Here is a 54,891-nt window from a genome sequence, read left to right on the forward strand (position 1 = left end):
TGTGAGGCGTTGAGCTAACCAATACTAATTGCCCGTGAGGCTTGACCATATAACACCCAAACAATTTGGTGTTAGACGGTGAAGTCGACGAACCGAAAGTTCGCAAGAACCGCAAATACCTGAATCACATACCCGAATTCGGATGAGCGTTGAAAGACGGGCATCCTAAAGAATTGCTTGACGACCATAGAGCGTTGGAACCACCTGATCCCATCCCGAACTCAGTAGTGAAACGATGCATCGCCGATGGTAGTGTGGGGTTTCCCCATGTGAGAGTAGGTCATCGTCAAGCACCTATCCCAAAACCCCTGGTCAGCAATGACCAGGGGTTTTGCTTTTGCGCGCGGAAAAGTGCCGGTCTCGTGGCGAGCGGTGAAGTTCCTTTCTGCGCAGCATGGCATGGACATTTCGCGAAACAAATTGTCGCTGCCTTGCCTCGCCCCATCTTCCGGGCTTTCATCTGGTTGTCACATTGCTTTCATAGAGTCTTCATGCGCCATTTCGATAGTGGCGTCGATCGAATCTCGTTCTGTTCCAAGGAGCAAGGCATGAAACTCAAGCGTTTGATGGCGGCCCTGACCTTCGCCGCTGCGGGCGTGGGCGCCGCCAGCGCTTTCGCCGCTATCGATCCGGCTCTGCCGGATTACCAGAAAGCCAGCGGCGTCTCGGGCAATCTGTCCAGCGTAGGCTCGGATACCCTGGCCAACGTCATGACCATGTGGGCCGAGGAGTACAAGCGCCAGTATCCGAGTGTGAACGTGCAGATTCAGGCGGCAGGCTCTTCCACTGCACCGCCTGCGCTCACCGAAGGCACCGCGAACCTGGGGCCGATGAGCCGCAAGATGAAAGATGTCGAGCTGCAGGCCTTCGAGCAGAAGTACGGCTACAAACCCACGGCGGTTCCCGTGGCTGTCGATGCCCTTGCGATCTTCGTGCACAAGGACAACCCCATCAAAGGCCTGACCATGCAACAGGTCGATGCCATTTTCTCCTCGACCCGCTTGTGCGGGGCCAAGCAGGAGGTGAAGACCTGGGGGGATCTGGGGCTGACGGGCGACTGGGCGAACAAGCCTGTCCAACTGTTCGGCCGTAACTCGGTCTCGGGCACATACGGTTACTTCAAGGAAGAAGCCCTGTGCAAGGGTGATTACAAACCCAACGTCAACGAGCAGCCAGGTTCCGCTTCGGTCGTGCAGTCGGTCAGTCAGTCGCTGAATGGCGTGGGCTATTCCGGTATCGGCTACAAGACGGCGAGCGTGAAGACCGTGCCGCTGGCGAAGAAGGAAGGTGGTGCCTTCATCGAGGATAATGAGCAGAATGCGCTGAATGGCAGCTACCCGTTGTCGCGCTTCCTTTATGTCTATGTGAACAAGGCGCCGAACAAGCCCCTGGCTCCCCTGGAGGCCCAGTTCCTGAAGATGGTGCTGTCGAAAACCGGCCAGCAGATCGTGGTGAAGGACGGCTACGTGCCGCTGCCGGCCAAGGTGGCTGAAAAAGCGATCAAAGACCTGGGCTTGTAACCGCCCCGTTTGCCGCTTGCCGTCATAGGGGCGAGCGGTAGGCAATCGAGCCCGTTGGCAGGTGACTGCCGACGGGCTTTGTCGCGTCATTTCGATGTCATCTTTCTGTCATAGACTGCCGCTAGGGTGTCTGCCCATGAATGACCTGGTCCCATCTTCGATGAGCAACACTCCTCCCGAGCGGATCGATTTCAACACGCCGGCCCTGCGCCGCAAGCGCCGCCTGCGTGCGCTCAAGGATCGGTTGACCCGCTGGTATGTGCTGATCGGCGGCCTCGCCGTGTTGGTGGCCATCACCCTGATCTTCTTCTACCTCGCCTATGTCGTGTTGCCGCTGTTCCGTGGCGCCGAGCTGGACGCCGGGAAGCCCCTGGCTCCTGCCTGGTTGAAGACGGCCCAGGCACCGCTGCTGCTGAGCATCGAAGAGCAGAACCAGGTGATGATGCGGGTGGGCACCGACGGCCAGATTCTGTTCATCGATCTGAGCACCGGTGACGCGGTCAGCCGCCAGGACCTCAAGCTGCCCGCGGGCACTCATGTGGTATCGATCGCCGAGGATCAGCCAGGCCACCCGCTGGTGGCATTGGGGCTGTCCAACGGCCAGGTGCTGGTGTTCAGGCACAGCTACAAGATCAGCTATCCGGACAACCGGAAAGTCATCACGCCGCAGATTGAATATCCCTACGGGGAAACCCCGGTGACCCTCGACGCGCAGGGGCAGCCGCTCGCGCATGTCGCACTGGCTTCCGGCGATGACAGTCTGCTGCTGGCCGCCTCTGCCGGCAGCGCGATGATGCTGCTCAACCTCAGTAGCCGGGAGAACATGCTGACCGGCGAAACCACGCTGGAACAGGAGCGTGTCGACCTGCCGCAGATCGCCGAGCCGATCAAGGCGATCTACATCGACCCACGCAAGCAATGGCTATACGTGATCAATGGGCGTGCCCAGGCCGACGTCTTCGACCTGCGCACCCACCAACTGAATGGCCGCTACAAGTTGCTCGACCATGCCGATAGCGAGGTCACCGCAAGCAGCCAGTTGCTCGGCGGCATCTCACTGATGATCGGCAGCTCGAAGGGCAGCATCAGCCAGTGGTTCATGGCCCGCGATACCGATGGCGAGCCGCGCTTGTCCCATGTCCGGGATTTCCGTCTGGGTCGCCTGCCGATCACGGCCATCGTGCCTGAGCAGCGGCGCAAGGGTTTCATCGCCCTGGACGACGGCGGCAACCTCGGCGTGTTCCACAGCACCGCGCACCGCACCCTGCTCATGCAGCAGATCGCGCCGGGCGATGGCGCCCTGGCGCTTTCGCCGCGCGCCAACCGGGTGCTGCTGGAGCAGGGCGGCGTACTGCATACTTTCAGCCTGAACAACCCGCATCCGGAAGTGTCCTGGAGCGCGCTGTGGAGCAAGGTCTGGTACGAGAGCTACGACAAACCGCAGTACGTCTGGCAATCGACCGCCGCGACCACCGATTTCGAGCCCAAGCTGAGCCTCGCGCCGCTGACGTTCGGCACCCTCAAGGCGGCGTTCTACGCGATGATCCTCGCCGCGCCCCTGGCGATCGCCGCGGCTGTCTACACCGCCTACTTCATGGCTCCGGGCATGCGCCGCAAGGTCAAGCCGGTGATCGAACTGATGGAGGCGTTGCCGACGGTCATCCTCGGCTTCTTCGCTGGCCTGTTCCTCGCTCCTTACGTCGAAGGTCACCTGCCCGGCATTTTCAGCCTGCTGCTGCTCACGCCGCTGGGCATTCTTCTCGCGGGCCTGCTCTGGAGCCGCCTGCCCGAGCGCATCCGTCTGTCCTTGCCGGATGGCTGGGAGGCCGCGCTGCTGATTCCCGTGGTGCTCGCCGTCGGCGCCTTCGCCCTGTGGCTCAGCCCGCACCTGGAAACGGCTTTCTTCGGCGGCGACATGCGTCTGTGGATAAGTCATGACCTGGGTATCACCTACGATCAGCGCAATGCCCTGATCGTCGGCCTGGCCATGGGCTTCGCGGTGATTCCGAACATTTTCTCGATCGCCGAAGACGCTATTTTCAGCGTGCCCAGGAGCCTGACCTATGGCTCACTGGCGCTCGGTGCGACGCCCTGGCAGACCCTGACCCGGGTGGTCATCCTGACGGCCAGCCCGGGGATCTTCTCGGCGCTGATGATCGGTCTCGGGCGTGCCGTGGGCGAAACCATGATCGTGCTGATGGCGACCGGCAATACACCGGTGATGGATGTGAATATCTTCCAGGGCATGCGTACCCTCGCCGCTAACGTCGCGGTGGAAATGCCCGAGTCGGAAGTCGGCGGGACCCATTACCGCGTGCTGTTCCTCTCGGCGCTGGTGCTGCTGACCTTCACGTTCGTGATGAACACCCTGGCCGAGCTGATCCGTCAGCGGCTGCGGAAGAAATACGCGTCGCTCTGACCGGCGCCTGACGAGGCTCATCTGTGAAACAGAAACAGGATTCCGTGAAAGCCTGGTTCGCCAGCGGTTCTCCCTGGGTGTGGATGAACGCGGGCGCGGTGTCGATCGCGGTGATCATGACCATTGGCCTGCTCGCGCTCATTGCCGTGCGTGGCCTGGGGCACTTCTGGCCGGCGAACGTGCTGGAAGCGACCTACAGCGTTCCCGGTGAAACGCCCAAGACCCTGATCGGCGAAGAGGTGCAGAGCGAAGAGGTGCCGCGTGCGCGCTTGCGCAGCGCCGGCTTGCCGGTGCCGGCCGACGGCCCGGAGTTGATGACCCGCGAGCTGCTCAAACTGGGCAATCGCGATCTCACCGGCAGCGACTTCTCCTGGGTCATCGGCGAATGGCTCAGCGAGCGCCGGCAGCCCGCGGACCTGCTGGTCCTGGAGCGGCGCGAGTGGGGCAATTACTACGGCTATCCGGTCAGCCTCAAGCAGGACGGCAAACAGGTGGCCGACGGCGCCACGCTCATGCCCGAGCTGCAGGCGCGCATGCAGCGCGTCGATGACCTGTATCGCCAGCTCAACGCGCTGGAAAAGAAGGATATCGGTGGCATCAACCACGACCTCGAGCGCCTGCGCCTGAAGGAGCGCCGCCTGCAGCTCGATGGCAGGCTGGATGCCGCCGCACAGGCCGATCTGGCCAGTACCCGCGCCGAATTGCAGGCGCAGTACCAGGGCTACGAGGCGCAGCTCGGCGAATTGCGTCAGGCGTTCAACCGCGACAGCCTGGTGGTGCGTGACGCCAGCGGCCAGCAGACCGAGATCAGCCTCGGCAAGCTGGTCCATGCCTACCAGCCCAACGCCATGGGCTACGCTGCGAAGTTCGCTTTTTACTTCGAGAAACTCTGGGAGTTCCTCAGCGAGGACCCGCGTGAGGCGAATACCGAGGGCGGTATCTTCCCGGCGATTTTCGGCACCGTGATGATGACCCTGGTGATGGCGCTGATCGTCACGCCCTTCGGCGTGATCGCCGCCGTTTATCTGCGCGAATACGCACGCCAGGGGTTGCTGACGCGGGTCATCCGTATCGCGGTGAACAACCTCGCCGGCGTGCCGGCCATCGTCTATGGGGTTTTCGGCCTGGGCTTCTTCGTCTATGTGCTCGGCGGTTCCATCGACCGCTTGTTCTTCCCCGAGGCGCTGCCGGCGCCGACCTTCGGCACGCCTGGCTTGTTCTGGGCCTCGCTGACCCTGGCGATCCTCGCCGTGCCGGTGGTCATCGTCGCTACCGAAGAAGGCCTGGCGCGCATTCCGCGCACGGTGCGCGAAGGCTCGCTGGCCCTGGGCGCGACCAAGGCCGAGACCTTGTGGAAGATCGTCCTGCCGATGGCCAGCCCGGCGATCATGACCGGGCTGATTCTCGCCGTGGCCCGTGCCGCTGGCGAAGTGGCGCCGCTGATGCTGGTCGGTGTGGTCAAGCTGGCGCCGTCGCTGCCGGTGGATGGCAATTACCCGTATGTGCACCTCGACCAGAAGATCATGCACCTGGGCTTCCACATCTACGATGTCGGCTTCCAGAGCCCCAACGTCGAGGCCGCACGGCCGCTGGTGTACGCCACCGCGCTGCTGCTGGTCATAGTGATCGCGCTGCTGAATTTCTCGGCCATCGCCATCCGTAACCGCCTGCGCGAGAAGTACAAGGCGCTGGAAAACTGATCGCGGCCAGCAGCCTCCAACAGGAGACCGAAGATGCAACACGATTCCCCCCGTCACGGCCTTGACCTCGCCGCCCTGGGCCGCACGCAGCGCCAGGGCATGCGCCTGGAGAGCGAGGGCGTGGCGTTGGAGGTGCCTGGCCTGAACCTGTTCTACGGGCAGAAGCAGGCGCTGTTCGACATCACCATGACCATCCCGAAGCGGCGTGTGACGGCCTTCATCGGCCCGTCCGGCTGTGGCAAGTCGACCCTGTTGCGCTGCTTCAACCGCATGAACGATCTGGTCGACGACTGCCGCGTGCAAGGCGAGATCCGCCTCGACGGGCACGATATCTTCGCCAAGGGTGTGGATGTCGCCGAACTGCGCCGCCGCGTGGGCATGGTGTTCCAGAAACCCAACCCGTTCCCCAAGACCATTTACGAGAATGTGGTCTATGGTCTGCGCATCCAGGGTGTGAACAAGAAGCGCGTGCTCGACGAGGCGGTGGAGTGGGCGCTCAAGGGCGCCGCATTGTGGGACGAGGTCAAGGATCGCCTGCACGAATCGGCTCTGGGCCTGTCCGGTGGCCAGCAGCAGCGCCTGGTGATCGCCCGCACCATTGCGGTGGAACCCGAGGTGCTATTGCTCGACGAACCCTGTTCGGCGCTCGATCCGATCTCTACGCTGAAGGTCGAGGAACTGATCTACGAACTGAAGTCCAAGTTCACCATCGTCATCGTCACCCACAACATGCAGCAGGCCGCACGGGTCTCCGACTACACGGCTTTCATGCACATGGGCAAGCTGGTCGAGTACGGCGATACCGATACCCTGTTCACCAATCCGGCGGAGCGACAGACCGAGGACTACATCACCGGGCGCTATGGCTAGGGCCCGATCCGCGCCGCAGGATAGCGGCGGTCGCATCATAAAATTGCAACCTTAGGCTCGTAGCCTGCAGCTTTCGCGGAGCGAAACCTCATGATCAACAAAGAAAGCCTCACCCATCACATTTCCCAGCAATTCAACGCCGAGCTGGAGGATGTGCGCAGCCATCTGCTGGCCATGGGCGGACTGGTCGAGAAGCAGGTCAACGACGCCGTGACGGCCCTGATCGACGCCGATTCCGGCCTCGCCCAGCAAGTGCGCGAGATCGACGACCAGATCAACCAGATGGAGCGCAACATCGACGAGGAGTGCATGCGCATCCTCGCGCGCCGCCAGCCGGCGGCGTCCGACCTGCGCCTGATCATCAGCATCTCCAAGTCGGTGATCGACCTCGAGCGCATCGGCGACGAAGCCTCGAAGATCGCCCGCCGCGCCATCCAGCTCTGCGAGGAAGGCGAGGCCCCGCGTGGCTACGTCGAGGTTCGCCATATCGGCGGCCAGGTGCGCAAGATGGTGCAGGAAGCGCTGGACGCCTTCGCCCGCTTCGACGCCGACCTGGCGCTGTCGGTGGCGCAGTACGACAAGACCGTCGACCGCGAGTACAAGACCGCTCTGCGCGAACTGGTGACCTACATGATGGAAGATCCGCGCGCCATTTCGCGGGTGCTCAACGTCATCTGGGTCCTGCGTTCGCTGGAGCGCATCGGCGATCACGCACGCAACATCGCCGAACTGGTGATCTACCTGGTGCGTGGCACCGACGTTCGTCATCTCGGTCTGACCCGCATGAAGGAAGAAGTGCAGGGCAAGTCGGAATAGCGCTCCATGTGCTAGCGGAGCGTTCCGGGCGATCATTCTGTGTCCGGACGGCTACGTCGGCGTGGCATCCTGCCAGCGGGCAAGGCTATCCTTCGCCTTGACGTTCCATGGAGCCGACGATGAGCAAGGTCAGTGTGCTGGTCGTGGATGACGCCTCGTTCATCCGTGACCTGGTTAAAAAGGGATTGCGCGACCATTTCCCCGGGCTGCGTATCGAGGAAGCGGTGAACGGGCGCAAGGCCCAGCAGTTGCTCGCCCGGCAAGCGGTCGATCTGATTCTCTGTGACTGGGAGATGCCGGAAATGTCCGGTATCGAGCTGCTCGGCTGGTGCCGGGCGCAAGAGCCGTTGAAGGCAGTGCCCTTCATCATGGTGACCAGTCGCGGCGACAAGGAAAACGTGGTCCAGGCCATTCAGGCCGGGGTCTCCGACTACATCGGCAAGCCCTTCTCCAACGACCAGTTGGTCACCAAGGTGCGCAAGGCATTGAGCCGCAGCGGCAAGCTGGAGACGCTCATGGCCTCGACGCCGCAGCGCAGCCTGGCGGGCGGCCCGCCGAACGATTCGCTGAGTGTGCTTACCGGCGGCAAGGCTGAAGTGCTGCGTAGCCCGGCTGCCGCCGTGGCGCGTCCGGCAGCCCCGGCTCCGGCAGCGGCCGCCCCGAGCGCCGCCGCACGGCCAGCCATGCCGTCCAAGGGACAAGGGCAATTGCGCCTGCCCAATGCCAGCCTGCCCTGTGTGATCCGCGGTCTCAGTCTGAAGGACGCGCAACTGGTGGTGAAGCGTGGCGAGCTGCTGCCGCAGGTACTGGAGTCCGCCGTGCTGGACCTTGAAGAGGGCAGCGAAGTGGCCCGTCTGAACGGCTACCTGCACGCCGTCTCTGCCCTGGAGCCGAAGCCGGACAGCGAATGGCTATTGCTGCACTTGCGATTCGTCGACCAGGACCCGCAAAAGCTCGATTACCTATCGCGCCTGATCGCCCGCGGCAGCTCGCAGAAGCACTACGTTCCCGGCGCTTGATCGCGTGGCACCGCGTCCTCGATATCGGACTGCTTCACAGCCTGACCGCCGGCCGCTCGCCGGCGCCTGGCTGCGCTGCTAGTCTTGCCGGTGTCGGATACTTATAACCAGAGTCGACATGCTAGGGCGCGTGATTTTCCTCTGCGGTCTATTGGCCGCGACGGGGCCGGCTGCGGCCGTGACCATCTACAAGTACGTCGACGCCAACGGCGTGGTCACCTACACGGATAAAGCCGTGTCGGGTGCGCAGGTGTTCGTCTTCCGTGATCGCATGGTCGAGCACCTGGAGCAGCAGGTGAAGCTACAGACACTCAAACACGATGGCGGCGACACCCTGCAGGTGCGCAATGACCTGTACGCGCCGGTCGAAGTGGAGCTCAGCGTCAGCGGCGAGCAGAACGTGACGGGCGCGCCCGAGCGGCCGATCCGTTGGGTGCTGGCGCCACGCAGCGCGATCCGCCTGGCGACCCTGAGCCCGCGCGAGGCGGGCAAGCCCATGCAGTACAAGCCGACGTTGCGCTATGCCTTGGGTGATCCGCGCCTGCAGCCGGCCCCCTATCGCTACCCGTTGCCCTGGCGCGGCGGGCCGTTCCGCCTGACCCAGGGGGCCAACGGCAAATACAGCCATTTCACGCCGAAAAGCCGCTACGCGCTGGATATCGCCATGCCCGAGGGCACGCCTATCGTCGCTGCCCGTGGCGGCATGGTGGTGAAGGTGGAGAACGCGCAGAGCGGGCGTGGCAACAACCCTTCCGGCAATTTCGTGCGGGTCCTCCACGACGACGGCACCATGGGCGTCTACCTGCATCTGATGCGCGGCTCGGTGCTGGTCAGCGAGGGCCAGCGGATCGGCGTCGGCACGCCGCTGGCGCGTTCGGGCAATACCGGCAACAGCAGCGGGCCGCACCTGCACTTCGTGGTGCAGCGCAACGTCGGTCTGGCGTTGGAGTCGATTCCCTACGACTTCGCCCAGCCGGTGGGAACCCTGCCGAACTTCGCGGTGGTCAAGGAATAGCCCGAGACACCGCCGGAACGCACAAGGCCGCCCATGGGCGGCCTTGTGCATGGGGCGCGCCGGTCAGTCCAGCTTGATCACCTTGGCCAGGACGATCTTCGGTCCTTTCATCTTCTTCACGATGATGCGCAGGCCCTCGGCTTCCAGCACTTCCTCTTCTTCCGGTACCCGCTTGAGGCTGTCGTAGACCAGGCCTGCGAGGGTTTCCGCTTCGACATGGTCGAGGTCGATGCCGAGCAAGCGTTCCACCTTGAACAGCGGGGTGTCGCCGCGCACCAGCAGCTTGCCCGGCTGATAGGCGAGGATGCCGCGCTCGGCCTTGCGGTGCTCGTCCTGGATATCGCCGACCAGCACTTCCAGCACATCCTCCATGGTCAGGTAGCCGATCACCTTGTGGTCGGCCTCCTCCACCAGGGCGAAGTGCGCCCCGCCCTGGCGGAATTGCTCCAGCAGGCGCGACAGCGGCATGTGCTTGGTCACCAGTTCCAGCGGGTGGGCCAGTTCGTCGAGGTCGATGGCTTGCGGCTGGGTTTCCATCGTCGCCAGCTCCAGCAGCAGGTCCTTGATGTGCAGCAGGCCGGTGAATTCGCCTTTCTCGCTGTCGTAGACCGGGTAGCGGCTGTACTTGTGGCGGCGGATGGTCGCCAGCACATCGGCCAGCGGCGCATGGCGCTCCAGGTAGACCAGGTCCTCGCGCGAATTCGCCCAGTCCACCACTTCCAGTTCGCCCAGTTCCACCGCCGAAGCGAGCACCCGCATGCCCTGGTCACTGGGGTCCTGGCCACGGCTGGAGTGCAGGATCAGCTTCAGTTCTTCGCGGCTGTAGTGATGTTCGTGATGCGGCCCCGGCTCGCCCTGGCCGGCGATCTTGAGAATGGTGTTGGCGCTGGCGTTGAGCAGCCAGATGGCGGGGTACATCAGCCAGTAGAACAGGTACAGCGGCACCGCGGTCCACAGCGACAGCAGCTCCGGTTTGCGGATCGCCCAGGACTTGGGCGCCAGCTCGCCGACGACGATGTGCAGGTAGGAAATGATGAAGAAGGCGCTGAAGAAGGACACGCCGCGAATGACTTCTTCCGAATGCACGCCGACCGCGGCCAACAGGGGTTCGAGCAGTTCGGCGAAAGCCGGCTCGCCGACCCAGCCCAGGCCGAGGGACGCCAGGGTGATGCCCAACTGGCAGGCGGAGAGGTAGGCGTCGAGTTGGTTGTGCACCTTGCGCAGGATGCTGCCACGCCAGCCGTATTGCTTGACGATGGTCTCCACGCGGGTGGCGCGCAGCTTGACCATGGCGAACTCGGCGGCGACGAAGAAACCGTTGAGCACGACGAGGAAGAGGGCGAAGAGAACGAGGCCGAAATCGGCGAAATAATTGAGCAAGGGGCTACTAGGGGAAGGGTCCATGGCGGTGTTGGCTAATGAATGAGCGGTTAAGGATGGGGGCTGGGCGGCTTCGTGGCAAGCCGGCAACTGCAAGACGACATTGCTGGCCGCGCGGCCGGCGCCGGGCTCTCTGCCACGGCCATCAGGCCACCTGCTGCGGCGGGAAGTGGCAGACGAAATGGCTGCCCTTGCCCGGTACGCTGCTGATCTCCAGGCTGGCGCGGTGGCGCAGCAGCACATGCTTGACGATGGCCAGCCCGAGGCCGGTGCCGCCGGTGTTGGCATTGCGGCTGGAGTCGACCCGGTAGAAGCGTTCGGTGAGGCGCGGCAGGTGCTTGGCGTCGATGCCGATGCCGCTGTCTTGCACCGCCAGATGCGCGCCCTGCTCGTCGCCCCACCAGCGAATGCGGATCTCGCCGCCGTCCGGGGTGTACTTCACCGCGTTGAACACCAGGTTGGAGAAGGCACTGCGCAGCTCCGCCTCGCTGCCCTTGAGGCGTACCCGTGGGTCGGCCTCCAGGCTGATGCGGTGGTCGCGGGCGCCGGACAACGCCTGGGCGTCGTTGCGGATCGCCAGCAGCATCAGGTCCACCGCCACCGGCTTGTTGTCCGCCGGGTAGTCGGTGGCTTCCAGCTTGGCCAACAGCAGCAGGTCGTTGAGCAGACTCTGCATGCGCGACGCCTGCTGCTGCATTTGTTGCAGGGCGCGAGTCCAGCGCGGATTGACGTCCTCGACGTTGTCCAGCAGCGTCTCCAGGTAACCGGCGATCACCGTCAGCGGTGTGCGCAGTTCGTGGGAGACGTTGGCGACGAAGTCCTTGCGCATCTGTTCCAGCTGCTGCACGCGGGTCACGTCGCGCACCAGCATCAGGTGTTCGCCGTTGCCGTAGAGGGTGATCTGGAATTGCAGCAGCAGGTTGTCCTTGGCCGGCGAGGGCAGGTCGAGGGGCTCCTGGTACTGGCCGCGGGCGAAGTATTCCTTGAAACGCGGGTGGCGAATCAGGTTGGTCACCGACTGGCCGCCATCCTGCGGGCTCTTCAGGCCCAGCAAGCGTTCCGCGGCGAGGTTCCACCACTCCAGGTTGCCGTCGCTGTCGAGCATGACCACGGCATCGCGCAGGGCGGCGGTGGACTCCTGCATGCGATCGATCACCGCCTGCAGGCGGCCGCGCGCGCGCTCGTTGCGGCGTTGCAGGTGGTAGATGCTGTCGAAGACTTCCCCCCACAGGCCGTAGCCATCGGGCGGCGGCTCGTCTTCGCGGTGGTTCTTCAGCCATTTGTGCAGGCGCAGCACCTGCCACAGGGTCCAGCCCAGGTAGATGCCCAGGCAGCCGGCCAGGGCCCAGCCGTATTGCCCACTGACCAGGCCGATCAGCAGGCTCGCGGCGATCAGTAGCAGCAGATGGCGAATGAGGGCGCCACGCCAGTCTTGGTTCACCAGGTCCTTTCCTTAGTGAGTGCCGTTTCGCGATGCGACCGGACAGGCCGTGCGCCGCGGAAACCGTCTGGGGAGTCGCTTGCAGCCAACGCAGCCGTTGGCGCCTCGCGTGCCGGCAGCACCATGATCCGGGCGCTGGCGGCGGACGTGCTCAGCTCTTGGTGGAGAAACGATACCCGGTTCCGCGCACCGTCTGAACCAGATTCTCGTAGACCTCGCCGAGGGCCTTGCGCAGGCGGCGGATATGCACGTCGACCGTGCGCTCCTCGACGTAGACGTTGCCGCCCCAGACCTGGTCGAGCAGTTGCCCGCGGGTGTAGGCGCGCTCCTGGTGGGTCATGAAGAACTGCAGCAGGCGGTATTCGGTAGGACCCATCTCGGCCGGCTTGCCGTCGATGGTCACGCGGTGGCTGATCGGATCGAGCAGCAGGCCGCCGACCTCGATCGGCGACTCGCTGTCGCTGGCGCCGGTGCGGCGCAGCACGGCCTTCAGGCGCGCCACCAGTTCGCGTGGCGAGAAGGGCTTGGTGATGTAGTCGTCGGCGCCGACCTCCAGGCCCTGGATCTTGTTGTCCTCTTCGCCCTTGGCGGTGAGCATGATGATCGGGATGTCCTGGGTCATCTCGTCGCGCTTCAGGCGCCGCGCCAACTCGATGCCGGAAGTGCCTGGCAGCATCCAGTCGAGGAGGATCAGGTCCGGCTTGCGATCGACGATGGCCGCATGTGCCTGCTGCGTGCTTTCCGCTTCCAGGCACTCGTAGCCGGCCATCTCCAGGGCCACGGCGATCATCTCGCGGATCGGCGCTTCGTCGTCAACGATGAGGATTGTCTTGCCAACCATGGTCTCGCCTCGGGAGTTTTGCACTGCGCCGCATTAGATAACGGAATTATTGCAGCTATGTGACATGCCTATGTTAGCCAAAGGGCGGCGCCAGCGTATGCGCGGGCGCTCTACTATGCTGAAAGGACCGCCCCGATCGGGCGGCTCTCTGGAGGCACCGAGGCTGTAGTCACGGCCTGCCCGCTGTCCCGTCCGTCCTTGTGCGCCCCCTTCCCGCGGTAATCCCACCTCATACGAGGAGACCGACGATGAAGCTCAACTACCTGGCGCTGGCCCTGTGCCTGGCCTTGCCGGCCCTGGCGGCGCACGCGGCCGATCCGGCGATGGCCAAGGATGGCATGCTGGTCGATGGCAAGGGCATGACCCTGTACACCTTCGACAAGGACAGTGGCGGCAAATCCATGTGCAATGACCAGTGCGAGAAGTTCTGGCCGCCGCTGAAGGCCGCCGCCGGCGCCATGAACAGCGACGACTGGAGTGTGGTTACCCGTGGCGACGGCAGCAAGCAGTGGGCCTACTACGGCAAGCCGCTGTACAACTTCGCCAATGACCAGAAGCCCGGCGACAAGAACGGCGAAGGCATGATGGGCGGCGCCTGGCACGTCGCCAAGCCGCAATAGCCGCTGCTCCGCGTCCTCCCGTCGCCGGCCCGCGGCTTAGCGCAGCGCGTAGTCGGCGACGGTTCCCAGGAAGATCGCCAGTCCGGCCCAATGGTTGTGCAGGAAGGCCTTGAAGCAGGCCTGCGGGTCACGCTCGCGGGTCGAGTGGTATTCCCAGGCGAAGCACAGCGCCGCCACCACCAGGCCGAGATAGAAGTACAGGCCCAGGCCGAGCTTGCCGGCGGAAAGAATCATCAGCAGCAGCATCAAGCCCTGCAGGGTGAGGTTGATCTGGCGGTCGGCATCGCCGAAGAGAATGGCGGTGGATTTCACCCCGATCTTCAGGTCGTCCTCGCGGTCGGTCATGGCGTAGTAGGTGTCATAGGCCACGGTCCACAGCAGGTTGGCGAAGAACAGCAGCCAGGCCACCGCCGGCAGCTTGCCGCTGGCGGCGGTGAAGGCCATGGGAATGCCCCAGGAAAAGGCCGCGCCGAGCACCACCTGCGGGTAATAGGTGTAGCGCTTCATGAAGGGGTAGAGCGCGGCCACCGCGGCGCCGCCGAAGGACAGCCAGATGGTCTGCGCGTTGGTGCACAGGACCAGGACGAAACTCGCCGCCAGCAGCCCGGCGAAGGTGATCCAGGCCTCGCGCACGCTGATCTTGCCGGTGGCCAGCGGACGCGCCTTGGTGCGCGCCACATGGCCATCGAAGTTACGGTCGGCGAAGTCGTTGATCACGCAGCCGGCGGCGCGCATCAGCACGGTGCCGAGGACGAAGATCGCCAGGTTCTTCAGGCTCGGCACGCCGCCGCTGGCCATCCACAGCGACCACAGGGTCGGCCACAGCAGCAGGTAGATACCGATCGGCTTGTCCATCCGCATCAGCTGGAGGAAATCCCAGGCGCGAGGGTGCAGGCGAGCGAGCTGTTTGATCAGGGCGACGAACATGGCAACCTCCGGTGGCGACCGGCGGATTATACGGCGTCGATCGCGGCCTCGCGCCACAGTGAAGGCAGGAATACCTCGGCGACCAGGACGCCCAGGCCGTCGCGCTGGAAGCACGAGCGGCGCCCCCAGAGCTGGCTCTGGCGGACGGCGGCGGGCAGGAACGCCGCCGGATAGCGAGACACTTCGATGGCGCCGCGGCTGAAGGCGCTGTCGCTGAACAGCAGTTCGCCCAGGGAGCGGCTGCCGAGCAGCGCCAGGTCGAAGCCGGAACCTTCCAGCACGCTGCGCGCGGCGACGCTGCGGGCGAACACCCAGGGGCGTGCATGGCCGTGCAGGTAGACCTCGCGCACCCAGCCCTGGCTGCCGGCGGGCACGCCCAGCGCCTGGCATTCGTCGGCGCGCAGGGTCTGCCAGCCTTCTTGCAGCGGCTCGACGCTGAAGGCGCCGTCGGCCAGGGCGGTCAGGCGACGGGTCAGCGAACCCTGGTCGAACAACCAGTCGTGGACGCTGCGGGGGAAGTCGGCGGGCAACTGGCCGGCTTGCAGCCAGTGCGGCGAAGGCGAGGCGGTGGAGAGGTCGGACACGGGCGTTTCAATGATTGCGTAGGACGCCGCAGGTTAGCACGATCGCCAGCGCTCGGGCTGCGACCGATCGGCAGCGCACCCGCCGTCCTCACTCCCAGCCTTGCAGGCGCATGGTGGCGCGCACCAGGCGTTGCTCCTCCTGCTCGATCTCGCGCAGGTTGTCGCGGATGCTGTGGATATGTTCGCGGGCGGCGCGCTGGGCCTGGTCCGGCAGGCGCTCGACGATGGCGTTGTACAGGCGCGTGTGCTGGCGGTCGATCTGCCGCTTCTGCAGTGGCCGGTGATAGAGGTTGTTCACCGAGGCGAACACGGTGCTGAGCATCAGCTCGCTGAGCGATTGCAGAGTGTGCACCAGCACCGGGTTGTGCGAGGCCTCGCTGATCGCCCGGTGGAAGGCATGGTCGCGCCGCGCGTGCTCGCGCGGGTCGAGCGCTGGCGTTTCGCTTTGCGCCAGGAGCATTTCCTCGTAGCGCCGCTTGAGCAGGATCAGGTCGGCGTCGGTGGCGCGCAGCGCGGCCAGGCGTGCCGATTCGCCTTCGAGCAGGGCGCGCACTTCCAGCAGGTCGTAGAGCGTCCGCGGTTGCGAGGCGAACAGGTGCATCAGTGGCGTGGCATCGCTGGCGCGGCTGAGGTCGGCGACGAAGGAGCCGCGGCCCTGCTCGGTGTCGATGATGCCGCGCCCGCGAAGGATGCGCAGGCCCTCGCGCAGCGCCGAGCGCGAACAGCCGAGCTTTTCCACCAGGCGGCGTTCCGAGGGCAGCGCCTGGCCGACCTTGAGTACGCCATCGACGATCAGCCGCTCGATGCGCTCGGCCACCTGGTCGGCAACCCGCGCCCGGGCTTGCGTGCCGTTCTGCTCCATTTGCCCTCCAACTGGTACGACCAGTTATCCAGAAGTGCCCCACTATAAACCGCGTTTTCTATGCTGATAAGGCGCTGGCTGGAGCTTTTGCGATCAGCGCGCCGTTAAAACTGGTCGGACCAGTTCTGCGACGGCTGGACGCAGGTGCGTGCGCTGGCCCAGTCTGCGTCGACCCGAGAGAGCGCCAGCCGCGCCGCGCCCCTGTCCATGGCGGCGGGTGAGACGCAGAAGAAAACCGACCGTGTGAGCCCGAATGAACATCCTTTACGACGAGCGCCTCGATGGCGCACTGCCAAAGGTGGACAAGGCCGCCCTGCTCGCCGAGCTGCGCGCGGCGCTGCCCGACCTGGACATCCTTCACGAAGCCGAGGACCTGCGCCCCTATGAGTGCGACGGCCTCTCCGCCTACCGCAGCGCACCCATGCTGGTGGTGTTGCCGGAGCGCGTCGAACAGGTGCAGACCCTGCTGCGCCTGTGCCACCGGATGCAGGTCCCGGTGGTCGCGCGGGGCGCCGGCACCGGTCTTTCCGGTGGCGCGCTGCCGCTCGAACAGGGCGTGCTGCTGATCATGGCACGTTTCAAACGCATCCTCGAAATCGATCCGGCCGGCCGCTTCGCCCGCGTCCAGCCCGGCGTGCGCAACCTGGCCATCTCCCTGGCGGCGGCGCCCCACGGCCTGTACTACGCGCCGGACCCGTCGTCGCAGATCGCCTGCTCGATCGGCGGCAACGTCGCCGAGAACGCCGGCGGCGTGCACTGCCTGAAATACGGCCTGACCGTGCACAACCTGCTCAAGGTGGACATCATCACCATCGACGGCGAGTGCCTGACCCTGGGCTCCGATGCCCTCGACAGTCCTGGCTTCGACCTGCTGGCGCTGTTCACCGGCTCCGAGGGCCTGCTCGGCGTGGTGGTCGAGGTGACCGTCAAGCTGTTGCCCAAGCCGCAGGTGGCCAAGGTGCTGATGGCCAGCTTCGACGATGTCGAGAAGGCCGGTCGCGCGGTCGGCGACATCATCGCCGAGGGCATCATCCCCGGCGGCCTGGAGATGATGGACAACCTGTCGATCCGCGCCGCCGAAGACTTCATCCATGCCGGCTACCCGGTGGACGCCGCGGCCATCCTGCTGTGCGAGCTGGACGGCGTGGAGTCCGACGTCCACGAAGACTGCCAACGGGTCGATGGCGTGCTGCGCAAGGCCGGCGCCACCGACGTGCGCCTGGCCCGCGACGAAGACGAGCGCGCCAGGTTCTGGGCCGGGCGCAAGAACGCCTTCCCGGCGGTGGGGCGCATCTCCCCGGACTACTACTGCATGGACGGCACCATCCCGCGCCGCGAGCTGCCGCGCGTGCTCAACGGCATCCGCGAGCTGTCCGACGAGTACGGCCTGCGCGTGGCCAACGTGTTCCACGCCGGCGACGGCAACATGCACCCGCTGATCCTCTTCGATGCCAACCTGCCCGGCGAGCTGGAACGCGCCGAGGCCCTCGGCGGCAAGATTCTCGAACTCTGCGTGGCGGTGGGCGGCAGCATCACCGGCGAGCACGGCGTCGGCCGCGAGAAGATCAATCAGATGTGCGCGCAGTTCAACAGCGACGAGCTGACCCTGTTCCATGCGGTGAAGGCTGCCTTCGATCCGCAGGGCCTGCTCAATCCGGGCAAGAACATCCCGACCCTGCACCGCTGCGCCGAGTTCGGCGCCATGCATATCCACCACGGCCAATTGCCGTTCCCGGACCTGGAGCGCTTCTGATGGCAAACCCGCATTTCGACCCCAGTGCCGGCCACGACCGCAGCGCCGAGCTGCTCGAACAGGTGCGCCAGGCCCTGGCGGAAAAGACCCCGCTGGCGATCCGCGGCGGTTCCAGCAAAGCCTTCCTCGGCCGCTGGGTGGAGGCGCGGCCGCTGGACCTGAGCGGGCACACCGGCATCGTTTCCTACGACCCCACCGAACTGGTGATCACCGCCCGCGCCGGCACGCCATTGCGCGAACTCAATGCCGCGCTGGACAGCGCCGGGCAGATGCTCGCGTGCGAGGCGCCGAGCTTCGGCGACAGCGCCAGCGTCGGCGGCATGCTCGCCGCCGGCCTGTCCGGGCCACGCCGGCCCTGGGCCGGCGCGGTGCGCGATTTCGTGCTCGGTACGCGGCTGATCAGTGGCCTGGGCACCCACCTGCGCTTCGGTGGCGAGGTGATGAAGAACGTCGCCGGCTACGACCTGTCGCGCCTGCTGGCCGGCAGCTTCGGCTGCCTCGGGGTGATCACCGAGGCCTCGTTCAAGGTGCTGCCGAAGCCACGCTGCCGCATCAGCCTGCGCCAGGCCATACCCGTGGAGCGCGCCCTGCTGCGCCTTGGCGAATGGGGCCAGCAACCGCTGCCGTTGAGCGCCGCCGCGCACGACGGCGAGCACCTGTACCTGCGTTTCGAAGGCAACGAAGGTTCGGTGCGCGCCGCCTGCGAGCGTATCGGTGGCGATGCCCTGGACGACGCCTGGTGGGACGACCTGCGTGAACAGCGCCTGGCCTTCTTCGGCACGCCGCAGCCGCTCTGGCGCCTGTCGCTGCCGGCGCTCAGCGCGCCGCTGGCGCTGCCCGGTACGCAACTGCTCGACTGGGGCGGCGCGCAGCGCTGGCTGAAGTCCGACGCGCCCGCTGCGCAGATTCGCCAGGCGGTCAGCGCCCTGGGCGGCCACGCCACCTGCTTCACCCCTGGCCACGTCGACGACCCGCTGCACCCGCTGCCGGCGCCCCTGCTCAAGCTGCACCGCTCGCTGAAGCGCCAGCTCGACCCGCAGGGCATCTTCAACCCCGGGCGCATGTACGCCGACTTCTGACGCGGATAGACCTATGCAGACCAATCTGAGCGACGCAGCCAAACGCCTGCCGCACGCCGAGGAAGCCGAACGCATCCTGCGCAGTTGCGTGCACTGCGGCTTCTGCAACGCCACCTGCCCGACCTACCAGGAGCTGGGCGACGAGCTCGACGGCCCGCGCGGGCGCATCTACCTGATCAAGCAGTTCCTCGAACAGGACCAGGTCAGCGCGAAGACCCAGGAGCACCTGGACCGCTGCCTGACCTGCCGCAACTGCGAAACCACCTGCCCGTCCGGGGTGGAGTACCACAAGCTGCTCGACATCGGCCGCGCCGCCATCGAGGTGCGTGTGCCGCGTCCGCTGGGCGAGCGCATCCTGCGTGGCGCGCTGCGTGCCGTGGTGCCGCGTGCGGCGCTGTTCAAGGCGCTGGTCAACACCGGCGAGACACTGCGGCCGATTCTCCCGGCGGCGCTGCGCAGCCACCTGCCGCGCGCCATCGCCGCGCCCGGCATCCGCCCGGTCGAGCGCCACGCGCGCCGCGTGCTGATGCTTGAAGGCTGCGTGCAGCCGGCGCTGTCGCCGAACACCAACGCCGCCGCCGCGCGCGTGCTCGACCGTCTCGGCATCAGCGTGGTCGCGGCGGCTCAGGCCGGCTGCTGCGGCGCCATGGATTACCACCTGAACGCCCAGGCCGCCGGCCTCGACCGCGCGCGGCGCAACATCGATGCCTGGTGGCCGGCGATCGAGAACGGCGCCGAAGCCATCGTGCAGACCGCCAGCGGCTGCGGCGCCTTCGTCAAGGAGTACGGCTACCTGTTGCGCGACGACCCGCACTATGCGGCCAAGGCCAAGCGCGTCAGCGAACTGGCCAAGGACCTGGTCGAGGTGATCCGCGTCGAGCCGCTGGAAAACCTCGGCCTGCACTGCGCGCAGACCCTGGCCTTCCACTGCCCGTGCACCCTGCAGCACGCGCAGCAGCTCGGCGGCGCCGTCGAGGCGCTGCTCAAGCGCCTGGGATTCCACCTCACCGCGGTGCCCGACAGCCACCTGTGCTGCGGTTCGGCCGGCACCTATTCACTGACCCAGCCGGCGCTCTCTCACACCCTGCGCGACAACAAGCTGGATGCCCTGGAAAGCGGTCGGCCCGACCTGATCGCAACCGCCAACATCGGCTGCCAGACCCACCTCGACGGCGCCGGGCGCACCCCCGTCCGGCACTGGATCGAGTTGGTCGACCAAGCCCTCAACACCGGAGCCTGACGCCATGCACAGCAAATCCGTACTGTCCCAGGGCGATGTCGCCCGCCTGCTCGCCGCCGCCCGCGCCGAGGCCCAGGCCAACCAGTGGGCCGTGGCCATCGTGGTGGTCGATGACGGCGGCCATCCGCTGGCCCTGGAGCGCCTCGACGGCTGCGCGCCGATCGGCGCCTACATCGCCACCGAGAAGGCCCGCAGCGCCGCCCTTGGCCGCCGCGAGACGCGCCTCTACGAAGAAATGATTAACGGCGGACGTACCGCCTTCCTTTCCGCCCCGGTCCTGCAGGGCACCCTGGAAGGCGGCGTGCCGGTGGTTCACGAGGGCCAGGTGATCGGCGCAGTCGGCGTGTCCGGCGTCCAGGCCGCCCAGGATGCCCAGATCGCCAAGGCCGGCGTAGCCGCGCTGTGAACCGTCAGTCGAAGAACAGGAGAACCTTGCGATGACCCAACGAGTGAACCGCCAACGCCTGCAAGTCGCCGAGATCCTGCAGCGCTTCATCGAAGAGGAAGCCCTGCCGGGCACCGCTGTGCCGGTCGAGGACTTCTGGAAGGGCTTCGACGCCCTGGTCCACGAGCTGGCGCCGAAGAACCGCGCGCTGCTCGCCGAGCGCGACCGCCTGCAGAGTGAACTGGACGCCTGGCACCGCGCCCATCCCGGCCCAGTGCGCGACCTGCCCGCCTACCGTGCCTTCCTCGCCGGCATCGGCTACCTGCTGCCGCAGCCGGCGAAGTTCCAGGTCAGCACCGCCAATGTCGATACCGAGATTACCCAGCAGGCCGGCCCGCAACTGGTGGTGCCGGTGACCAACGCGCGCTACGCGCTGAATGCCGCCAACGCCCGCTGGGGCTCGCTGTACGACGCCCTCTATGGCACCGACGCGATCAGCGAGGACGATGGCGCCGAGAAGGGCAAGGGCTACAACCCGCGTCGCGGTGAGAAAGTGATCGCCTTCGCCCGCGCCTTCCTCGACCAGGCCGCGCCGCTGGCCAGCGGCTCCCACGCCGACGCCACGGCCTACCGCATCGATCAGGGGCGACTGCGCGTGACCCTGGAAAACGGCAGCGTCAGCGGCCTGGCCCAGGCGCACAAGTTCGTCGGCTACCAGGGCGATGCCCTGGCGCCCAAGGCGGTGCTGCTGAAGAACAACGGCCTGCACATCGAAATCCAGATCGACCCGCAAAGCCCGATTGGCCAGACCGACGCCGCCGGGATCAAGGACGTGCTGGTCGAGGCGGCGCTGAGTTCGATCCTCGACTGCGAGGACTCGGTGGCCGCGGTCGATGCCGAGGACAAGACCCTGGTCTATCGCAACCTGCTCGGCCTGATGAAGGGCGATCTCTCCGAGGAGGTCAGCAAGGGCGACAAGCGTTTCGTTCGGCGCATGAATCCAGACCGCGAGTACACCGCCGCCGATGGCTCGAAGCTGACCCTGCATGGCCGCTCGCTGCTGTTCATCCGCAACGTCGGCCATCTGATGAGCAGTCCGGCGATCCTCGATGGCGAGGGCCGGGAAATCCCCGAGGGCATCATGGATGCGGTGCTCACCGGACTGGTCGCGATCCACGACCTGCAGCGCAAGGGCAACTCGCGCACCGGCAGCGTCTACATCGTCAAACCGAAGATGCACGGTCCCGCCGAGGTCGCCTTCGCCGATGAACTGTTCGGCGCCGTCGAAGACCTCCTGGGCCTGCCGCGACATACCCTGAAGATGGGCATCATGGACGAGGAGCGGCGCACCACGATCAACCTCAAGGCCTGTATCGCCGCCGCCAGCGCGCGGGTGGTGTTCATCAACACCGGCTTCCTCGACCGCACCGGCGACGAAATGCACAGCGCCATGGAAGCCGGGCCCATGCTGCGCAAGGGCGACATGAAGGGCACCCCGTGGATCGCCGCCTACGAGCGCAACAACGTGCTGGTCGGCCTGGCCTGCGGCCTGCGTGGCCGCGCCCAGATCGGCAAGGGCATGTGGGCCATGCCCGACCTGATGCACGCCATGCTCGAACAGAAGATCGGCCACCCCAAGGCGGGCGCCACCACCGCCTGGGTGCCGTCGCCCACCGCCGCGACCCTGCACGCGCTGCACTATCACCGGGTCGACGTGGCCGCGGTGCAGAGCGAGCTGGAGCAAGTCGATGTCGATGCCGCCCGTGACGGGCTGCTGAACGACCTGCTCAGCGTACCGGTGGTCGAGCGCGCGCCCTGGTCCGCCGACGAACGCCAGGAGGAGCTGGACAACAACTGCCAGGGCATCCTCGGTTACGTGGTGCGCTGGGTCGAGCAGGGCGTCGGTTGTTCCAAGGTGCCGGATATCCACAACGTCGGCCTGATGGAAGACCGCGCGACCCTGCGCATCTCCAGCCAGCACATCGCCAACTGGCTGCGGCATGGCGTGGTCGCTCGTGAGCAGGTGCTGGAAACCCTGCAGCGCATGGCGCGGGTGGTCGACGAGCAGAATGCCGGCGATCCGCTGTACCGCCCGATGGCGGCCGACTACGACGGCTCGGCGGCCTTCCAGGCGGCCTGCGACCTGGTGTTCAAGGGCCGCGAGCAGCCCAGCGGCTACACCGAGCCGCTGCTGCATGCCTGGCGCCTGCGCTACAAGGCGCGCGGCTGAGCCGCTGTCGCGCCCTGCGTGCCTGCAGGGGCGGGACGCCGATCGCGCCCATCTTTGGTTGGCGCGGATCGGCGCCCGAACCGCCCGGTGGCGGCTTGGCGCGGCGCGGGAATTGCGATAGCGTTCGGCCGCTGAACCGTGGTAACCGGCCTGAGGGGTAGGGTAGACAATGAAAAAGTGGCAATGCGTAGTCTGCGGACTCATCTATGACGAGACCAAAGGCTGGCCGGAAGAAGGCATCGCGGCGGGGACCCGCTGGGAAGACGTGCCGGAAGACTGGCTGTGCCCGGACTGCGGCGTCGGCAAGCTGGATTTCGAGATGATCGAGATCGGCTGAGCCGTTCGAACCGATACGCCAACGGCGGCCCAAGGGCCGCCGTTGGCGTTTTCAGGCTCCGGCTGGATCCCGCCGTTGAGCGGCTGGCGCGGCATGCCGAGGCGCCGGGGGCGCTTGGCTGCAGTGCCGGCCGGAGGTGGCAGTCTTGCCCTTGGCGAGGGCCGGAAAAGTGCGCTAGGTTCTCTACGAAAACCGCCCTGCGCCCGGTGATGCTGCGTTGAAAGCGATCGCGGAATGCTCATTCAGCGCTGCTGAACGGCGCTTCCTCGATCGCTTTCGCCTGGTCTGACCGTCGCTCGGTGAGGTGTCGTACTGAACCCAGGTTCAGCCTGAAAGATCCGCCGGAGAGGTAAGCATGCGCAAATGGCAGTGCGTGGTCTGTGGCTTCGTCTATGACGAGGCCGCCGGTCTGCCGGAAGAGGGCATCGCCGCTGGCACGCCCTGGGAAGACATTCCCGCCGACTGGGTCTGCCCCGATTGCGGGGCGGGCAAGATCGACTTCGAGATGATCGAGATATCCTGAACCCGCCCCTCTGAAACCCTGTATTCGTATGCGGCCGCCCCGCGCTCGCCGCATCGCCCGTTCGACGTGGAGAACCCAATGAGCGAGAACGCACCGCTGGTGATCATCGGCACCGGCCTGGCCGGCTACAACCTGGCCCGCGAATGGCGCAAGCTGGACGGCGACACGCCGCTGCTGCTGATCACCGCGGACGATGGCCGCTCCTATTCCAAGCCCATGCTCTCCACCGGCTTCGCCAAGGACAAGGATGCCGACGGCCTGGCCATGGCCGAACCGGGCGCCATGGCCGAGCAGCTCAAGGCGCGCATCCTCACCCACACCCGCATCACCGGCATCGATCCGGGGCACAAGCGCATCTGGATCGGTGAAGAATCCATCAGCTACCGCGACCTGGTGCTGGCCTGGGGCGCCGAACCGATTCGTGTGCCGGTGCAGGGCGATGCCCTGGAATGCATCTTCCCGATCAACGACCTCGAAGACTACGCACGCTTCCGCGCCGCCGCCGCCGGCAAGCGCCGCGTGTTGCTGCTCGGCGCCGGGCTGATCGGCTGCGAGTTCGCCAACGACCTGTCCAGCGGCGGCTACCAGATCGAGGTGGTGGCGCCCTGCGAGCAGGTCATGCCCGGCCTGCTGCACCCGGCCGCGGCGCAAGCCGTGCAGGCGGGACTGGAAGGTCTCGGCGTGCGTTTCCACCTGGGGCCGGTGCTGGCCAGCCTGGTGCGCGCCGGCGATGGCCTGGAGGCGCATCTCTCCGACGGCAGCGTGATTCCCTGCGACCTGGTGGTGTCGGCGGTCGGTCTGCGTCCGCGCATCGACCTGGCTGCTGGCGCCGGCCTGGAAGTGAACCGTGGCGTGGTGGTGAACCGCGAACTGCGCACCTCCCACGCCAATATCTATGCCCTGGGCGACTGCGCCGAGGTGGCGGGGCTCAATCTGCTCTACGTGATGCCGCTGATGGCCTGTGCCCGGGCCTTGGCGCAAACCCTGGCGGGCAAGCCGACGGCGGTCGCCTACGGGCCGATGCCGGTGACGGTGAAGACCCCGGCCTGCCCGCTGGTGGTCTCGCCGCCGCCCCGTGGCAGCGAGGGCGAATGGCACGTGGAAGGCTCTGGAATGGACGTCAAGGTGCTCTGTCGGGATACCGCCGGTCGCTTGCTCGGTTATGCCCTTACCGGTGCCGCCGTCAATGAAAAACTAGCCCTTAACAAAGAGTTACCCGCGTTGCTGGCGTAAATGTCATCTGGCATGGCCGGTTAGTCGTGGGAAACGGCCTGTAAATTGTCAGACGATACTGGCGTAGGCGTTGGCGGCGTGCCATTCTCCCTCCCGTCTGCCGCAGCCTAGAGCCCGCCCGGCAAAGGCTGCGCGCTTCGGGCGCTGTTGGGAAGACAGCACGGACACAACAACAACAAACCGTCAAAGAGGCATTTATGCGTAAACCAGAACTCGCCGCCGCGATCGCCGAGAAGGCCGACCTCACCAAAGAACAAGCCAACAAGGTGCTGAACGCGCTGCTGGATGAGATCACCGGCGCGCTCAACCGCAAGGACAGCGTCACCCTCGTAGGCTTTGGCACCTTCATTCAGCGCCACCGTGGCGCCCGTACCGGCAAGAACCCGCAAACCGGCCAGCCGGTCAAGATCAAGGCCAGCAATACCGTTGCCTTCAAACCGGGCAAAGCCCTGAAAGACGCGGTCAACTGATCTCGACAGCCCGGAGCCGGTCCAGGCTCCGGGCTATCCTCCGGTTACATAATCCCGCCAAAAGACCGGATGTAGTCCTTCCGTTAGGACGCTACAATGTGCAGCCTTCTGTTCCGAACTCCGAGGTTTGCGCATGAAATTCCGTCTTCTCCTCTGGCTCCTTGGGCGCATGATGGCCAAGGCCAGCCGCGACAACCCGGCATTCCAGAAGCAGCTCGAAGGCAAGGAGCTGGTGTTCCAGCTGCATAGCCTGGATGGCAAGGTCGCCCGTCACTACATCGTCCATGAGCAGCGTGTGCGCGCGCGCCGTGGCGTCCACCCGCAGCCGGCGTTCGCCATCGGCTTCAAGGATGGCGCCTACGGATTCGCCACCCTGACCGCGAAGAACGCGCAACTGGCCTTCATGCAGGGCATCCAGAACAAGGACATCCAGATCCAGGGCAATCCGGCGCTGGTGATCTGGTTCCAGGGCCTGGTGAAATACCTGAAGCCGAAGAAGTCCGCGCCAAAGGACCGCAAAGAAGCGGCCTGAAAGCGCCAGGGCATCAACGAAAACGCCGCTTCCCGGTGAGGGAAGCGGCGTTTTTCATGGGCCGTGATTCGCTGGGGCGCGCTGCCGGCTCAGTGCGGCGGGTTCATCTGTAACGCCAGTTCGCGCAGGGCGGCTTCGGCATCCAGCACCTTGCGCACGGCGTCTTCCGCCTTGTCGCGCGGGATGTCCAGGCGATCCAGCAGGGCCTGTGGCACTTCCTCCTGGGGACCGCTGCCGATGCCGTTCTGGCGAAGCAGGCCGTTGGCCAGGCAGATCAGGTTGGCATAGCTGGCGTTGCTGCCCGCGTAGTCGGGGTCGTGCTGGAAGCGCAGGGCGGTGTAGATCTCTTCCGGCATGTCCCAGGTACGCATCAGCCAGGCGCCGATCTGATCGCGGGTGATACCCAGCAGGTGTTGTTCGACCAGGTTGTGCTGCACGTGCGGGTTCACTTCCAAGTGCCGGCAGATCAGCGAGAAGTGCGGCGGGAAGATGTGCGCGAGGACCAGGTAACCGATGCTGTGGAGCAGGCCGCCGAGGTAGGTCAGGCCGGCTTCCGGGCGCTCGGTGCGTGGAATCGCGCGGGTCAGGCCTTCGATCACCGCGGCGGTGTAGATCGCCTGCTGCCAATAGGGCGTGGCGTGCTGCGGCTGGTCCTTGGGCAGGCTCAGGGTCTTGCCCAGCGCCAGGCCGAGGGCGAGGTTGATCACCAGGTCGAAGCCGAGCACGCGGACGATGGCGTCTTCCACCGAGCGAATCTTGCCCGGTGCGGCGTAGTAGGGCGATGCGGCCCAGCTGACCACCTGTGCGGCCAGCGCCGGGTCGGTCTCGACCACCCCGGTGATGTCTTCCACGGTGGCGTTGGGATCGACGCGCAGCTTGATGATTTTCTGTGCGGTTTCCGGCAGCGGCGGAATCTCGATGGTTTCTTCCAGGCGTTGCTGGATGCGCCGCGCGGTGAAGGCCTTGACCGCCTGGGTGATCTCGGCGCTGTCGTCGTCGGGACGATCGAGGTTCGGGCGGATCTGTTCCAGCGGCACGCCGAAACGCGCGGCGCTGGCTTTCTCCAGCAGGCGGCGGAAGTCGCTGCCGGCGATTTCCAGCAGGGTGCCGGGATTGCCGGATTCGATCAGCAGCTGGGCTTCCTGCAGCAGGCGTTCGTCATACAGGCAGGGCGAGCTGGTCAGCGGCGGCAGGGCCGGCAGGCGCGTCAGCCGATGCTTGCCGAGCATGCGTTCGAGGCGATCCGCTTTGACCGCCACCAGTTTGCGCCCGGTGAGTTCGGTGAGGCGGTTGAGATCCAGCAACTGGCTTTGCGGGAAGAGCACCAGCAAGGTGCCGACGCTGTCTTCCAGCAGGCTGGCTTGCACGCGCCGGGCAGCCGGCAATGCCAGGTTTTCGCTCACCTCGCGGCAGGCGATGCCGAGCTTGGCGAGCAACTGGAGAATGACCGAGGGGGCGGGGAGGGCTTCGGCGAGTGCAGCGTTGCTCATATTTGTGATCCAGTTATCAACGGCTCACGCGAGTATAACCAGTCGTTTTCAGCGACTGTCCGGTCAGCCGACCAATGAAAGAGAACCAGATCACACTTGGCCGTATTGCTGGCCATGGCGCAGCCAGCGCGCCAGCAGTGGGCTGACATGTTGCGGCCAGCGCGCCAGCAGTGCCTGGGCGGCGTCGCGCACGGCGGGCAGCAGATCGGCATCGCGCATCAGGTCGGCGACCTTGAATTGCAGCAGGCCGGTTTGCCGGGTGCCGAGCATCTCGCCGGGGCCGCGCAGCTCCAGGTCGCGCTCGGCGATGACGAAGCCGTCGCAGGTCTCGCGCATGATCGCCAGCCGCTCGCGCCCGATGTGCGACAGCGGCGGGTGGTAGAGCAGCACACAGTGGCTGGCGGCGCTGCCACGGCCGACCCGGCCGCGCAGCTGGTGCAACTGCGCCAGGCCGAGGCGTTCGGGGTTCTCGATGATCATCAGGCTGGCGTTGGGTACGTCGACGCCGACCTCGATCACCGTGGTCGCCACCAGCAATTGCAGCAGGCCTTCCTTGAACGCCTGCATGACCACGGCCTTGTCCGCCGCCTTCATGCGCCCGTGGATCAGGCCCACGCGCAGTTCGCCGAGGGCCGAGGAGAGTTCTTCGTAGGTGGTTTCCGCCGCCTGGCAGGTCAGTTCCTCGGACTCCTCGATCAGCGTGCACACCCAATAGGCCTGGCGTCCTTCCTGGCAGGCGGCGCGCACCCGTTCGATCACCTCGATGCGGCGGCTATCGGCGACCAGCACGGTATTCACCGGGGTGCGCCCTGGCGGCAGCTCATCGAGGATCGAGGTGTCCAGGTCGGCGTAGGCGCTCATCGCCAGCGTGCGCGGAATGGGCGTGGCGGTCATGATCAACTGGTGCGGGCAGAGCCGACCGTCGACACCCTTCTGGCGCAGCGCCAGGCGTTGCTGCACGCCGAAGCGGTGCTGCTCGTCGATGATCACCAGGGCCAGGCGCTTGAACTTCACTTCATCCTGGAACAGCGCATGGGTGCCGACCACCATGGGCATGCCGTCGGCGATCTTCTCCAGCGCGGCGCTGCGCGCCTTGCCCTTGAGCTTGCCGGCCAGCCAGGCGACCTCGATGCCCAGCGGCTCCAGCCATTTGCTGAAGTTGAGGAAGTGCTGCTCGGCGAGGATTTCCGTGGGCGCCATCAGCGCCACCTGGTAACCGGCTTCCAGGGCCTGTAGCGCGGCGAGGGCGGCGACCACCGTCTTGCCGGCGCCGACGTCGCCCTGCACCAGGCGCAGCATGGGTTCGGGCTGGGCCAGGTCGTAGGCGATCTCGGCGCCGACGCGCTGCTGCGCGCCCGTGGGGGCGAATCCCAGGTTCTTCAGGAAGCGTTGCGGCAGCTTCCGTGCCGGCGGCAATTGCGGCGCCTGCTGGGCGCGCAGGCTTTCGCGCAGGCGTTGCAGCGAGAGCTGGTGGGTCAGCAGTTCCTCGAAGACCAGGCGATGCTGCGCCCAGTGACGGCCTTCGGCGAGTTCTTCCAGGTCGGCGTCCGGCGGTGGCCGGTGCAGGTAGCGGATGGCTTCGTCGAGTGGCCCGAGCTGGTAGTCGCGGGCCAGTTCCGCAGGCAGCCAGTCCGGCAGGCTGTTCGGTCCCAGGCGTGCCAGGGCCTGCTGGCTGAGCTGGCGCAAGCGCTGCTGGGTGAGGCCTTCGGTGGTCGGGTAGATGGGCGTCAGGGTCTGCTCTACCGGGGCCGGCGTGGCATCGTTCAGCGCGCGGTATTCCGGGTGGTAGATCTCCAGGCCCGAGGCGCCGGGGCGGGCTTCGCCGTAGCAGCGCAGGTGGGTGCCGCGCTTGAGACCGTCCTTCTGCGCCTGGCTGAAATGGTAGAAGCGCAGGTTCAGGGTGCCGCTGCCGTCCTGCAGGCGCACCAGCAGGCTGCGGCGCTTGCCCATGACCACATCGGCGCCGGAGACCACGCCCTCGATCACCGCGTCCTGGCCCGGACGCAAGGCGCCGATGGGGATCACGCGGGTGCGGTCCTGATAGCGCAGCGGCAGGTGGAAGAGGATGTCCTGGAGGTTCTCCAGGCCGACCCGCGCGAGCTTCTCCTCCAGCGCGGCGCCGACCCCCTTGAGCGCCGTGACCGGAACCTTGGCCAGCTCGGTCATGCCGGTTCGGCTTCACCCTTGGCTGTCGGCTTGGCGACCGAACAGAGGCGGATGGAGTCGGCCAGCACTTCGATGGCCCGTGGCCGCGGGAAGCTGGCGCGCCAGGCGATGGCCACGGTGCGGAACGGCACCGGGGCGGTGAAGGGGCGGACTTCCAGCACGCCGGGGGCGTAGTGGTGGCTTTCCACGGCGGAGAACGGCAGCACCGATACGCCGAGGCCGGAGGCGACCATGTGGCGGATGGTTTCCAGCGAGCTGGATTCCACCGTGGTGTGCTTGTTCTCGTCGCCCTTGCGCACGGTCGGGCAGGCTTCCAGCACCTGGTCGCGGAAGCAGTGGCCCTCGCCGAGCAGCAGCAGGCTCTTGTCGTTGAGCATTTCCGCGTCGATGCTGGTTTTCGTCGTCCACGCATGGCCGGCGGGCATCAGCACGTAGAACGGCTCGTCGAACAGCGGCAGGGTCAGGACATCGGCTTCCTGGAAGGGCAGGGCGATGATGATCGCGTCCAGCTCGCCGGTGCGCAGCTTGTCGCGGAGGATGTGGGTGAAGTTCTCCTCGATGTACAGCGGCATCTGTGGCGCCACCCGGTGCAGCTGGGGGATCAGGTGCGGGAACAGGTAGGGGCCGATGGTGTAGATGGCGCCGACTTTGAGTGGCGACGTCAGTTGGTTCTTGCCGGCCTGGGCCAGCTCGCGAATGCCCTGGGCCTGCTCCAGCACCTTCTGCGCCTGCGCGACTATGCCTTCGCCGACCGGCGTCAGGCGGACCGCGCTCTTGCTGCGCTCGAAGATCAGTACGCCAAGCTCATCCTCGAGCTTCTTCACGCCGACCGACAGAGTCGGCTGGCTGACGTGGCAGCGCTCGGCGGCGCGGCCGAAGTGCTGCTCCTGGGCGAGCGTGACGATGTAGCGCAGTTCGGTGAGGGTCATGGCGACTAATCCGTTGAGTTGGGCCAAGCATAGCGGCTGCGTCGTTGCGAACCAACCGCGCTAAACTCGCGGACCTTGCCTTTCAGGAGTCGAAGATGACCCCGAGTCTCATGATCGTCGGTTGTGGCGATGTCGGCAGCCGCCTGGGTCGCCAGCTCAGCGCGCAGGGCTGGACGGTCCATGGCCTGCGCCGTGACGTCAGTGCCTTGCCCGCGACGCTGCTTCCCGTCGCCGCTGACCTTGGCGCCGAGCGCTGCCCCGCGGCCTGGCCGCAGGGCGAATTGGATTACCTGGTGTTCAGCGCCGCCGCGAGTCAGCACGATGAAGCCGGCTACCGGGCGACCTATGTCGAAGGCTTGCGGCATTGCCTGGGCTGGCTGGCGCAGCGCGGCCAGCGCCCAAAGCGCCTGCTGTTCGTCTCCAGCAGCGGGGTCTATGCGCAGCAGCAGGGCGAATGGATCGACGAGACGTCGCCGGCCGAGGCGCAGAGCTATTCCGGGCGCATCATGCGCGAGGCCGAGCGCCTGGCGCTGGCCAGCGGCATTCCGGCCAGCGTGGTGCGCCTGACCGGCATCTACGGCCCTGGCCGCGAATGGCTGCTCAATCAGGTGCGCCAAGGCTACCGCGTGGCCAGCGAGCCGCCGTTGTACGGCAACCGCATCCACGCCGAAGACGCCGCTGGATTGCTCGCCTGCCTGCTGCAGGCCGATGCCGCCGGCCAGACGCTGGAGGACTGTTACCTGGGCGTGGATGACGAGCCGGCGCCATTGGCCGAGGTGGTGGCCTGGCTGCGCCAACGCCTGGGCGTCGAGCACTGGTCCGAGCAGCAGAGCGTGCGCCGCGCCGGCAGCAAGCGTTGCAGCAACGCGCGCGCCCGCGCCCTCGGCTGGGTTCCGCGCTACCCCAGTTACCGCGAAGGCTACGCCGCCATCCTCGCCGGCCAGGACGCCTGAGATGGATGCCAATCGGCTGCTGGCGCGCGCCTGGCTGCCGGGTGTGGAGTTGTTCCATGCGGACTTCTCCGGGCAGCCGTTCGGCCGCCACAGCCATGACGCCTTCGCCATCGGCGCCATCCTCCACGGCGCCGGTGGCTACCAGTGCCGTGGGGCCCGCCATGTGCTGCCGGCCGGCACCCTGTCACTGATGAACCCGGAGGAGCCGCACACCGGCCATGCCGAGTCGGAGCGGCTGGTCTATCGCATGCTCTATGTCGAGGAGAGCCGCCTGCCCGCACTGCTCGGGCGCAAGCAATTGCCACGCGGCTTCCTGGCGTTGAATCCGAGCGACGATGGCCAGGTGGCCGCCAGCCTGGCGCGCCTGGCCGCGGAGTTCGAGCGCGACGACGCCCTGGTGCTGGAAAGCGAGCTGCTGGCGCTGCTCGAACTGGTGTTCGTGCGCCACGGCGGCCTGCGCCCGGCGGCGCCGGCCCAGCGCGACGGCGGTGTGACCGCGCGCCTGCGCGACTTCCTGGAGGCGCATTACCGCGAGGCGGTCAGCCTGGAACAGCTGGCGGCATTGCTGGATCGCCATCCACGGCACCTGATCGATAGCTTCCGCCGCGCCTATGGCGTGCCGCCGCACACCTACCTGCTGCAACGCCGCGTGCGCGAGGCCAAGCGTCGGCTGGTGGCGGGCGAGGCGCCGCTGGACGTGGCGCTGGACCTGGGCTTCTACGACCAGGCGCACTTTTCCACGACCTTCCGCCGCTTCACCGGCGTCACGCCGGGGCGCTTCAGGAACGCCACGCGCACCTGAGTTTCTTCCAAGACCACGCCACATCGGGCCCAGCAGACTGTCGCTCCCATCCGCCGGGAGATCTTCATGTTCGCCGCCTTCGCGCTGGTCGCCAGCACTCATTTCGCCGCCCTGCTGTCGCCGGGGCCGGACTTCTTTCTGTTGATTCGCGCCGCGCTGTTGCGCGGTCGCCGTCACGCCGATGGCTGCGCGGCCGGCATCGCCCTGGCCAACCTGGCGAGCATGGGCCTGGTGCTGTTCGTTCTCGGTTTGCTGCCGGAGCTGGCGCGGCACGGCTTGCGCGTGGTGCAGGTGCTCGGCGGAGTCTATTTCGTCTGGTTGGGCAGCCAGGCGCTGCTGGCGCGCCGTGAGCTGGAAATTCCCGTCGAGACTGGCGCGCGGCGCGCGGGTGGTTTTTACCGTGGTTTGCGCGAGGGCTTCCTCGCCAGCAGCCTGAATCCCAAGCTGCCGATCTTCTACACCGGCCTGTTCGGCGCGCTCGGGCATTTCCAACTGCCGGCCTGGGCGTTGGCGGTCTGCGTGCTGTGGATGGGCGCGGTGGTGCTGGGGTGGGACATGGCGCTGGTGCGCCTGCTCGATCGCCACCGTTGGCGCGGCTGGCTGCAGCGCCGGGTGCGGACGCTGGACCGGCTGTGTGGCGGCCTGCTGCTGGGGTTGGGCGGCTGGCTGTTGTGGGTGGGCCTGGCCTGACCAGGCTCACCCCGTCGGTGGCTGGTCAGTCGCGCTCGAGCAGCCAGACGCGCCGGCCCGGGTTGTATTCGGGCATTTCGTCGCTCTGCGCACGGTTCACTGCTTCGAACAGCTCCAGCTTGTCGTCGTTGCGCTGGAACAGGTATTCGCGTCCCTGGCGGCCCTGTTGCAGCCAGATGCTGTCGTTGTCGCCGCTCATGGCCGCGCAGTCGCCAGCCAGGCACAGGGCGTAACGTTCGGCATTGGGCATGCCGTCGAGGCGGCCGTCGGGCTGGAAGCTCACCTTGCTGCCCTGCCCCTGGCCTTCCTTGATGATCCAGGTGCCCTTGAGGAAGGCGCCGTAGAGCGCATGCTGGAAGCTGGCGCCGGCCGGCGCCTGGGCCGTGGGCGTTTCCTGCGGTCGGCTGAAGCGTTGCTCCGGCCAGTTTTCGCTGGCGGTCTGCAGCAGTTGCTTGCCGTCGACGGCCAGGGTTTCCTGCTTGCTGCCGTAGAAGGCGACCTGCCAGTGCTTCTTGTCGTTCGGGTCGTGGCTCAACTGGCCTTCGCCGAGTTCGAAACCGTTGCTGAAGCTGGCCTTCTGCGCCTTGCTGTCCAGGCGCCATTCCAGGTTGGGGCCGTAGGCGAGCAGTGCTTCGCGCAGTTTGCCGCTCTTGCTGGCGGCGTCGATGGCTGCCTGGTTGATCCAGACGCCGGACGGATCGGGCGGGGTGCCGGCGCAGCCGGTCAGCAGGCCGAGCAGAGCGCTCAGGATGAGGGCACGACGCATGCAGATTGCTCCTTGCGGACTTCTTCTACGGGAAAAAGCGAACGGGGCCGCGAAGGCCCCGTTCGGGAGGTAAGGCTTACTCGAGGACGACGATGGCGTCCATTTCGACCTGGGCGCCCTTCGGCAGGGCGGCCACGCCGATGGCGGCACGCGCCGGGTAGGGCTGGGTGAAGTAGCGGCCCATGACTTCGTTGACCTTGGCGAAGTGCGACAGGTCGGTGAGGAAGATGTTCAGCTTGACCACGTCGCCGAGGTAACCGCCGGAGGCCTCGATCACCGCCTTGAGGTTCTCGAACACCTGTACGGTCTGCTCCTCGAAGCCCTCGACCAGTTCCATGGTTTTCGGGTCCAGCGGGATTTGCCCGGAAACGTAGACGGTGTTGCCGGCCTTGATCGCCTGGGAGTAGGTACCGATGGCTGCCGGGGCTTTGTCGGTGTGGATAACGGTCTTGCTCATGTCGACTCCTTGCCGATGGGTGGGATCAGCTACGCACGCGGGTGATGCGGATCACCCCCTTGAGGGCGCGCAGCTTCTTGATGACACGGGCCAGGTGCACGCGGTCATGCACGCTGACGACCAACTGGACCACGCTGATGCGGCCATCGCGCTCGTCCATGCCGATCTTCTCGATGTTGCCGTCGGCAGCGTTGACGCTGGTCGCCAGCAGGGCGATCAGGCCGCGCTGGTGCTCCAGTTCCACGCGTAGCTCGACGTTGAATTCGCCGGTGACGTCCTTGGCCCAACTGAGCTGGATGCATTTTTCCGGGTTGTGGCGGACTTCGCTGATGTTCTTGCAGCTTTCCAGGTGCACCACCATGCCCTTGCCGGCCGACAGGTGGCCGACGATGGGATCGCCGGGAATCGGCGTGCAGCACTTCGCGTAGCTGAGCACCAGGCCTTCGGTGCCGCGGATCGCCAGCGGCCCTTCGGCGTTGGGCGCGGCCTCGCCGTCGCTGGACAGCAGGCGGCGCGCCACCACGTAGGCCATGCGGTTGCCCAGGCCGATCTCTTCCAGCAGGTCCTCGAAGACTTCCATGCGGTACTCGGTGAGCACGCCCTGGATACGTTCGGCGGGAATCTTTTCCAGGTGGCTGTCGAAGCCGGCCAGGGTCTTGTTCAACAGGCGTTCGCCGAGGTTGATCGACTCGGAGCGACGCTGCAGCTTGAGTGCGTGGCGGATGTGCGTCCGCGCCTTGCCGGTGACCACGAAACTCAGCCACGCCGGATTCGGCCGGGTGCCCGGGGCGGTGACGATTTCCACCGTCTGGCCGCTCTGCAGCGGTTCGGACAGCGGCGCCAAGCGGCGGTTGATGCGGCAGGCGATGCAACTGTTGCCGACGTCGGTGTGCACGGCATAGGCGAAGTCGACCGCCGTGGAGCCTTTGGGCAGCTCCATGATGCGGCCCTTGGGCGTGAACACGTAGACCTCGTCCGGGAACAGGTCGATCTTCACGTTCTCGATGAATTCGAGGGAGTTGCCCGCGCGTTGCTGCAGTTCGAGGATGCCCTTCACCCATTGGCGGGCGCGGGCGTGGGTGCCCTTCTGGGCCTCTTCCTCGTCGGACTTGTACAGCCAGTGCGCAGCGATGCCGTGGTTCGCCATCTCTTCCATTTCGCGGGTGCGGATCTGGATTTCGATGGGCACCCCGTGCATGCCGAACAGCGTGGTATGCAGCGATTGGTAGCCGTTGGCCTTGGGAATCGCGATGTAGTCCTTGAAGCGCCCCGGGAACGGCTTGTACAGGTTATGCACGGCGCCGAGCACGCGGTAACAGGTGTCGACCTTGTCGACGATGATGCGGAAGGCGTAGACGTCCATGATCTCGTTGAACGCCTTACGCTTGCCGCGCATCTTCTTGTAGATGCTGAAAAGGTGTTTCTCGCGGCCCAGCACCTGGCCTTCCATGCCTTCGCGGCCAAGGCAGTTGACCAGCGATTCCTGAATCTTGCCGACGATCTCGCGGCGATTGCCGCGGGCTTTCTTGACCGCCTGGCGGATGCGTTCGGAGCGCATCGGGTGCATGGCCTTGAAGCCGAGGTCCTCGAACTCCACGCGCATGCTGTGCATGCCCAGGCGGTTGGCGATGGGCGCGTAGATTTCCAGGGTTTCCTTGGCGATGCGCCGGCGCTTCTCGCCGGACAGCACTTCCAGGGTGCGCATGTTGTGCAGGCGGTCGGCCAGCTTGACCAGGATCACGCGGATGTCGCGGGCCATGGCCATGGCCATCTTCTGGAAGTTCTCGGCCTGCGCCTCGGCCTTGGACTCGAAATTCATCTGGGTCAGCTTGCTGACCCCGTCCACCAGCTCCGCGACGGTCTCGCCGAACTGGGCGGTGAGCGCTTCCTTGGCGATGCCGGTGTCCTCGATCACGTCGTGCAGCATGGCCGCCATCAGGCTCTGATGGTCCATGTGCATGTCGGCGAGGATATTGGCGACGGCGAGCGGATGGGTGACGTAGGCCTCGCCGCTGCGGCGGCGCTGGCCGTCGTGGGCCTGCTCGGCGTAGTAGTAGGCGCGCCGGACCAGGTTGACCTGATCCGGGCCGAGATAGCTCGAAAGCCGGTCGGCGAAGGCGTCTATGCTCGGCAAGGTTGCACCCCCTGCCGAGTGGACGGCGCCTGTGGTCGTCGGCCGGACATCGACTTACAGGGCCTCGTTGTTGGCCTCGTCTTCGAAGGCGGCGAACAGCGGTTCATCTTCAACCACGTCCTCCTGCTGAACGACTTCAGCATCGACCAGGCCGGAGGCGATTTCACGCAGGGCGACGACGGTGGGCTTGTCGTTTTCCCAGGCGACCTTCGGCTCTTTGCCACCGGTGGCCAGCTGGCGCGCGCGCTTGGTAGCGAGCATGACCAGTTCGAAACGGTTATCGACGTTGTCCAGGCAGTCTTCGACGGTGACGCGGGCCATGGTGTTCCTCGTTACGAAAAATGGAGCCCGGAGCACCGGGCGGACTGAGTAGTCTAAAAAATCGCCAATCTTTATGGAAGAGCCGTTTGTTATGCCGACGGCTCCAGAAGCTGCATCAGCAATTGGGCGTGACGCACCTGTTGCGCGTCCTGGCGCAGCTGGCGGGCCCGGAAGATCGCCTTGAGGTCTTCCAGCGCGTGGGCGAAATCGTCATTGATCACCAGGTGATCGTATTCGACATAGTGGCTCATTTCGCTGACCGCTTCGCGCATGCGCCGCTCGATGATTTCATCGCTGTCCTGGCCACGGTTGGTCAGGCGCTGGCGCAGGGCCTCCTGGCTCGGCGGCAGGATGAAGATCGACTGTGCCTCGGGCATCAGGCGGCGCACTTGCTGGGCGCCTTGCCAGTCGATCTCGAGGATCAGGTCGAACCCTTCGCTCAGGGTCTTCTCGACCCAGCGCTGCGAGGTGCCGTAGAGGTTGCCGAACACCTCGGCGTGTTCGAGGAACTCGTCGCGCTCGAGCATGGCGCTGAAGGTTTCGCGACCGACGAAGTGGTAGTTGAACCCGTCCACTTCGCCCGGACGCATGCCGCGAGTGGTATGCGAGACCGAGACACGCACGCTGGGCATGGCCTCGAGCAGGGACTTCACCAGGCTGGTCTTGCCGGCGCCGGATGGCGCGGAAACGATGTACAGGGTGCCGGACATGGCGGATTCCTGGGCTTGTAAAGTTGAGGGTCGGCGGATGGCCGGCCTTATTCGATATTCTGGACCTGTTCGCGCATCTGCTCGATCAGGACCTTGAGATTGACTGCGGCCTGGGTCGAGCGCGGGTCGAAGGCCTTGGAGCCCAGGGTGTTGGCTTCGCGGTTGAGTTCCTGCATGAGGAAGTCCAGACGGCGCCCTGCGGCACCACCGGCCTTGAGCACGCGGCGCACCTCGGCGATATGGGTGCTCAGGCGGTCGAGTTCTTCGGCCACGTCGCTCTTCTGGGCCAGCAGGACCAATTCCTGCTCCAGGCGTTGCGGGTCGGCTTCCAGCTTCAGCTCGGCGAAGCGGTCGAGGATCTTCTGCCGCTGATTGCCGAGCATTTGCGGCACCAGTTCGCGCAGCTGGGTCACTTCGTCCTGCATGGCATCCAGGCGCTCATTGATGATTCGCGCCAGTTCCGCACCTTCCCGAGCGCGCCCGGCCTTGAGTTCTTCCAAGGCCTGGCCGAAAGCGGCCATGGCGTTGGCGTTGAGCGCTTGCGGATCGGCGGCATCGCCCACCAGCACACCCGGCCAGGCCAGGACGGCCAGTGGGTCGAGGGGCGCGGGTTGCTTGATCAGCGCGGCTACGCCTTCGGCGGCAGCGACCAGTTGCGCGGCGCGCTCGCGGTCGACCTGCAGCGGCTTGCCGGCGGTGTCCTCGATGAAGCGCAGGGTGCATTCCACCTTGCCGCGCGAGAGACCCTGGCGCAGGCCTTCGCGCACCGCGCCTTCGAGGTCGCGGAAGGTTTCCGGCAGGCGCAGGTTTGGCTCCAGGTAGCGGTGGTTGACCGAGCGCAGCTCCCAGCTCAGGGTGCCATTGGTCCCGACCCGCTCGATACGGGCGAAGGCGGTCATGCTGTGCACCATGGGGCTACCTCACTGTGGTCTTGGCAAGGACGACGGATTGTCATCGTAAACCGGCAATTGTACCCCAGCGCTACCGGGTGCCGCACGCCGATGGTGGTTGTGCGCGGCGCCGGGCCTCTATAATGGCCGCCATAACCGTCCGATCCGCCTCAATTTAGGAAGCCTCGATGAACCGTCCCAGTGGCCGCGCCGCCGACCAGTTGCGCCCGATCCGCATCACCCGCCACTACACCAAGCATGCCGAGGGCTCCGTGCTGGTGGAGTTCGGCGACACCAAGGTGATCTGCACCGTCAGCGCCGAGGCCGGTGTGCCGCGCTTCCTCAAGGGGCAGGGGCAAGGTTGGCTGACTGCCGAGTACGGCATGCTGCCGCGCTCCACCGGTGAGCGTAATCAGCGCGAGGCCAGCCGTGGCAAGCAGGGTGGTCGTACCCTGGAAATCCAGCGTCTGATCGGCCGTTCGCTGCGCGCCGCACTGGACTTGTCCAAGCTCGGCGAGAACACCCTGTACATCGATTGCGATGTGATCCAGGCCGACGGCGGTACCCGCACCGCCTCCATCACCGGCGCCACCGTGGCGCTGATCGATGCCCTAGCAGTGCTGAAGAAGCGCGGCGCGCTCAAGGGCAATCCGCTGAAGCAGATGGTTGCCGCGGTATCCGTGGGCATCTACCAGGGCGTGCCGGTGCTCGATCTCGACTACCTGGAAGACTCCGCTGCCGAGACCGACCTCAACGTGGTGATGACCGATGCCGGCGGCTTCATCGAAGTACAGGGCACCGCCGAGGGCGAGCCGTTCCGCCCCGCGGAGCTGAACGCCATGCTGGAGCTGGCGCAGCAGGGCATGCAGGAACTGTTCGAGTTGCAGCGCGCCGCGCTGGCCGACTGAACCCGAAAGAGGGGTAGACCATGAGCGACGAACTGCAAGCGCGGCCGAGCCAGGAGGCTCGGCAATGGGCGATGTTCTGCCACTACGCGGCCTTCCTCGGCCTGGTCTTTCCCTTCGGCAACCTGCTCGGGCCGTTGATCGTCTGGCAAATCAAGCGTGAGTCCGACCCTTTCGTCGACCGTCAGGGCAAGGAAGCGCTGAACTTCCAGATCACCGTCAGTCTCGCCTTGCTGGTGAGCCTCATGCTCTGCGTGCTGGTGATCGGTTTCCTGCTGCTGGCGCTGGTCAGTGCCGGAGCCTTGGTGCTGACGGTCATCGCCGGCGTCAAGGCGAACGAGGGACGGGACTACCGCTACCCCTTCACCTGGCGGCCGCTCAAGTAGGGTGATGCGCACATGAAAAAGCCGGCTGCGAAGCCGGCTTTTTCATTCCACGCTGGGGCTCAGATGCTCAGGCTCCAGTCGTAGTCGATGATCAGCGGTGCGTGGCTGGAGAAGCGCGGCTGCCGCGGCAGCTTGGCGCTGCGGACGAAACGGCGCAGACCCGGGGTGAGGATCTGGTAGTCGAAACGCCAGCCCAGGTTGAGCAGCTCGGCTTGTTCGCTGTCCGGCCACCAGCTGAACTGGTCGCCCTCGCGATTGACCTCGCGCAGTGCATCGACATAGCCCATGGTGCCGAACACTTCGTCCATCCAGCCGCGCTCGGGCGCGAGGAAGCCGGGCATCTGCTGGCATTCGCGCCAGTTCTTCACATCCAGCTTCTGGTGGGCGAGGTACAGCGACCCGCAATAAATGTACTCACGGCGCTTGCGGCGCTGTTTGTTCAGGTACTGGGCGAAATCGTCCATGAACTTGAACTTCTGGTTCAGGTTCTCATCCCCTTCCTGCCCGCTGGGCAGAAGGATGCTGGCGATACTCACCTTATCGAAATCGGCTTGCAGGTAGCGCCCGTAACGATCGGCCGTCTCGAAACCCAGGCCGCTGATGACAGCCTTGGGTTGCAGACGACTATAGATTGCGACGCCACCCTGACTGGGTACTTCGGCGTCGCAGGCGTACAGGAAGTAGCCATCCAGTTGATAGGACGGGTCATCCAGATCGAAAGCGGAGGCGCGGGTATCCTGCAAGCAGATCACGTCGGCATTCTGGGCTTGTAGCCAACTGAGCAAACCTCGCTCGGCCGCAGCCTGAATACCATTCACGTTCACACTGATGATCCGCATAAATGGCCCCCAAAAACACGTGTGTGTATGATACCCGAGCTCAAACGGTTTAGCTAAATTCATACCGGCCGGTTCTATTCCCATGCAGGCATACCAACGCGATTTCATCCGCTTCGCCATCGAGCGCGGCGTTCTGCGCTTCGGCGAATTCACTCTCAAGTCGGGGCGTACCAGCCCTTACTTCTTCAATGCGGGGCTGTTCAACAGTGGCCTTGCCTTGGCCAAGCTGGGGCGCTTCTATGCTTCGGCGGTGGTCGACAGCGGCATCGATTTCGATGTGCTGTTCGGCCCGGCCTATAAAGGAATTCCGCTGGCAGCCGCTACAGCGGTGGCGCTCGCCGAGCAGCATGGCCGCGATCTGCCCTGGTGCTTCAACCGCAAGGAAGCCAAGGACCACGGCGAGGGCGGAACCCTGGTCGGTGCGCCGCTCAGCGGCCGCGTGCTGATCGTCGACGACGTGATCACCGCGGGCACCGCGATTCGCGAAGTCATGCAGATCATCGATGCCCAGGGCGCCAAGGCGGCTGGCGTATTGATTGCCCTGAACCGCCAGGAGCGCGGCCAGGGAGAGTTGTCGGCGATCCAGGAAGTGGAGCGCGACTTCGGCATGCCGGTGGTCAGCATCGTCTCGCTGGAGCAGGTGCTGGAGTACCTGGCTGGTGACGCCGAGCTCAAGCGCCATCTGCCGGCGGTCGAGGCTTACCGCGCGCAATACGGGATCTGATCCATAACCAGAACAGGGTGTCCGGCATGGCCAGGCAGGGTGCTTTCCGCTTCACAGTGATGTTGGGGGTTCTGGCGCTGGGCCTGCTCGGCGCGGTGTCGGCGCAAGCCGCCAAGCCGGCCGGCGCTCCTGCCTCCAGTGGCGGCGTGGAGATGTACCGTTACGTGGACGACAAGGGCGTGGTCGTGATCGACCGCCTTGGCGTGCCGTCGCAGTACATCGGCAAGGGTTACCAGGTGCTCAACGAGCAGGGACGGGTGATCCGCGTGGTGCCTCCGGCGCCGACCGCGGAGGAGCTGCAGCAGCGCAAGGCTGCTGCCGCACAGGCCAGTTCGGACGCCCAATTGCTGCGTCTGTACACCAGTGTCGAGGACGTCGACCGTGCCCGCGAGCGCAAGATGACCGAACTGGATGGCTTGAGCAGCGTGGCGAAAGGCAACCTGCAATCGCTGAAGACGCAGCAGGCCAACCTGCAGTCGCAGGCCGCCGATCAGGAGCGCGCCGGACGCCAGGTGCCGGACCATATGGTCGACCAGTTGAACAACCTGCGGGACGAGGAGCAGCGGCTGGTGCAAGCCATCGCGCACTACCAGCAATTGCGCGCCCAGGCCAACGCCTCCTTCGATGTCGATCGTGCGCGCCTGCAGCAACTGTTGGGCGCCTCGCACTGAGGCTTTCCGTCACTCTTCCGCCGGGCGCTGTTCGAAGGCTCTGATTCGCTCGCGCAGCCAGGTGGGCAAGGGTTGGCTGCGACCTTGCCCATCCGCATAGACGTAGACCAGCTCTCCCAGGGTCAGCGCCTGGCCGTCGCGCCAGATGGCGATCTGGAAGGTCAGGCTGCTGCGGCCCAGGCGAGCCACCCTGACGCCCAACTCCAGCCAGTCGTCGTAGCGCGCGGGCGCCAGATACTCCAGAGTGCTCTTCACCGCGAACAGGTCGCCACCGTCGCGCAGGAAGTCCGCTGGGTAGCGGATTTCCAGGTGGCGGTAGTACTCGGTCGTGGCGACGTCGGTGTAGGTCAGGTAATTGCCGTTGAAGACGATGCCTTGCGGGTCGACTTCCGACCAGCGCACGCGCAGGCCATGGAAGAAGCTGAAGTCGCTGCGTAGCGGTAGGGCTGACGGCATGGCGGGCTCCGCAGGACTCGGAAAAGGGGCGCCACGGCGCATGGCCGTGGCGCTGAGGCGGGCTCAGTGACGCTTGCGATTGCTGATCAGGGTGCCGACGCCGCTGTCGGTGAAGATTTCCAGCAACACCGCGTTGGGTACGCGGCCATCGATGATGTGGGCGCTGGTCACGCCACCCTGTACCGCTTCCAGGGCGCAACGGATCTTCGGCAGCATGCCGCCGTAGATGGTGCCGTCGGCGATCAGGCTGTCGACCTGCTCGGTGGTCAGGCCGGTGAGCACCTGGCCCTGCTTGTCCATCAGGCCGGCGATGTTGGTCAGCAGCATCAGCTTCTCGGCTTTCAGCGCTTCGGCCACCTTACCGGCCACCAGATCGGCGTTGATGTTGTACGACTCGCCGTTGGCGCCGACGCCGATGGGCGCGATCACCGGGATGAAGTCGCCCTTGACCAGCATGTTGATCAGGCCGACGTTGACCCCGGTGACTTCGCCGACATGGCCGATGTCGATGATTTCCGGCTTGGTCATTTCCGGGGTCTGGCGGGTGACGGTGAGCTTCTTCGCGCGAATCAGCTCGGCGTCCTTGCCGGTCAGGCCGATGGCGCTGCCGCCATGGCGGTTGATCAGGTTGACGATGTCTTTGTTGACCTGGCCGCCGAGGACCATTTCCACCACATCCATGGTCTGCGCGTCGGTGACGCGCATGCCATCGATGAAGTGGCTTTCGATCGACAGGCGCTTGAGCAGGTCGCCGATCTGCGGGCCGCCGCCGTGCACCACCACCGGGTTGATGCCGACCGCTTTCATCAGCACTACGTCGCGAGCGAAGCTGTTTTTCAGCTCGTCGGTCTCCATGGCGTTACCGCCGTACTTGATGACCAACGTCTTGCCGACGAAGCGGCGGATGTAGGGCAGGGCTTCGGCAAGGACGCGGGCTACCTGGGCTGCGTCATCGCGACTCTGGGTCATGGTGCGGGACTCCGGCATCAAAGGGTCAGAAAGGAATGTTCAGGGCGGGGTCGACCGCCTTCAGTTGGGTGCGGAACACGTCCTTGATGCGTTCCAGTTCGGCTTCGGAGTCCGCCTCGAAGCGCAGCACCAGCACCGGTGTGGTGTTGGAGGCGCGCACCAGGCCCCAGCCTTTGGGGTAATCGACGCGCACGCCGTCGAGGGTGGTGAGGTTGGCTTCGCCCCACTGGCCGTCGCGTTGCAGCGCTTCGATCAGGGTGAATTTGTTTTCGTCGGTGACGGTGATGTTGATCTCCGGCGTGGAGATGTCCATCGGGAAGGCGGAGAACATCTGCTCGCTGTCGCGCTTGTCCAGGCTGGCGATTTCCAGCAGGCGGGCAGCGCTGTAGATGCCGTCGTCGAAACCGAACCAGCGTTCCTTGAAGAAGATGTGGCCGCTCATCTCGCCGGCCAGCAGGGCGCCGGTTTCCTTCATTTTCTTCTTGATCAGCGAGTGCCCGGTCTTCCACATCACCGGACGGCCGCCGTAGCCGCTGATCAGCGAGATCAGGCGACGGGTGCATTTGACGTCGAAGATGATGTCGGCGCCCGGATTGCGCGAAACCACATCCTTGGCGAACAGCATCAGCAAGCGGTCCGGGTAGATGATGGTGCCGGCATTGGTCACCACGCCAACGCGATCGCCGTCGCCGTCGAAGGCCAGGCCGAGGTCGGCGCCGGTTTCCTTGACCTTGGCGATCAGGTCTTCCAGGTTTTCCGGCTTGCCCGGGTCCGGGTGGTGGTTGGGGAAGGTGCCGTCGACATCGCAGAACAGCGGGATGACGGTGCAGCCCAGGGCCTCGATCAGTTGCGGAGCGATCACGCCGGCGACGCCGTTGCCGCAGTCCACTACCACTTTCAGCGGCTTGGCCAGGGCGATGTCGTCACGGATCTGCTGGAAGTAGCGCGGCAGGATGTCGACCTGTTGCACGCTGCCGACACCGCTGGCCAGGTCGTTGTTCTCGATGCGCTGGCGCAGGGCCTGGATCTGCTCGTTGGCCAGGGTCTCGCCGGCGACGACGATCTTGAAGCCGTTGTAGTTCGGCGGGTTGTGGCTGCCGGTGAGCATCACCCCGGACTTGCCCTCGAGCACGTTGGCCGCGTAGTACAGCACGGGGGTCGGCACCATGCCGATATCGGTGACCTGGCAACCGCAGTCCAGCAAGCCCTGAATCAGTTGCTGCACCAGTTCCGGGCCGGACAGGCGGCCGTCGCGGCCGACGGAGACGCAGGGTTCGCCGCGGGCCAGGCTCTCGGAGCCGATGGCGCGGCCGACCCAGTAGGCGGTCTCGGCGGTCAGGGTGTCACCAACCACGCCACGGATGTCGTAGGCGCGGAAAATGCTGGCGGGCAGTTGCGGGGCTTTAGGCGTGCTCATAGCGGGGCTTTGCTCCAATCCCAGGAGGTCCTGGTCTTCATCAAGAATGTCGATATCCAGAATGTCGGTGTTCTGGAACAGCGGATCGACCAACGGCGGTTCATTGGCTGCCGGCGTGCCGGCCTTGGCTGCGACCGGAGCCGCAGGGGAGGGGGTGGCGGTGCTGGCAGGGCTGGGTGATTCGGTCTTGCGCCGCGACTGGCGAACCAGCGCATGGGCCAGCGGCTGCAGTGCTGAAAGACTCAGTTCGGGTGCTTTGGCAATGCGTTGGCCGCCGAGTTCCTGAAGAAGCTGGCCGAGTGCCTGCGCGTCTTGTCGCAGACGACGCTGCTGGGTGCCTTGGATCAGGTAGACGCCGAGCAGGCCGCCGGCAAGGGCCAGCAGCGCGGCGAGTCCGAGCAGAGGCGGCGAATAGAGCTGTGCGTCGAGGGTCGGGCCGGGCGTGAAGCTGAGTTTCCAGTTCGGGTTGCCGCTGTTGAGCGCAAGCGGCATCGCCGCGCCGCTATCGGCCTGGCCGCGTTGCAGCAGGGTTTGCGCCGGAGCGTTGCCGAACTGCTGGGCGAGCAGCAGCTGACCGACATCCGTTGGTATGTTCGGCAATGCGCTGAGCAGGCGCTGCAGGTCGAGCACCAGCAGCAGGCTGCCCTGGATAGCGTTGTTCTGGTCCTTCAGCGCGGTGGCGCTGTACACCAGCCAGCGCTGACCTACCTTGTAGGCTTCGGGGGCGGCGTTCTGCCCGTTTTCAACGCGGTGCAGCATATCCATCACCGCGTAGTTCAGCGGGCCGGGGCGTTGATTGTCCTGGCTGGCCTGGCCGCTGGCGATCAGGTGGACGTCCACCAGGCCGTCCAGGTGCCAGTGCGCCAGGGCATATTCCAGATTCTGCGTGCGCGCCGGATCGTTCAGGGCCGGCAGCAACTCCGGGTTGCTGGCCATGGCGCGGCTATCTGCGGCGAATTCGGCCAGCGCCTGGCGTAGCGCGCTCGCCTGGCTGTCCGCCCAGGCACTGGCAAGCTGCTGGCGATGCGTCTGCTCCGCGGTACCGAACAGGCTGAGCCAGAGCAGCGCGCCGGCGGCCGCCACGCCGATCACGACGGCGCCGAAAGCCGGCAGCAGCGATTTCATATCAGGCTTGGCCTGTGTGTCGGGGGCTTTGGTCGGTGCGACCACCTCCGGCAATGCAGCCGTGTCCTTGGCGGTGCGTTGGAAAAGTTTCATACAACGTCTCCTCGGCGATTCATCCCGGAAAGAGGGTCAATGGCTGCCTGAGTGCCCGAAACCACCCGCGCCACGTTGGCTTTCATCGAAGCTGTCGACCAGTTCGAAATGTGCTTGCACGACCGGCACCAGCACCAACTGCGCGATGCGCTCGCCGACGGCGATGGTGAAGGGGGTCTGGCCGCGGTTCCAGCAGGACACCATGAGCTCGCCCTGATAGTCCGAGTCGATCAAGCCCACCAGGTTGCCCAGCACCACGCCATGCTTGTGGCCGAGGCCCGAGCGCGGCAGGACCAGCGCGGCGAGACCCGGGTCGGCGATATAGATGGACAGGCCGGTGGGAATCAGCAGGGTCTGGCCGGGTTCGAGAACGCTGTCTTCCTTGAGCATCGCGCGCAAGTCGAGGCCGGCGGAGCCGGGCGTGGCGTAATGCGGCAGGGGGAATTCGGCGCCCAGGCGCGGATCGAGAATCTTGGCTTGCAGGGAATGCATCGTGCTCTCAGTGCTGTTTCAGGCGGTCGGCGATGAAGGCGATCAGCTGCCGGGCGATCTTGCCCTTGCTGGTCTGGGCGAAAGCGGTTTCGCCCAGTTCGCGGTCGATCACGGTGATCGCGTTTTCTTCGCTGTTGAATCCGATCGAGGGGTTGGCCACGTCATTGGCCACGATCAGGTCGAGGTTCTTGTCTTTCAGCTTGCGCGAGGCGTATTCCAGCAGGTTTTCCGTCTCGGCGGCGAAACCGACACTGAACGGCCGGTCGCTGCGCTGTGCCAGGGTGGCGAGGATATCCGGGTTGCGCACCAGTTGCAGGAGAAGGCCGTCACCCTTGGTCGGGTCTTTCTTCAGTTTCTGCGCAGCGACCACTTCCGGGCGGTAATCGGCAACCGCCGCCGCGGCGATCAGCAGATCGGCGGGCATCGCCGCTTCACAGGCGGCGAGCATGTCACGGGCGCTGACCACGTCGACACGCGTCACCCGGTCGGGGGTCGGCAGATACACCGGGCCGGTCACCAGGGTCACGCGGGCGCCGGCTTCGGCAGCCGCCTCGGCCAGGGCGAAGCCCATCTTTCCGGAGCTGTGGTTGGTGATGTAGCGCACCGGGTCGATGTTTTCCTGGGTCGGCCCGGCAGTGATCAGTACGTGCTGGCCGGTCAGGGCCTGGAGCTGGAAGCTGTCGGCCGCGCGTTGGGCCAATTCGTCCGCCTCCAGCATGCGCCCCGGCCCGACGTCGCCGCAGGCCTGGCTGCCGGCGGCGGGGCCGAAGAAGTGCAGGCCGCGCCCGCGCAGTGATTCGACGTTGGCCTGGGTGGCCGGGTCGCGCCACATGGCCTGGTTCATTGCCGGGGCCAGGGCGACTTGGGCGTCAGTGGCCAGCACCAAGGTGGTCAGCAGATCGTTGGCCAGGCCCTGGGCCAGGCGCGCCATGAGATCGGCGGTTGCCGGGGCGATCAACACCAGGTCGGCCCAGCGGGCCAGCTCGATATGCCCCATGGCCGCTTCGGCGGCGGGGTCGAGCAGGTCGAGGTGCACCGGGTGGCCGGAGAGCGCTTGCAAGGTCAGCGGGGTGATGAACTCACGGCCGCCCTGGGTCATCACGACACGCACCTCGGCGCCCTGGTCGCGCAGGCGGCGAACCAGCTCGGCGCTCTTGTAGGCGGCGATACCGCCACCCACGCCCAGAACGATGCGTTTTCGATACAGCCGCTGCATAGGCCAGCCTTATTTCGGAATAGGACGACGCGCATTTAGGCTGGAAACGCCTCCCCAGGCCTCCAGACGCGCGAAAAGGAGGGGCTAAGATAGCACAGCGCCCGCGGTGGAACAGCGGGCTGGCTCGGACAGGGAGGTTCCATGAGCATTCGAAATTGGCCAGCCGCGGAGCGTCCGCGGGAAAAACTTCTCGACAATGGCGCCGGCAGCCTCAGCGACGCCGAACTGCTGGCGATTTTCCTGCGTACTGGCGTCGCGGGGTGCAGCGCGGTTGAGCTGGCGCGGCGTCTGCTCGGCGAGTTCGGCAGCCTGCGTGCGCTGCTGGAGGCCGATCTACCTTCGTTCAGCAGCCATCTCGGGCTGGGTTCTGCAAAGTACGCGCAACTGCAGGCGGTCCTGGAAATGGCTCGTCGCCACCTAGCCGAACAGTTGCGCCGGGACTCCGCGCTGGAGAGCCCGCAAGCGGTGCGCGACTTTCTCAAGTCGCGGCTGCGCCATGAGGCCCACGAAGTCTTCGCCTGTTTGTTCCTCGACAGCCGCCACCGCGCGCTGGCCTTCGAGGTGCTGTTTCATGGCTCCATCGATGGCGCCAGCGTCTATCCGCGGCAAGTGGTCAAGCGCGCCCTGGCGCACAACGCTGCCGCGATGATTCTCGCCCACAATCACCCCTCCGGCATTCCCGAGCCCAGCCAGGCTGATCGTCTGCTGACCGCGCGGCTCAAGGAGGCGCTGGCCTTGGTCGATGTGCGCGTGCTCGACCATTTCGTTGTCGGCGACGGCGATCCGTTGTCGATGGCCGAGCTGGGTTGGATGTAGCGCTTCAGGCCGCAGCGCCGGGCCGGGCGGCATCCGGGGTCATAGCCTGACCCCGGAAAAATCCTGGCGACCGAAGGGGTTCACCTGGTAGCCCTGGACTTCCTTGCGCAACAGCACCGAGGCCGTGGGATGCGCGAGCGGCAGCCACAGGGCCTGGTCGCGGATTATCTGCTGGGCATCGCGGTACAACGCGCTGCGCTTGTCTTGCTCGCTCAGTGTCTTGCCCTGGCTGATCAGGCTGTCCAGCCGAGGGTCGCAGTAGCGCGCGAAGTTCAGCCCCGACTTCACGCTGGCGCAGGAGAATTGCGGGGTGAGGAAGTTGTCCGGGTCGCCGTTGTCACCGGCCCAGCCCATGAACAGCAGGTCGTGCTCGCCATTCTTGGCGCGGCGGATCAACTCGCCCCACTCGATCACCCGGATCTCCGCCTGGATACCCACCTTGGCCAGGTCGGCCTGCAGCAGTTGCGCGCCGAGGCTGGGGTTCGGGTTGAGCAGGCTGCCAGAGGGGCGCGCCCAGATGGTGGTCTTGAAACCGTCCGGCAGGCCGGCTTCGGCGAGCAGTGCCTTGGCCTTGGCTGGGTCGTAGGGATAGCCGGGAAGGTCCTTGGCGAAGCTCCAGGTATTCGGCGGGTAGATGCCCTCGGCAGCGCTGGCGCTCCCTTCGAATACCGACTTGAGGTAGGTCTGGCGATCGAAGGCCAGATTGATCGCCTGGCGCACCTTGGTGTTGTCCAGGGGTGGGTGCTGGCTGTTGAGGGCGACGAAGGCGGTCATGAATGCCGGCGTCTGCTCCACCTTCAGGGTCGGGTCCTGGCGCGCGGCCTCGACATCCAGGGGCTTGGGCGACAAGGCGATCTGACACTCGCCGTGCTTCAGGCGCTGCAGGCGAACATTGGCATCCGGCGTAATGGCGAACAGCAGGTTGTCCACCGACGGTTTGCCGCCGAAATACTCCGGGTTGGCTGCGTAGCGGATCGCCGCGTCCTTCTGGAAGCGCTTGAAGATGAAGGGGCCGCTGCCGATCGGCTGGCTATTGAGCTTCTCCGGGGTGCCGGCCTTCATCAGTTGCTCGGCATATTCGGCGGAATAGATGGAAGCGAAGCCCATGCTGAGCATGGCCAGGAAGGTCGCGTCCGGATGGTTGAGGGTAAAGCGCACCTGGTGCCCATCGAGCTTTTCCAGGCGCTTGATCAGGCTCGGCAGTTGCAGTGACTGAGCATGCGGGAAACCGTTCTGCGCCACCTTGTGCCAGGGGTTGGCCGGGTCGAGCATGCGCTGGAAGCTGAACAGCACATCGTCGGCATCCAGCGGGCGGCTGGGTGTGAAGTAGTCGGTGCGGTGGAACTTCACGTCTTCGCGGAGCTGGAAGTCGTAGCTGAGGCCGTCCGCGGAAATCGTCCACTGCCGGGCCAGGCTCGGCACCACCTTGCCCTGCGCCGGATCGAACTCCACCAGACGGTTCATCAACACGTCCGCCGAGGCGTTGGTGGTGGTCAGCGAATTGAACTGCACGACATCGAAACCATCCGGGCTGGCTTCGGTGCAGACGCTGAGATTGGCGGCACTGGCCAGGGCGGGAGCGAGCAGCAGGACGAGAGAGGCGAGACGCATGACGGACTCCAGTGGGGGTGGGAAAATGCCCTTCCTGAGGGGTGGGCGCAGTCATGCAAGGCCGTTGTCGGCCTTGAACCGGCTACCCTAGACCATGCATCCGGAGGCGACAACGGGGAAAGGCGACGAATGGCGCCGCCCCGCAGCCGCGCCCGCGTGGGCTCCGGGGTAGGCAAGCCTCTCCAACCCTTGCGGCACTAAACGGCTTTCTGATATAAAGCTGCGCTCTTTTCTGGGGCCCTGCTCTTCTTGTCAGTGTTCATCTGACAGTGCGGCAGGTAAGACCCTGGTGAAACTGAGAATCCAACGAGTTAAAGCAGCCAACCCATGCCGGGTTTGGCATGTGGTTTATAGAGGGCTGAGCCATGTCGAGAGTTTGCCAAGTGACCGGTAAGGGTCCGGTTACCGGGAACAACATTTCCCACGCACACAACAAAACCCGTCGCCGTTTCCTGCCGAACCTGCAGCATCACCGTTTCTGGGTCGAGTCCGAGAAGCGTTTCGTGCGTCTGCGCGTTTCCGCTAAAGGCATGCGTATCATCGACAAGCGTGGCATCGAGGCCGTTCTGAACGACCTGCGTGCCCGCGGCGAAAAATTCTAAGGAGCCGAATCATGCGTGAACTCATCCGTCTGGTGTCCAGCGCCGGTACCGGCCACTTCTACACCACCGACAAGAACAAGCGCACCAAGCCTGAGAAGATCGAGATCAAGAAATACGATCCGGTCGTTCGCAAGCACGTGATCTACAAGGAAGCCAAGATCAAGTAATTGATCCGGCCCTTGCGAAAAAACCCGCCCTCTGGCGGGTTTTTTCATGCCCGCGAAAAACTCACGAGCGGCCTGGTGTCAGCGCGCTGCGCTCCCCGCTGACTGAGCCATGCCCACGCTTCGCGCACCTGCAAGCGAGCATCGCGCTGGGATGGCGACGGCCATGAAAAAGCCCGCCGGCTGGCGGGCTTTTTCCGTTGCCGCGGGCCTCAGGCCTTCTGCTCGAAGATCACATAGACCTTGCGGCAGGGCTCCAGGACTTCCCAGGTGCCCTGGAAGCCGGCCGGAATGACGAAGCGGTCGCCGGCTCGCACGGTCTTGGCGCCACCCGCCGCATCGCGGATCACCGACACGCCCTGGAGTATTTCGCAGTACTCGTGCTCGGTGTAGCTGACCTTCCATTGACCGACGGCGCCTTCCCAGATGCCGACGTTGAACTGGCCGCAAGGGCTGCCGTAGTGGTTGCGCACGCTTTGCGCCGGATCGCCCGCGAGAATCTTCTCGGGAGCCGGGCGATAGTGCTCCGGTGCGGTCCCGGCCTGGGCGAAGTCGACGATCTGCTCGATATTCATGCTGACTCTCGTTTCTTGTGGATTGTTCGAGTGCTCGCGCGACCCTGGCTCCGGGCGTACGGCAAGGCTGCCGTTGGTCGGCAGGCACGGGGCGGGAAGCGGGATTGGCCGAGTCTATGTTTAATAAAACGAACGTGACAAGGCGTTTTGGCGGCAAAGTGTCAAAAATATTGAAAATTCGACGATCCCGGTTTAGGGTGGCGAACAGCGTGGCCCTCGCGCCGCCTTGCAGAATTTTTGACAGCGCGCCCGTCTTCTGGGCGCCAAGACTTCGATAAGTACATTAATAAGAGGACAAGTTGTCATGAGTACCCTCACTCGCGCCGACTGGGAAGCTCGCGCCCAGAACCTGAAGATCGAAGGCCGCGCCTTCATCCAGGGCGAATACGTCGACGCCGCCTCCGGCCAGACCTTCGACTGCATCAGCCCGGTGGACGGCCGCTTCCTGGCCAAGGTCGCCAGTTGCGATGCCGCCGACGCCGAGCGCGCCGTGCAGGTTGCCCGTGCCACCTTCGACTCCGGTGTCTGGTCGCGCCTGGCGCCGGCCAAGCGCAAGAAAGTCATGATCCGTTTCTCCGAGCTGATGCTCGAGCACGCCGAAGAACTGGCCCTGCTGGAAACCCTGGACATGGGCAAGCCGATCGGTGACTCGCTGAGCATCGACGTCAACAGCGCCGCCAACAGCATCCGCTGGAGCGGCGAGGCGATCGACAAGGTCTACGACGAAGTCGCCGCCACCCCGCATAACGAGCTGGGCCTGGTTACCCGCGAGCCGGTTGGTGTGGTCGCCGCCATCGTGCCGTGGAACTTCCCGCTGCTGATGTCCTGCTGGAAGCTCGGTCCGGCACTGGCCACCGGCAACTCGGTGATCCTCAAGCCCTCCGAGAAGTCGCCGCTGACCGCCATCCGCGTCGCCCAACTGGCGGTCGAGGCCGGCCTTCCGAAAGGTGTACTGAACATCCTGCCGGGCTTCGGCCACACCGTGGGCAAGGCCCTGGCCCTGCACATGGACGTCGACACCCTGGTGTTCACCGGCTCGACCAAGATCGCCAAGCAACTGATGGTCTACGCCGGCGAATCGAACATGAAGCGCGTCTGGCTGGAAGCCGGTGGCAAGAGCCCGAACATCGTCTTCGCCGACGCCCCGGACCTGAAGGCCGCCGCCGAATCCGCCGCCGCCGCCATCGCCTTCAACCAGGGCGAAGTCTGCACCGCCGGTTCGCGCCTGCTGGTGGAGAAATCGATCAAGGCCGAGTTCCTGCCGCTGGTGGTCGAAGCGATCAAGGCCTGGAAACCGGGCAACCCGCTGGACCCGGCAACCACCGTTGGCGCGCTGGTCGACACCACCCAGATGAACAACGTGCTGAGCTACATCCAGGCCGGCCATGACGACGGCGCCAAGCTGGTCGCCGGCGGCAAGCGCGTACTGGAAGAGACCGGCGGCACCTACGTCGAGCCGACCATCTTCGACGGGGTGAGCAACGCCATGCGTATCGCCCGTGAAGAGATCTTCGGCCCGGTGCTCTCGGTGATCGAGTTCGAGGACGCCGAGGAAGCCGTGCGCATCGCCAACGACACCCCCTACGGCCTGGCGGCCGCGGTGTGGACCAGCAACCTGTCCAAGGCACACCTGGTCGGCAAGGCCCTGCGCGCCGGCAGCGTGTGGATCAACCAGTACGACGGTGGCGACATGACCGCGCCGTTCGGCGGCTTCAAGCAGTCGGGCAACGGCCGTGACAAGTCGCTGCACGCCTTCGACAAGTACACCGAGCTGAAGGCCACCTGGATCAAGCTGTAAGTCTCGCTCGGCGGGGCTGCGTGTCGGCCATGCCGGGATGAGATCGGAGTCGGTCTGCTCATTGACAGACCTGCGCTGCGCGTCCGAATCCGATCTCGTCCTGCCTGACGCTCGCTCGTTCCCTCCGTAGCGGACTCCTCAGCTCAGGCTGCACAAGGTCGGCTCTGTATCCAGGGCCGGCTCTGCTGAAGAGCCATACCTGCGGCCGGGTTTCCCTGTTCGGGAGCCCGGCCGTTTTGCATTGCGCGCCGGGTTCATCGATGGACCCGGAGCGCGCTCCGGATGGAACGGGAGAACGACAATGCGTTGGGGAGCCTATTTCGCTGTCTGCCTATCGGTCATCAGCATCGGCCTGGCCCTTGGCCTGACCATGCCGCTGGTGTCCTTGCGCCTGGAAGGGTGGGGGTACGGCAGTTTCGCCATCGGCGTGATGGCGGCGACGCCGGCGGTTGGTGTACTGCTCGGCGCCAGTCTTGCCGGGCGTCTCGCCGCGCGCATCGGCACGCCGCGGTTGATGCGTTTCTGCCTGCTCAGCGGGGCTTTCTCCATTGGCGTGCTGGCTCTGCTGCAGAGTTACCCGGTGTGGTTGCTGCTGCGCCTGCTGATCGGCGTGCAACTGACCGTGGTGTTCATCCTGGGCGAGAGCTGGATCAATCAGTTGGCGGTGGAGAAGTGGCGGGGCCGCCTGGTGGCGCTGTATGGCACCGGCTATGCCCTCAGCCAGTTGTCCGGCCCGGTGTTGCTGACCTTCATCGGCACTGCCGACGACCGCGGCTTCTGGATCGGCGTCGGCCTGCTGGTGGCCGGTTCGCTGCTGCTCCTGGGGCGTGGCGGTGCGCCCAGGGTCGATCCGCACAGCACGTCGGGCCGCGGGTTGCTGGCTTTCTGCGGCAAGCTGCCGGCGATCGCCTGGGCGGTGGTGCTGTTCGCCGGTTTCGAGGCGATGATCCTGACGCTGCTGCCGGTCTATGGGGTGCGCCAGGGCTTCAGTCAGGCGTTGGCGCTGACCATGGTCACCACCGTGGTGGTCGGCGATGCCTTGTTGCAGTTGCCGATCGGCTGGTTGGCCGACCGGGTGTCGCGCGAGTCGCTGTTCAAGGGCTGTGGCAGCGTCCTGCTGCTGAGTAGCCTGGGCATCCCGGCGCTCCTGCATGGCCCGCTGATCTGGCCGCTGCTGGTGTTGTTCGGTGCCAGCGCCGGGGGGCTGTTCACCCTGGCGCTGATCCTGATCGGCGAGCGCTATCGCGACGACGCCCTGGTTCGCGCCAATGCCCATATCGCCCAGTTGTGGGGCGTTGGTTGCCTGATCGGGCCGCTGTCCACCGGCGCGGTGAGCCAGTGGATCAGCGGTCACGCCCTGCCAATGATGATGGCCGCCGGCGCCTTTGGCTTCGTGGTGTTGCTGTGGCGCAAAGGGCTGCCACCAGTGGAGACGAGTGGGCTCGAAGCCAGGAGCTGATGGGCGTGCGCCGATGCGGTCAGAGCATTTTCTCCAGGCCGATGGCGCCAGCGGCCCAGGCGCTGAAGCGCCGCCACAGGCTGCCCGGCTCATGGCGCAGGACATGCACGTGACCGTTGCGCTCGTCGGTCCAGAACAGCCGCGGCTGGCTGCCGCTGTGGTCGATGCGCACCTGGTAGCTGACGCTCGGTGACATCCCGGCCAGGGCCAGCTTGCGGGCCTGCATGGCCAGCTCTGGGCTGTCGACGATGACGCCGACCTCGGTGTTCCAGAGGATCGAGCGCGGGTCGAAGTTGAACGAGCCGACGAACACCTGGCGCTGATCGAAGATGATCGCCTTGCTGTGCAGGCTGGCGCTGCTGGAGCCGCGCACCATCCAGGGCGCGCCGGCCAGGCGCTGGTCCGGTTGGGCGCGCAGTTCATAGAGCTTCACGCCGTGCTCCAGCAGGACCATGCGGTAGGGCGCATA

Annotated in this window: 54 protein-coding genes and 1 rRNA gene (1 of these 55 only partly in view); 31 read left to right on the forward strand and 24 right to left on the reverse strand. The window is 65.7% G+C overall.

The window, feature by feature from the left end; all coding sequences use genetic code 11:
- The first annotated feature begins 176 nt into the window (after positions 1-176).
- The 8 genes from rrf to BLQ74_RS18375 all read left to right on the forward strand — a co-directional run bounded on the left by rrf (position 177) and on the right by BLQ74_RS18375 (position 9,359).
- Positions 177-292: ribosomal RNA gene (gene rrf / locus BLQ74_RS18340) — 5S ribosomal RNA — on the forward strand.
- A 256-nt stretch (positions 293-548) separates the two neighbouring features.
- A complete protein-coding gene (locus BLQ74_RS18345; protein WP_090264821.1) occupies positions 549-1,520 on the forward strand; it encodes a phosphate ABC transporter substrate-binding protein PstS family protein in 972 nt (323 codons plus the stop codon).
- Positions 1,521-1,905: 385 nt separating this feature from the next.
- A complete protein-coding gene (locus BLQ74_RS18350) occupies positions 1,906-3,939 on the forward strand; it encodes an ABC transporter permease subunit (RefSeq protein ID WP_090265495.1) in 2,034 nt (677 codons plus the stop codon).
- A gap of 23 nt (positions 3,940-3,962) precedes the next feature.
- Positions 3,963-5,639 (forward strand): phosphate ABC transporter permease PstA, encoded by a 1,677-nt coding sequence (gene pstA / locus BLQ74_RS18355; protein ID WP_170842822.1) that lies wholly within the window; start codon positions 3,963-3,965, stop codon positions 5,637-5,639.
- 33 nt (positions 5,640-5,672) lie between these two features.
- Positions 5,673-6,509 carry a phosphate ABC transporter ATP-binding protein PstB gene (gene pstB / locus BLQ74_RS18360; RefSeq protein WP_090264823.1) on the forward strand — a complete coding sequence of 279 codons (837 nt, stop codon included), beginning with the start codon at positions 5,673-5,675 and terminating at the stop codon, positions 6,507-6,509.
- Between the two features lie 90 nt (positions 6,510-6,599).
- A complete protein-coding gene (phoU, locus tag BLQ74_RS18365) occupies positions 6,600-7,325 on the forward strand; it encodes a phosphate signaling complex protein PhoU (protein WP_090264825.1) in 726 nt (241 codons plus the stop codon).
- Between the two features lie 119 nt (positions 7,326-7,444).
- On the forward strand, positions 7,445-8,344 hold the full coding sequence (locus BLQ74_RS18370; protein ID WP_090264827.1) for a response regulator: 900 nt from the start codon (positions 7,445-7,447) through the stop codon (positions 8,342-8,344).
- A 118-nt stretch (positions 8,345-8,462) separates the two neighbouring features.
- A complete protein-coding gene (locus BLQ74_RS18375) occupies positions 8,463-9,359 on the forward strand; it encodes a peptidoglycan DD-metalloendopeptidase family protein (protein ID WP_090264829.1) in 897 nt (298 codons plus the stop codon).
- Positions 9,360-9,422: 63 nt separating this feature from the next.
- Here BLQ74_RS18375 and BLQ74_RS18380 read toward each other — a convergent pair whose 3' ends face one another.
- From BLQ74_RS18380 to phoB, 3 genes are all read right to left on the reverse strand, one after another.
- Complete coding sequence (locus BLQ74_RS18380; protein WP_090264831.1) at positions 9,423-10,763, reverse strand: hemolysin family protein; 1,341 nt, start codon at positions 10,761-10,763, stop codon at positions 9,423-9,425.
- A gap of 121 nt (positions 10,764-10,884) precedes the next feature.
- Complete coding sequence (phoR, locus tag BLQ74_RS18385) at positions 10,885-12,180, reverse strand: phosphate regulon sensor histidine kinase PhoR (RefSeq protein WP_374439442.1); 1,296 nt, start codon at positions 12,178-12,180, stop codon at positions 10,885-10,887.
- A gap of 151 nt (positions 12,181-12,331) precedes the next feature.
- A complete protein-coding gene (phoB, locus tag BLQ74_RS18390) occupies positions 12,332-13,021 on the reverse strand; it encodes a phosphate regulon transcriptional regulator PhoB (RefSeq protein ID WP_090264835.1) in 690 nt (229 codons plus the stop codon).
- Between the two features lie 248 nt (positions 13,022-13,269).
- Between phoB and BLQ74_RS18395 the strand changes: the two genes are divergently transcribed.
- Positions 13,270-13,641, forward strand: a complete 372-nt coding sequence (locus tag BLQ74_RS18395; protein WP_090264837.1) for a COG4315 family predicted lipoprotein — start codon at positions 13,270-13,272, stop codon at positions 13,639-13,641.
- Between the two features lie 36 nt (positions 13,642-13,677).
- Here BLQ74_RS18395 and ubiA read toward each other — a convergent pair whose 3' ends face one another.
- The 3 genes from ubiA to glcC form a co-directional block, all read right to left on the reverse strand.
- Entirely contained in the window at positions 13,678-14,568 is an 891-nt protein-coding gene (gene ubiA / locus BLQ74_RS18400; protein WP_090264838.1) for a 4-hydroxybenzoate octaprenyltransferase, read from the reverse strand.
- A 26-nt stretch (positions 14,569-14,594) separates the two neighbouring features.
- Entirely contained in the window at positions 14,595-15,152 is a 558-nt protein-coding gene (locus BLQ74_RS18405) for a chorismate--pyruvate lyase family protein (protein WP_090264840.1), read from the reverse strand.
- 88 nt (positions 15,153-15,240) lie between these two features.
- Positions 15,241-16,014 carry a transcriptional regulator GlcC gene (gene glcC / locus BLQ74_RS18410; RefSeq protein WP_090264842.1) on the reverse strand — a complete coding sequence of 258 codons (774 nt, stop codon included), beginning with the start codon at positions 16,012-16,014 and terminating at the stop codon, positions 15,241-15,243.
- A 253-nt stretch (positions 16,015-16,267) separates the two neighbouring features.
- Between glcC and glcD the strand changes: the two genes are divergently transcribed.
- From glcD to BLQ74_RS18460, 10 genes are all read left to right on the forward strand, one after another.
- A complete protein-coding gene (gene glcD / locus BLQ74_RS18415) occupies positions 16,268-17,767 on the forward strand; it encodes a glycolate oxidase subunit GlcD (RefSeq protein ID WP_090264844.1) in 1,500 nt (499 codons plus the stop codon).
- Positions 17,767-18,846 carry a glycolate oxidase subunit GlcE gene (gene glcE, locus BLQ74_RS18420; protein WP_090264846.1) on the forward strand — a complete coding sequence of 360 codons (1,080 nt, stop codon included), beginning with the start codon at positions 17,767-17,769 and terminating at the stop codon, positions 18,844-18,846. The genes glcD and glcE overlap by 1 nt, the downstream gene beginning before the upstream one ends.
- Positions 18,847-18,859: 13 nt before the next feature.
- Complete coding sequence (glcF, locus tag BLQ74_RS18425) at positions 18,860-20,086, forward strand: glycolate oxidase subunit GlcF (RefSeq protein WP_090264848.1); 1,227 nt, start codon at positions 18,860-18,862, stop codon at positions 20,084-20,086.
- Between the two features lie 4 nt (positions 20,087-20,090).
- Positions 20,091-20,492, forward strand: coding sequence for a heme-binding protein (locus BLQ74_RS18430; RefSeq protein WP_090264850.1), 402 nt, complete (start codon positions 20,091-20,093; stop codon positions 20,490-20,492).
- Between the two features lie 31 nt (positions 20,493-20,523).
- A complete protein-coding gene (locus BLQ74_RS18435) occupies positions 20,524-22,701 on the forward strand; it encodes a malate synthase G (RefSeq protein WP_090264852.1) in 2,178 nt (725 codons plus the stop codon).
- Between the two features lie 169 nt (positions 22,702-22,870).
- A complete protein-coding gene (locus tag BLQ74_RS18440; protein ID WP_015479573.1) occupies positions 22,871-23,038 on the forward strand; it encodes a rubredoxin in 168 nt (55 codons plus the stop codon).
- 355 nt (positions 23,039-23,393) lie between these two features.
- On the forward strand, positions 23,394-23,561 hold the full coding sequence (locus BLQ74_RS18445) for a rubredoxin (protein WP_090264854.1): 168 nt from the start codon (positions 23,394-23,396) through the stop codon (positions 23,559-23,561).
- A gap of 78 nt (positions 23,562-23,639) precedes the next feature.
- On the forward strand, positions 23,640-24,794 hold the full coding sequence (locus tag BLQ74_RS18450; protein WP_090264856.1) for an NAD(P)/FAD-dependent oxidoreductase: 1,155 nt from the start codon (positions 23,640-23,642) through the stop codon (positions 24,792-24,794).
- 197 nt (positions 24,795-24,991) lie between these two features.
- Positions 24,992-25,264 (forward strand): HU family DNA-binding protein, encoded by a 273-nt coding sequence (locus BLQ74_RS18455; protein WP_009614168.1) that lies wholly within the window; start codon positions 24,992-24,994, stop codon positions 25,262-25,264.
- A 133-nt stretch (positions 25,265-25,397) separates the two neighbouring features.
- The gene (locus BLQ74_RS18460) at positions 25,398-25,796 is read left to right on the forward strand and encodes a helicase (RefSeq protein ID WP_090264858.1); all 399 of its coding nucleotides are present in this window, start codon (positions 25,398-25,400) and stop codon (positions 25,794-25,796) included.
- 89 nt (positions 25,797-25,885) lie between these two features.
- Here BLQ74_RS18460 and BLQ74_RS18465 read toward each other — a convergent pair whose 3' ends face one another.
- The 3 genes from BLQ74_RS18465 to BLQ74_RS18475 all read right to left on the reverse strand — a co-directional run bounded on the left by BLQ74_RS18465 (position 25,886) and on the right by BLQ74_RS18475 (position 30,381).
- Complete coding sequence (locus BLQ74_RS18465) at positions 25,886-27,286, reverse strand: aminoacyl-tRNA deacylase and HDOD domain-containing protein (protein ID WP_090264861.1); 1,401 nt, start codon at positions 27,284-27,286, stop codon at positions 25,886-25,888.
- Between the two features lie 90 nt (positions 27,287-27,376).
- Positions 27,377-29,452: an ATP-dependent DNA helicase RecG gene (recG, locus tag BLQ74_RS18470; RefSeq protein ID WP_090264863.1), complete on the reverse strand. Its 2,076-nt coding sequence runs from the start codon at positions 29,450-29,452 to the stop codon at positions 27,377-27,379.
- Positions 29,449-30,381, reverse strand: a complete 933-nt coding sequence (locus BLQ74_RS18475; protein WP_090264865.1) for a hydrogen peroxide-inducible genes activator — start codon at positions 30,379-30,381, stop codon at positions 29,449-29,451. Before BLQ74_RS18475 ends, recG begins: the two co-directional genes overlap by 4 nt.
- A gap of 95 nt (positions 30,382-30,476) precedes the next feature.
- Between BLQ74_RS18475 and BLQ74_RS18480 the strand changes: the two genes are divergently transcribed.
- The 3 genes from BLQ74_RS18480 to BLQ74_RS18490 all read left to right on the forward strand — a co-directional run bounded on the left by BLQ74_RS18480 (position 30,477) and on the right by BLQ74_RS18490 (position 32,826).
- Entirely contained in the window at positions 30,477-31,334 is an 858-nt protein-coding gene (locus BLQ74_RS18480) for an NAD-dependent epimerase/dehydratase family protein (protein ID WP_090264867.1), read from the forward strand.
- 1 nt (position 31,335) lies between these two features.
- Positions 31,336-32,136 carry a helix-turn-helix transcriptional regulator gene (locus BLQ74_RS18485; RefSeq protein ID WP_090264869.1) on the forward strand — a complete coding sequence of 267 codons (801 nt, stop codon included), beginning with the start codon at positions 31,336-31,338 and terminating at the stop codon, positions 32,134-32,136.
- 66 nt (positions 32,137-32,202) lie between these two features.
- Positions 32,203-32,826, forward strand: coding sequence for a LysE family translocator (locus BLQ74_RS18490; protein ID WP_090264871.1), 624 nt, complete (start codon positions 32,203-32,205; stop codon positions 32,824-32,826).
- Between the two features lie 25 nt (positions 32,827-32,851).
- Here the strand turns inward: BLQ74_RS18490 and BLQ74_RS18495 are convergent, their stop codons facing one another.
- The 6 genes from BLQ74_RS18495 to BLQ74_RS18520 form a co-directional block, all read right to left on the reverse strand.
- Positions 32,852-33,592 (reverse strand): hypothetical protein, encoded by a 741-nt coding sequence (locus tag BLQ74_RS18495; protein ID WP_090264873.1) that lies wholly within the window; start codon positions 33,590-33,592, stop codon positions 32,852-32,854.
- 76 nt (positions 33,593-33,668) lie between these two features.
- Entirely contained in the window at positions 33,669-34,049 is a 381-nt protein-coding gene (locus tag BLQ74_RS18500) for a RidA family protein (protein ID WP_090264875.1), read from the reverse strand.
- Positions 34,050-34,074: 25 nt separating this feature from the next.
- On the reverse strand, positions 34,075-36,183 hold the full coding sequence (gene spoT, locus BLQ74_RS18505; protein WP_090264877.1) for a bifunctional GTP diphosphokinase/guanosine-3',5'-bis pyrophosphate 3'-pyrophosphohydrolase: 2,109 nt from the start codon (positions 36,181-36,183) through the stop codon (positions 34,075-34,077).
- Between the two features lie 54 nt (positions 36,184-36,237).
- Positions 36,238-36,504 carry a DNA-directed RNA polymerase subunit omega gene (rpoZ, locus tag BLQ74_RS18510; RefSeq protein WP_090264879.1) on the reverse strand — a complete coding sequence of 89 codons (267 nt, stop codon included), beginning with the start codon at positions 36,502-36,504 and terminating at the stop codon, positions 36,238-36,240.
- A gap of 89 nt (positions 36,505-36,593) precedes the next feature.
- Positions 36,594-37,214: a guanylate kinase gene (gene gmk, locus BLQ74_RS18515; protein ID WP_090264882.1), complete on the reverse strand. Its 621-nt coding sequence runs from the start codon at positions 37,212-37,214 to the stop codon at positions 36,594-36,596.
- Positions 37,215-37,261: 47 nt separating this feature from the next.
- A complete protein-coding gene (locus BLQ74_RS18520) occupies positions 37,262-38,125 on the reverse strand; it encodes a YicC/YloC family endoribonuclease (RefSeq protein ID WP_090264884.1) in 864 nt (287 codons plus the stop codon).
- A 167-nt stretch (positions 38,126-38,292) separates the two neighbouring features.
- On the opposite strand from BLQ74_RS18520, the gene rph reads away from it, so the two are divergent.
- Together rph and BLQ74_RS18530 are read left to right on the forward strand one after the other, a co-directional pair.
- The gene (gene rph / locus BLQ74_RS18525; RefSeq protein ID WP_090264886.1) at positions 38,293-39,012 is read left to right on the forward strand and encodes a ribonuclease PH; all 720 of its coding nucleotides are present in this window, start codon (positions 38,293-38,295) and stop codon (positions 39,010-39,012) included.
- A gap of 20 nt (positions 39,013-39,032) precedes the next feature.
- The gene (locus BLQ74_RS18530; RefSeq protein WP_090264889.1) at positions 39,033-39,395 is read left to right on the forward strand and encodes a DUF4870 domain-containing protein; all 363 of its coding nucleotides are present in this window, start codon (positions 39,033-39,035) and stop codon (positions 39,393-39,395) included.
- A gap of 59 nt (positions 39,396-39,454) precedes the next feature.
- On the opposite strand, the gene BLQ74_RS18535 is transcribed toward BLQ74_RS18530, so the two are convergent.
- Positions 39,455-40,234: an exodeoxyribonuclease III gene (locus BLQ74_RS18535; protein WP_090264891.1), complete on the reverse strand. Its 780-nt coding sequence runs from the start codon at positions 40,232-40,234 to the stop codon at positions 39,455-39,457.
- An 82-nt stretch (positions 40,235-40,316) separates the two neighbouring features.
- Between BLQ74_RS18535 and pyrE the strand changes: the two genes are divergently transcribed.
- Both pyrE and BLQ74_RS18545 read left to right on the forward strand, forming a co-directional pair.
- Positions 40,317-40,958 carry an orotate phosphoribosyltransferase gene (gene pyrE, locus BLQ74_RS18540; protein WP_090264892.1) on the forward strand — a complete coding sequence of 214 codons (642 nt, stop codon included), beginning with the start codon at positions 40,317-40,319 and terminating at the stop codon, positions 40,956-40,958.
- Positions 40,959-40,984: 26 nt separating this feature from the next.
- Positions 40,985-41,629: a DUF4124 domain-containing protein gene (locus BLQ74_RS18545; protein WP_090264894.1), complete on the forward strand. Its 645-nt coding sequence runs from the start codon at positions 40,985-40,987 to the stop codon at positions 41,627-41,629.
- Positions 41,630-41,638: 9 nt separating this feature from the next.
- Here BLQ74_RS18545 and BLQ74_RS18550 read toward each other — a convergent pair whose 3' ends face one another.
- The 5 genes from BLQ74_RS18550 to coaBC all read right to left on the reverse strand — a co-directional run bounded on the left by BLQ74_RS18550 (position 41,639) and on the right by coaBC (position 47,397).
- Entirely contained in the window at positions 41,639-42,085 is a 447-nt protein-coding gene (locus tag BLQ74_RS18550; protein ID WP_090264896.1) for an acyl-CoA thioesterase, read from the reverse strand.
- Positions 42,086-42,148: 63 nt separating this feature from the next.
- Positions 42,149-43,054: an acetylglutamate kinase gene (gene argB / locus BLQ74_RS18555; RefSeq protein ID WP_090264898.1), complete on the reverse strand. Its 906-nt coding sequence runs from the start codon at positions 43,052-43,054 to the stop codon at positions 42,149-42,151.
- A 25-nt stretch (positions 43,055-43,079) separates the two neighbouring features.
- A complete protein-coding gene (locus tag BLQ74_RS18560) occupies positions 43,080-45,689 on the reverse strand; it encodes a phosphomannomutase/phosphoglucomutase (RefSeq protein ID WP_090264900.1) in 2,610 nt (869 codons plus the stop codon).
- A 36-nt stretch (positions 45,690-45,725) separates the two neighbouring features.
- Complete coding sequence (gene dut, locus BLQ74_RS18565; protein ID WP_090264903.1) at positions 45,726-46,181, reverse strand: dUTP diphosphatase; 456 nt, start codon at positions 46,179-46,181, stop codon at positions 45,726-45,728.
- A 7-nt stretch (positions 46,182-46,188) separates the two neighbouring features.
- Positions 46,189-47,397 carry a bifunctional phosphopantothenoylcysteine decarboxylase/phosphopantothenate--cysteine ligase CoaBC gene (coaBC, locus tag BLQ74_RS18570; protein ID WP_090264905.1) on the reverse strand — a complete coding sequence of 403 codons (1,209 nt, stop codon included), beginning with the start codon at positions 47,395-47,397 and terminating at the stop codon, positions 46,189-46,191.
- A gap of 141 nt (positions 47,398-47,538) precedes the next feature.
- Between coaBC and radC the strand changes: the two genes are divergently transcribed.
- Positions 47,539-48,213: a RadC family protein gene (gene radC / locus BLQ74_RS18575; RefSeq protein WP_090264907.1), complete on the forward strand. Its 675-nt coding sequence runs from the start codon at positions 47,539-47,541 to the stop codon at positions 48,211-48,213.
- 39 nt (positions 48,214-48,252) lie between these two features.
- Here the strand turns inward: radC and BLQ74_RS18580 are convergent, their stop codons facing one another.
- Complete coding sequence (locus tag BLQ74_RS18580; protein ID WP_090264909.1) at positions 48,253-49,824, reverse strand: ABC transporter substrate-binding protein; 1,572 nt, start codon at positions 49,822-49,824, stop codon at positions 48,253-48,255.
- Positions 49,825-50,189: 365 nt separating this feature from the next.
- On the opposite strand from BLQ74_RS18580, the gene rpmB reads away from it, so the two are divergent.
- Both rpmB and rpmG read left to right on the forward strand, forming a co-directional pair.
- Positions 50,190-50,426, forward strand: a complete 237-nt coding sequence (gene rpmB, locus BLQ74_RS18585; protein ID WP_009614118.1) for a 50S ribosomal protein L28 — start codon at positions 50,190-50,192, stop codon at positions 50,424-50,426.
- 11 nt (positions 50,427-50,437) lie between these two features.
- On the forward strand, positions 50,438-50,593 hold the full coding sequence (gene rpmG / locus BLQ74_RS18590; RefSeq protein WP_017520721.1) for a 50S ribosomal protein L33: 156 nt from the start codon (positions 50,438-50,440) through the stop codon (positions 50,591-50,593).
- A 209-nt stretch (positions 50,594-50,802) separates the two neighbouring features.
- Here rpmG and BLQ74_RS18595 read toward each other — a convergent pair whose 3' ends face one another.
- The gene (locus tag BLQ74_RS18595; protein WP_090264911.1) at positions 50,803-51,165 is read right to left on the reverse strand and encodes a cupin domain-containing protein; all 363 of its coding nucleotides are present in this window, start codon (positions 51,163-51,165) and stop codon (positions 50,803-50,805) included.
- A gap of 304 nt (positions 51,166-51,469) precedes the next feature.
- Here BLQ74_RS18595 and BLQ74_RS18600 point away from each other — a divergent pair, with 304 nt between their 5' ends.
- Both BLQ74_RS18600 and BLQ74_RS18605 read left to right on the forward strand, forming a co-directional pair.
- Positions 51,470-52,963, forward strand: a complete 1,494-nt coding sequence (locus tag BLQ74_RS18600; RefSeq protein WP_090264913.1) for an aldehyde dehydrogenase — start codon at positions 51,470-51,472, stop codon at positions 52,961-52,963.
- 301 nt (positions 52,964-53,264) lie between these two features.
- A complete protein-coding gene (locus BLQ74_RS18605) occupies positions 53,265-54,422 on the forward strand; it encodes an MFS transporter (RefSeq protein ID WP_090264915.1) in 1,158 nt (385 codons plus the stop codon).
- Between the two features lie 19 nt (positions 54,423-54,441).
- On the opposite strand, the gene BLQ74_RS18610 is transcribed toward BLQ74_RS18605, so the two are convergent.
- On the reverse strand, positions 54,442-54,891 hold the end of the coding sequence (locus tag BLQ74_RS18610) for a phospholipase D family protein (protein WP_090264916.1). 1,104 nt of this gene lie beyond the right edge of the window; 450 of the gene's 1,554 nt are visible here — the last part of the coding sequence; its start codon lies off the right edge, out of view — the gene reads right to left on this strand; its stop codon occupies positions 54,442-54,444.

The organism is Pseudomonas panipatensis (genome assembly GCF_900099785.1).
GTDB lineage: Bacteria > Pseudomonadota > Gammaproteobacteria > Pseudomonadales > Pseudomonadaceae > Pseudomonas > Pseudomonas panipatensis.

What these genes read in the sequence shown, in the direction of transcription:
- BLQ74_RS18345 (WP_090264821.1), top strand. Translation starts at nt 549, where the DNA reads ATGAAACTCAAGCGTTTGATGGCGGCCCTGACCTTCGCCGCTGCGGGC.
- pstB (WP_090264823.1), top strand. Translation starts at nt 5,673, where the DNA reads ATGCAACACGATTCCCCCCGTCACGGCCTTGACCTCGCCGCCCTGGGC.
- phoU (WP_090264825.1), top strand. Translation starts at nt 6,600, where the DNA reads ATGATCAACAAAGAAAGCCTCACCCATCACATTTCCCAGCAATTCAAC.
- BLQ74_RS18370 (WP_090264827.1), top strand. Translation starts at nt 7,445, where the DNA reads ATGAGCAAGGTCAGTGTGCTGGTCGTGGATGACGCCTCGTTCATCCGT.
- BLQ74_RS18375 (WP_090264829.1), top strand. Translation starts at nt 8,463, where the DNA reads ATGCTAGGGCGCGTGATTTTCCTCTGCGGTCTATTGGCCGCGACGGGG.
- BLQ74_RS18380 (WP_090264831.1), bottom strand. Translation starts at nt 10,763, where the DNA reads ATGGACCCTTCCCCTAGTAGCCCCTTGCTCAATTATTTCGCCGATTTC.
- phoB (WP_090264835.1), bottom strand. Translation starts at nt 13,021, where the DNA reads ATGGTTGGCAAGACAATCCTCATCGTTGACGACGAAGCGCCGATCCGC.
- BLQ74_RS18395 (WP_090264837.1), top strand. Translation starts at nt 13,270, where the DNA reads ATGAAGCTCAACTACCTGGCGCTGGCCCTGTGCCTGGCCTTGCCGGCC.
- ubiA (WP_090264838.1), bottom strand. Translation starts at nt 14,568, where the DNA reads ATGTTCGTCGCCCTGATCAAACAGCTCGCTCGCCTGCACCCTCGCGCC.
- glcC (WP_090264842.1), bottom strand. Translation starts at nt 16,014, where the DNA reads ATGGAGCAGAACGGCACGCAAGCCCGGGCGCGGGTTGCCGACCAGGTG.
- glcD (WP_090264844.1), top strand. Translation starts at nt 16,268, where the DNA reads ATGAACATCCTTTACGACGAGCGCCTCGATGGCGCACTGCCAAAGGTG.
- glcE (WP_090264846.1), top strand. Translation starts at nt 17,767, where the DNA reads ATGGCAAACCCGCATTTCGACCCCAGTGCCGGCCACGACCGCAGCGCC.
- glcF (WP_090264848.1), top strand. Translation starts at nt 18,860, where the DNA reads ATGCAGACCAATCTGAGCGACGCAGCCAAACGCCTGCCGCACGCCGAG.
- BLQ74_RS18430 (WP_090264850.1), top strand. Translation starts at nt 20,091, where the DNA reads ATGCACAGCAAATCCGTACTGTCCCAGGGCGATGTCGCCCGCCTGCTC.
- BLQ74_RS18435 (WP_090264852.1), top strand. Translation starts at nt 20,524, where the DNA reads ATGACCCAACGAGTGAACCGCCAACGCCTGCAAGTCGCCGAGATCCTG.
- BLQ74_RS18440 (WP_015479573.1), top strand. Translation starts at nt 22,871, where the DNA reads ATGAAAAAGTGGCAATGCGTAGTCTGCGGACTCATCTATGACGAGACC.
- BLQ74_RS18445 (WP_090264854.1), top strand. Translation starts at nt 23,394, where the DNA reads ATGCGCAAATGGCAGTGCGTGGTCTGTGGCTTCGTCTATGACGAGGCC.
- BLQ74_RS18450 (WP_090264856.1), top strand. Translation starts at nt 23,640, where the DNA reads ATGAGCGAGAACGCACCGCTGGTGATCATCGGCACCGGCCTGGCCGGC.
- BLQ74_RS18455 (WP_009614168.1), top strand. Translation starts at nt 24,992, where the DNA reads ATGCGTAAACCAGAACTCGCCGCCGCGATCGCCGAGAAGGCCGACCTC.
- BLQ74_RS18460 (WP_090264858.1), top strand. Translation starts at nt 25,398, where the DNA reads ATGAAATTCCGTCTTCTCCTCTGGCTCCTTGGGCGCATGATGGCCAAG.
- BLQ74_RS18465 (WP_090264861.1), bottom strand. Translation starts at nt 27,286, where the DNA reads ATGAGCAACGCTGCACTCGCCGAAGCCCTCCCCGCCCCCTCGGTCATT.
- recG (WP_090264863.1), bottom strand. Translation starts at nt 29,452, where the DNA reads ATGACCGAGCTGGCCAAGGTTCCGGTCACGGCGCTCAAGGGGGTCGGC.
- BLQ74_RS18475 (WP_090264865.1), bottom strand. Translation starts at nt 30,381, where the DNA reads ATGACCCTCACCGAACTGCGCTACATCGTCACGCTCGCCCAGGAGCAG.
- BLQ74_RS18480 (WP_090264867.1), top strand. Translation starts at nt 30,477, where the DNA reads ATGACCCCGAGTCTCATGATCGTCGGTTGTGGCGATGTCGGCAGCCGC.
- BLQ74_RS18485 (WP_090264869.1), top strand. Translation starts at nt 31,336, where the DNA reads ATGGATGCCAATCGGCTGCTGGCGCGCGCCTGGCTGCCGGGTGTGGAG.
- BLQ74_RS18490 (WP_090264871.1), top strand. Translation starts at nt 32,203, where the DNA reads ATGTTCGCCGCCTTCGCGCTGGTCGCCAGCACTCATTTCGCCGCCCTG.
- BLQ74_RS18495 (WP_090264873.1), bottom strand. Translation starts at nt 33,592, where the DNA reads ATGCGTCGTGCCCTCATCCTGAGCGCTCTGCTCGGCCTGCTGACCGGC.
- BLQ74_RS18500 (WP_090264875.1), bottom strand. Translation starts at nt 34,049, where the DNA reads ATGAGCAAGACCGTTATCCACACCGACAAAGCCCCGGCAGCCATCGGT.
- rpoZ (WP_090264879.1), bottom strand. Translation starts at nt 36,504, where the DNA reads ATGGCCCGCGTCACCGTCGAAGACTGCCTGGACAACGTCGATAACCGT.
- gmk (WP_090264882.1), bottom strand. Translation starts at nt 37,214, where the DNA reads ATGTCCGGCACCCTGTACATCGTTTCCGCGCCATCCGGCGCCGGCAAG.
- BLQ74_RS18520 (WP_090264884.1), bottom strand. Translation starts at nt 38,125, where the DNA reads ATGGTGCACAGCATGACCGCCTTCGCCCGTATCGAGCGGGTCGGGACC.
- rph (WP_090264886.1), top strand. Translation starts at nt 38,293, where the DNA reads ATGAACCGTCCCAGTGGCCGCGCCGCCGACCAGTTGCGCCCGATCCGC.
- BLQ74_RS18530 (WP_090264889.1), top strand. Translation starts at nt 39,033, where the DNA reads ATGAGCGACGAACTGCAAGCGCGGCCGAGCCAGGAGGCTCGGCAATGG.
- BLQ74_RS18535 (WP_090264891.1), bottom strand. Translation starts at nt 40,234, where the DNA reads ATGCGGATCATCAGTGTGAACGTGAATGGTATTCAGGCTGCGGCCGAG.
- pyrE (WP_090264892.1), top strand. Translation starts at nt 40,317, where the DNA reads ATGCAGGCATACCAACGCGATTTCATCCGCTTCGCCATCGAGCGCGGC.
- BLQ74_RS18545 (WP_090264894.1), top strand. Translation starts at nt 40,985, where the DNA reads ATGGCCAGGCAGGGTGCTTTCCGCTTCACAGTGATGTTGGGGGTTCTG.
- BLQ74_RS18550 (WP_090264896.1), bottom strand. Translation starts at nt 42,085, where the DNA reads ATGCCGTCAGCCCTACCGCTACGCAGCGACTTCAGCTTCTTCCATGGC.
- argB (WP_090264898.1), bottom strand. Translation starts at nt 43,054, where the DNA reads ATGACCCAGAGTCGCGATGACGCAGCCCAGGTAGCCCGCGTCCTTGCC.
- BLQ74_RS18560 (WP_090264900.1), bottom strand. Translation starts at nt 45,689, where the DNA reads ATGAAACTTTTCCAACGCACCGCCAAGGACACGGCTGCATTGCCGGAG.
- dut (WP_090264903.1), bottom strand. Translation starts at nt 46,181, where the DNA reads ATGCATTCCCTGCAAGCCAAGATTCTCGATCCGCGCCTGGGCGCCGAA.
- coaBC (WP_090264905.1), bottom strand. Translation starts at nt 47,397, where the DNA reads ATGCAGCGGCTGTATCGAAAACGCATCGTTCTGGGCGTGGGTGGCGGT.
- radC (WP_090264907.1), top strand. Translation starts at nt 47,539, where the DNA reads ATGAGCATTCGAAATTGGCCAGCCGCGGAGCGTCCGCGGGAAAAACTT.
- BLQ74_RS18580 (WP_090264909.1), bottom strand. Translation starts at nt 49,824, where the DNA reads ATGCGTCTCGCCTCTCTCGTCCTGCTGCTCGCTCCCGCCCTGGCCAGT.
- rpmB (WP_009614118.1), top strand. Translation starts at nt 50,190, where the DNA reads ATGTCGAGAGTTTGCCAAGTGACCGGTAAGGGTCCGGTTACCGGGAAC.
- rpmG (WP_017520721.1), top strand. Translation starts at nt 50,438, where the DNA reads ATGCGTGAACTCATCCGTCTGGTGTCCAGCGCCGGTACCGGCCACTTC.
- BLQ74_RS18595 (WP_090264911.1), bottom strand. Translation starts at nt 51,165, where the DNA reads ATGAATATCGAGCAGATCGTCGACTTCGCCCAGGCCGGGACCGCACCG.
- BLQ74_RS18600 (WP_090264913.1), top strand. Translation starts at nt 51,470, where the DNA reads ATGAGTACCCTCACTCGCGCCGACTGGGAAGCTCGCGCCCAGAACCTG.
- BLQ74_RS18605 (WP_090264915.1), top strand. Translation starts at nt 53,265, where the DNA reads ATGCGTTGGGGAGCCTATTTCGCTGTCTGCCTATCGGTCATCAGCATC.